This is a genomic window from Pseudorhodoferax aquiterrae, assembly GCF_014652235.1.
GTDB lineage: Bacteria > Pseudomonadota > Gammaproteobacteria > Burkholderiales > Burkholderiaceae_C > Pseudorhodoferax > Pseudorhodoferax aquiterrae.
This window is the reverse complement of the sequence record NZ_BMYK01000019.1, coordinates 55437-110878: the sequence shown is the minus strand read 5'-3', so window position 1 is coordinate 110878 and position 55442 is coordinate 55437. Positions and strand designations below refer to the sequence as shown.

Annotated in this window: 53 protein-coding genes and 1 tRNA gene (2 of these 54 cut by a window edge); 23 read left to right on the top strand and 31 right to left on the bottom strand. The window is 69.1% G+C overall.

The window, feature by feature from the left end; genetic code table 11:
• From IE209_RS23580 to IE209_RS23570, 3 genes are all read right to left on the bottom strand, one after another.
• A protein-coding gene (locus tag IE209_RS23580) for an ABC transporter permease subunit (RefSeq protein WP_189689341.1) crosses the window boundary here: on the bottom strand, positions 1-1116 show its 5' portion. The gene continues 78 nt to the left of window position 1, outside the view; the window shows 1116 of its 1194 coding nt (coding positions 1-1116); the start codon lies at positions 1114-1116; the stop codon falls past the left edge of the window.
• A 13-nt stretch (positions 1117-1129) separates the two neighbouring features.
• Complete coding sequence (locus IE209_RS23575; protein ID WP_189689340.1) at positions 1130-2059, bottom strand: branched-chain amino acid ABC transporter permease; 930 nt, start codon at positions 2057-2059, stop codon at positions 1130-1132.
• Between the two features lie 164 nt (positions 2060-2223).
• Positions 2224-3534 carry a replication-associated recombination protein A gene (locus IE209_RS23570; RefSeq protein ID WP_189689339.1) on the bottom strand — a complete coding sequence of 437 codons (1311 nt, stop codon included), beginning with the start codon at positions 3532-3534 and terminating at the stop codon, positions 2224-2226.
• Between the two features lie 156 nt (positions 3535-3690).
• On the opposite strand from IE209_RS23570, the gene IE209_RS23565 reads away from it, so the two are divergent.
• From IE209_RS23565 to IE209_RS23540, 6 genes are all read left to right on the top strand, one after another.
• On the top strand, positions 3691-4902 hold the full coding sequence (locus IE209_RS23565) for an SMP-30/gluconolactonase/LRE family protein (protein ID WP_189689338.1): 1212 nt from the start codon (positions 3691-3693) through the stop codon (positions 4900-4902).
• Positions 4903-4945: 43 nt separating this feature from the next.
• Positions 4946-5725 carry an SDR family oxidoreductase gene (locus IE209_RS23560; RefSeq protein ID WP_189689337.1) on the top strand — a complete coding sequence of 260 codons (780 nt, stop codon included), beginning with the start codon at positions 4946-4948 and terminating at the stop codon, positions 5723-5725.
• Between the two features lie 34 nt (positions 5726-5759).
• Positions 5760-6167, top strand: a complete 408-nt coding sequence (locus IE209_RS23555) for a PaaI family thioesterase (protein WP_189689336.1) — start codon at positions 5760-5762, stop codon at positions 6165-6167.
• 102 nt (positions 6168-6269) lie between these two features.
• A complete protein-coding gene (locus IE209_RS23550) occupies positions 6270-8051 on the top strand; it encodes an ABC transporter ATP-binding protein (RefSeq protein ID WP_189689335.1) in 1782 nt (593 codons plus the stop codon).
• A gap of 2 nt (positions 8052-8053) precedes the next feature.
• On the top strand, positions 8054-8383 hold the full coding sequence (locus IE209_RS23545) for a type II toxin-antitoxin system Phd/YefM family antitoxin (RefSeq protein WP_229883015.1): 330 nt from the start codon (positions 8054-8056) through the stop codon (positions 8381-8383).
• A gap of 36 nt (positions 8384-8419) precedes the next feature.
• Positions 8420-8704 carry a type II toxin-antitoxin system RelE/ParE family toxin gene (locus tag IE209_RS23540; RefSeq protein WP_229883014.1) on the top strand — a complete coding sequence of 95 codons (285 nt, stop codon included), beginning with the start codon at positions 8420-8422 and terminating at the stop codon, positions 8702-8704.
• 2 nt (positions 8705-8706) lie between these two features.
• Here the strand turns inward: IE209_RS23540 and IE209_RS23535 are convergent, their stop codons facing one another.
• Genes IE209_RS23535 through IE209_RS23520 form a run of 4 tightly spaced genes read right to left on the bottom strand, consistent with a single transcriptional unit; the run spans position 8707 to position 12967 of the window.
• Entirely contained in the window at positions 8707-9177 is a 471-nt protein-coding gene (locus IE209_RS23535; protein ID WP_189689334.1) for a C40 family peptidase, read from the bottom strand.
• A gap of 4 nt (positions 9178-9181) precedes the next feature.
• Positions 9182-9841, bottom strand: a complete 660-nt coding sequence (gene lolA, locus IE209_RS23530) for an outer membrane lipoprotein periplasmic chaperone LolA (RefSeq protein ID WP_189689333.1) — start codon at positions 9839-9841, stop codon at positions 9182-9184.
• Between the two features lie 32 nt (positions 9842-9873).
• Positions 9874-12243: a DNA translocase FtsK gene (locus tag IE209_RS23525; protein ID WP_189689332.1), complete on the bottom strand. Its 2370-nt coding sequence runs from the start codon at positions 12241-12243 to the stop codon at positions 9874-9876.
• A gap of 49 nt (positions 12244-12292) precedes the next feature.
• Positions 12293-12967: a Crp/Fnr family transcriptional regulator gene (locus IE209_RS23520; protein ID WP_189689331.1), complete on the bottom strand. Its 675-nt coding sequence runs from the start codon at positions 12965-12967 to the stop codon at positions 12293-12295.
• A gap of 167 nt (positions 12968-13134) precedes the next feature.
• On the opposite strand from IE209_RS23520, the gene trxB reads away from it, so the two are divergent.
• The 8 genes from trxB (at position 13135) to IE209_RS23480 (ending at position 19200) form a co-directional block, all read left to right on the top strand.
• Positions 13135-14088: a thioredoxin-disulfide reductase gene (gene trxB / locus IE209_RS23515; protein WP_189689330.1), complete on the top strand. Its 954-nt coding sequence runs from the start codon at positions 13135-13137 to the stop codon at positions 14086-14088.
• Between the two features lie 139 nt (positions 14089-14227).
• On the top strand, positions 14228-14464 hold the full coding sequence (rpmB, locus tag IE209_RS23510) for a 50S ribosomal protein L28 (protein WP_145551552.1): 237 nt from the start codon (positions 14228-14230) through the stop codon (positions 14462-14464).
• A 17-nt stretch (positions 14465-14481) separates the two neighbouring features.
• Entirely contained in the window at positions 14482-14652 is a 171-nt protein-coding gene (gene rpmG, locus IE209_RS23505; protein ID WP_055834453.1) for a 50S ribosomal protein L33, read from the top strand.
• A 125-nt stretch (positions 14653-14777) separates the two neighbouring features.
• Entirely contained in the window at positions 14778-15632 is an 855-nt protein-coding gene (locus IE209_RS23500) for a 3',5'-nucleoside bisphosphate phosphatase (protein ID WP_189689329.1), read from the top strand.
• Positions 15629-16516 carry a DMT family transporter gene (locus IE209_RS23495; protein ID WP_189689328.1) on the top strand — a complete coding sequence of 296 codons (888 nt, stop codon included), beginning with the start codon at positions 15629-15631 and terminating at the stop codon, positions 16514-16516. The genes IE209_RS23500 and IE209_RS23495 overlap by 4 nt, the downstream gene beginning before the upstream one ends.
• Positions 16517-16519: 3 nt before the next feature.
• A complete protein-coding gene (locus tag IE209_RS23490) occupies positions 16520-17155 on the top strand; it encodes an L-threonylcarbamoyladenylate synthase (protein ID WP_189689327.1) in 636 nt (211 codons plus the stop codon).
• A 22-nt stretch (positions 17156-17177) separates the two neighbouring features.
• On the top strand, positions 17178-17846 hold the full coding sequence (locus tag IE209_RS23485) for a site-2 protease family protein (protein ID WP_189689326.1): 669 nt from the start codon (positions 17178-17180) through the stop codon (positions 17844-17846).
• A 7-nt stretch (positions 17847-17853) separates the two neighbouring features.
• Positions 17854-19200, top strand: coding sequence for a tryptophan--tRNA ligase (locus tag IE209_RS23480; RefSeq protein WP_189689325.1), 1347 nt, complete (start codon positions 17854-17856; stop codon positions 19198-19200).
• A 240-nt stretch (positions 19201-19440) separates the two neighbouring features.
• Here IE209_RS23480 and IE209_RS23475 read toward each other — a convergent pair whose 3' ends face one another.
• From IE209_RS23475 to ligD, 6 genes are all read right to left on the bottom strand, one after another.
• Positions 19441-20472, bottom strand: coding sequence for a flavodoxin family protein (locus tag IE209_RS23475; protein WP_189689324.1), 1032 nt, complete (start codon positions 20470-20472; stop codon positions 19441-19443).
• Positions 20473-20474: 2 nt separating this feature from the next.
• Entirely contained in the window at positions 20475-21119 is a 645-nt protein-coding gene (locus IE209_RS23470; protein ID WP_189689323.1) for a superoxide dismutase family protein, read from the bottom strand.
• Between the two features lie 95 nt (positions 21120-21214).
• The gene (locus IE209_RS23465; protein WP_145551523.1) at positions 21215-21442 is read right to left on the bottom strand and encodes a hypothetical protein; all 228 of its coding nucleotides are present in this window, start codon (positions 21440-21442) and stop codon (positions 21215-21217) included.
• Between the two features lie 126 nt (positions 21443-21568).
• Positions 21569-23689, bottom strand: a complete 2121-nt coding sequence (gene glgX / locus IE209_RS23460) for a glycogen debranching protein GlgX (protein WP_189689322.1) — start codon at positions 23687-23689, stop codon at positions 21569-21571.
• Between the two features lie 175 nt (positions 23690-23864).
• On the bottom strand, positions 23865-24773 hold the full coding sequence (locus tag IE209_RS23455; RefSeq protein WP_229883013.1) for a hypothetical protein: 909 nt from the start codon (positions 24771-24773) through the stop codon (positions 23865-23867).
• A 112-nt stretch (positions 24774-24885) separates the two neighbouring features.
• Positions 24886-27423, bottom strand: a complete 2538-nt coding sequence (gene ligD, locus IE209_RS23450) for a DNA ligase D (RefSeq protein WP_189689363.1) — start codon at positions 27421-27423, stop codon at positions 24886-24888.
• Between the two features lie 156 nt (positions 27424-27579).
• On the opposite strand from ligD, the gene IE209_RS23445 reads away from it, so the two are divergent.
• Entirely contained in the window at positions 27580-28218 is a 639-nt protein-coding gene (locus IE209_RS23445; RefSeq protein WP_189689321.1) for a CDP-alcohol phosphatidyltransferase family protein, read from the top strand.
• 34 nt (positions 28219-28252) lie between these two features.
• Here IE209_RS23445 and IE209_RS23440 read toward each other — a convergent pair whose 3' ends face one another.
• From IE209_RS23440 to IE209_RS23430, 3 genes are read right to left on the bottom strand one after another with little or no spacing between them, the layout of a single operon-like run.
• Positions 28253-29761, bottom strand: coding sequence for an acetyl-CoA acetyltransferase (locus IE209_RS23440; RefSeq protein ID WP_189689320.1), 1509 nt, complete (start codon positions 29759-29761; stop codon positions 28253-28255).
• Positions 29758-30912, bottom strand: a complete 1155-nt coding sequence (locus IE209_RS23435; protein WP_189689319.1) for an acyl-CoA dehydrogenase family protein — start codon at positions 30910-30912, stop codon at positions 29758-29760. Before IE209_RS23435 ends, IE209_RS23440 begins: the two co-directional genes overlap by 4 nt.
• A 1-nt stretch (position 30913) precedes the next feature.
• Complete coding sequence (locus IE209_RS23430) at positions 30914-32098, bottom strand: acyl-CoA dehydrogenase family protein (RefSeq protein ID WP_229883012.1); 1185 nt, start codon at positions 32096-32098, stop codon at positions 30914-30916.
• A 190-nt stretch (positions 32099-32288) separates the two neighbouring features.
• Here IE209_RS23430 and IE209_RS23425 point away from each other — a divergent pair, with 190 nt between their 5' ends.
• Together IE209_RS23425 and IE209_RS23420 are read left to right on the top strand one after the other, a co-directional pair.
• Positions 32289-32993, top strand: coding sequence for a c-type cytochrome (locus IE209_RS23425; protein ID WP_189689362.1), 705 nt, complete (start codon positions 32289-32291; stop codon positions 32991-32993).
• A complete protein-coding gene (locus tag IE209_RS23420; protein WP_189689317.1) occupies positions 32990-34273 on the top strand; it encodes a cytochrome c in 1284 nt (427 codons plus the stop codon). Before IE209_RS23425 ends, IE209_RS23420 begins: the two co-directional genes overlap by 4 nt.
• On the opposite strand, the gene IE209_RS23415 is transcribed toward IE209_RS23420, so the two are convergent.
• Positions 34274-35974: a cation:proton antiporter domain-containing protein gene (locus IE209_RS23415; protein ID WP_189689316.1), complete on the bottom strand. Its 1701-nt coding sequence runs from the start codon at positions 35972-35974 to the stop codon at positions 34274-34276. It abuts the gene before it with no gap.
• Positions 35975-36099: 125 nt separating this feature from the next.
• Complete coding sequence (phbB, locus tag IE209_RS23410; RefSeq protein ID WP_145551497.1) at positions 36100-36837, bottom strand: acetoacetyl-CoA reductase; 738 nt, start codon at positions 36835-36837, stop codon at positions 36100-36102.
• 215 nt (positions 36838-37052) lie between these two features.
• On the opposite strand from phbB, the gene nikR reads away from it, so the two are divergent.
• Positions 37053-37541 (top strand): nickel-responsive transcriptional regulator NikR, encoded by a 489-nt coding sequence (gene nikR / locus IE209_RS23405; protein ID WP_189689315.1) that lies wholly within the window; start codon positions 37053-37055, stop codon positions 37539-37541.
• On the opposite strand, the gene IE209_RS23400 is transcribed toward nikR, so the two are convergent.
• A complete protein-coding gene (locus IE209_RS23400; RefSeq protein WP_189689314.1) occupies positions 37542-38306 on the bottom strand; it encodes a crotonase/enoyl-CoA hydratase family protein in 765 nt (254 codons plus the stop codon).
• 164 nt (positions 38307-38470) lie between these two features.
• Between IE209_RS23400 and IE209_RS23395 the strand changes: the two genes are divergently transcribed.
• Both IE209_RS23395 and IE209_RS23390 read left to right on the top strand, forming a co-directional pair.
• Positions 38471-40072 (top strand): AMP-binding protein, encoded by a 1602-nt coding sequence (locus tag IE209_RS23395; protein ID WP_189689313.1) that lies wholly within the window; start codon positions 38471-38473, stop codon positions 40070-40072.
• 120 nt (positions 40073-40192) lie between these two features.
• Positions 40193-40465, top strand: coding sequence for an SWIB/MDM2 domain-containing protein (locus IE209_RS23390; RefSeq protein ID WP_189689312.1), 273 nt, complete (start codon positions 40193-40195; stop codon positions 40463-40465).
• A 134-nt stretch (positions 40466-40599) separates the two neighbouring features.
• Here IE209_RS23390 and IE209_RS23385 read toward each other — a convergent pair.
• From IE209_RS23385 to ppsA, 10 genes are all read right to left on the bottom strand, one after another.
• A tRNA-Ser gene (locus IE209_RS23385) sits at positions 40600-40687 on the bottom strand.
• Positions 40688-40739: 52 nt separating this feature from the next.
• Positions 40740-42062 carry a serine--tRNA ligase gene (gene serS / locus IE209_RS23380; protein ID WP_189689311.1) on the bottom strand — a complete coding sequence of 441 codons (1323 nt, stop codon included), beginning with the start codon at positions 42060-42062 and terminating at the stop codon, positions 40740-40742.
• Between the two features lie 16 nt (positions 42063-42078).
• Positions 42079-43032: a threonine/serine dehydratase gene (locus IE209_RS23375; RefSeq protein ID WP_189689310.1), complete on the bottom strand. Its 954-nt coding sequence runs from the start codon at positions 43030-43032 to the stop codon at positions 42079-42081.
• Positions 43032-44438: a replicative DNA helicase gene (gene dnaB / locus IE209_RS23370; RefSeq protein WP_186329876.1), complete on the bottom strand. Its 1407-nt coding sequence runs from the start codon at positions 44436-44438 to the stop codon at positions 43032-43034. The genes IE209_RS23375 and dnaB overlap by 1 nt, the downstream gene beginning before the upstream one ends.
• Before the next feature lie 180 nt (positions 44439-44618).
• A complete protein-coding gene (gene rplI, locus IE209_RS23365) occupies positions 44619-45071 on the bottom strand; it encodes a 50S ribosomal protein L9 (RefSeq protein ID WP_145551487.1) in 453 nt (150 codons plus the stop codon).
• Between the two features lie 12 nt (positions 45072-45083).
• Positions 45084-45368, bottom strand: coding sequence for a 30S ribosomal protein S18 (gene rpsR / locus IE209_RS23360; protein ID WP_145551486.1), 285 nt, complete (start codon positions 45366-45368; stop codon positions 45084-45086).
• Positions 45355-45678: a primosomal replication protein N gene (priB, locus tag IE209_RS23355; protein ID WP_189689309.1), complete on the bottom strand. Its 324-nt coding sequence runs from the start codon at positions 45676-45678 to the stop codon at positions 45355-45357. Before priB ends, rpsR begins: the two co-directional genes overlap by 14 nt.
• Before the next feature lie 52 nt (positions 45679-45730).
• Complete coding sequence (rpsF, locus tag IE209_RS23350) at positions 45731-46102, bottom strand: 30S ribosomal protein S6 (protein ID WP_145551485.1); 372 nt, start codon at positions 46100-46102, stop codon at positions 45731-45733.
• Between the two features lie 83 nt (positions 46103-46185).
• A complete protein-coding gene (locus IE209_RS23345; protein ID WP_189689308.1) occupies positions 46186-48426 on the bottom strand; it encodes a VC_2705 family sodium/solute symporter in 2241 nt (746 codons plus the stop codon).
• Positions 48427-48506: 80 nt separating this feature from the next.
• Entirely contained in the window at positions 48507-50897 is a 2391-nt protein-coding gene (ppsA, locus tag IE209_RS23340; RefSeq protein ID WP_189689307.1) for a phosphoenolpyruvate synthase, read from the bottom strand.
• Positions 50898-51120: 223 nt separating this feature from the next.
• Here ppsA and ppsR point away from each other — a divergent pair, with 223 nt between their 5' ends.
• Positions 51121-51942 carry a posphoenolpyruvate synthetase regulatory kinase/phosphorylase PpsR gene (ppsR, locus tag IE209_RS23335; protein WP_189689306.1) on the top strand — a complete coding sequence of 274 codons (822 nt, stop codon included), beginning with the start codon at positions 51121-51123 and terminating at the stop codon, positions 51940-51942.
• A gap of 22 nt (positions 51943-51964) precedes the next feature.
• Here ppsR and ahpF read toward each other — a convergent pair whose 3' ends face one another.
• Together ahpF and ahpC are read right to left on the bottom strand one after the other, a co-directional pair.
• Positions 51965-53548, bottom strand: a complete 1584-nt coding sequence (ahpF, locus tag IE209_RS23330) for an alkyl hydroperoxide reductase subunit F (RefSeq protein ID WP_189689305.1) — start codon at positions 53546-53548, stop codon at positions 51965-51967.
• Between the two features lie 135 nt (positions 53549-53683).
• Complete coding sequence (ahpC, locus tag IE209_RS23325; protein ID WP_145551480.1) at positions 53684-54259, bottom strand: alkyl hydroperoxide reductase subunit C; 576 nt, start codon at positions 54257-54259, stop codon at positions 53684-53686.
• Between the two features lie 268 nt (positions 54260-54527).
• Here ahpC and bfr point away from each other — a divergent pair, with 268 nt between their 5' ends.
• Positions 54528-55004, top strand: a complete 477-nt coding sequence (gene bfr / locus IE209_RS23320) for a bacterioferritin (protein WP_189689304.1) — start codon at positions 54528-54530, stop codon at positions 55002-55004.
• Between the two features lie 166 nt (positions 55005-55170).
• Positions 55171-55442: the 5' end (the start) of an efflux RND transporter periplasmic adaptor subunit gene (locus IE209_RS23315; protein WP_189689303.1), read on the top strand. 1216 nt of this gene lie beyond the right edge of the window; only the first 272 of its 1488 coding nucleotides appear in the window; its start codon is at positions 55171-55173; its stop codon lies beyond the right edge, outside the window.

Sequence of the window (55442 nt, the reverse complement as noted above, 5' to 3'; positions counted from 1 at the left end):
CTGCGCCGAACCGGGGACCGGATCGGGCGCCATCTTCTTGTTCAGCGACTTGCCATGCTCGGGCGCCGGCCACAGGCCGCGCGGACGCATCAGCATCACGATGATCATGGCCAGCGCGATCAGCAGCTGGCGCAGGATGGGCGCGTCGAGACGCCCGTCGGTCATGGCCTGCAGCGGACCGGCCACGTAGCGCAGCACCTCGGGCAGGGCCGACAGCAGCACCGCACCCAGGATCACGCCGGGCAGGTGGCCGATGCCGCCCAGCACCACCATGGCGACGATCATGACCGACTCCATGAGGCTGAAGGACTCGGGCGAGACGAAGCCCTGGAACGCGCCGAACATGGAGCCCGCGATGCCGCCGAAGGCCGCGCCCATGCCGAAGGCCAGGAGCTTCATGTTGCGCGTGTTGATGCCCATGGCCTTGGCCGCGATCTCGTCCTCGCGGATGGCCATCCAGGCCCGGCCGATGCGCGAGACCTCCAGCCGGTAGCACACGAGGATGCTGACGACCACCAGCACCAGGAACAGGTAGTAGTACAGCGTGACCGAAGGCAGCGTGAAGTCGCCGATCTTCAGCGAACGCCCCAGGTCCAGGCCGAACAGCTTGACCGAGTCGATCTGGTTGATGCCCTTGGGGCCGTTGGTGATGTTGACGGGGTGGTCCAGGTTGTTGAGGAACACCCGGATGATCTCGCCGAAGCCCAGCGTCACGATGGCCAGGTAGTCGCCGCGCAGCTTGAGCGTGGGCGCGCCCAGCAGCATGCCGAACAGGCCCGCGAGCCCGGCCCCGAGCGGTATGACCAGCCACAGCGAGGAATGCAGGCCGTTCGGGAACATGGCCTTGAAGGCCGCGAAGGTGTCGGTCAGATGCGGCGAGGCGAGCAGCGCGAACATGTAGGCACCGACCGCGAAGAAGGCGACGAAGCCCAGGTCCAGCAGGCCGGCGTAGCCCACCACGATGTTCAGGCCCAGCGCCAGCATGATGTACAGCAGCGACATGTCGGCGATGCGCACCCAGGCGTTGCCGAAGCTCTGCAGCACCAGCGGGAAGGCGATCAGCACGATGGCGCAGACCACCAGGGTCAGCGGCTTGTTCTTGTGCAGGAGGCTCATGGCGTGGTGCTCCTCAGGCCCGGTCCGCCACCCGCTCGCCGAGCAGGCCCGAGGGCCGCAGCGTTAGGATGATGATGAGCACGATGAAGGCGAAGATGTCGGCGTAGTGGCTGCCCAGCACGCCGCCGGTCAGCTGGCCGATGTAGCCCGAGCCGATGGCTTCGATCAGGCCGAGCAGGATGCCGCCGACCACCGCACCGCCGAGGTTGCCGATGCCGCCGAACACGGCGGCCGTGAAGGCCTTGAGGCCGGGCAGGAAACCCATGGCGTGCTGCGCCGTGCCGTAGTTGGAGGCGTACATCACGCCGGCGATCGCCGCCAGCACGGCGCCGATGATGAAGGTGGCCGAGATCACGACGTCGGGCTTGACGCCCATCAGCGCGGCCACGCGCGGGTTCTCTGCCGTGGCGCGCATCGCGCGGCCGAGCTTGGTGAAGTTGACCAGCCACATCAGGATCGCCAGCGAGACGGCCGTGAGGCCCAGGATCAACACCTGCGTGGGCGAGATCACGGCGCCGCCGATGTGGATGGGGTCGCTCGGCAGCAGCGTGGGATAGGCCTTGTAGTTGGGCTTCCAGATGATCATGGCCAGCGTCTGCAGCAGGATGGAGACGCCGATGGCGGTGATCAGCGGGGCCAGTTTGGGACTGTTGCGCAGCGGCCGGTAGGCCACCTTCTCGATCACGAAATTGAGCGTGGCGGCGACCACGCAGGCGATCACCATGGCGATGATCAGGATGATCCAGCCGGGCGTGCCGGCCATGTTCTGTTGCATGAGGCCGATGACCGACCAGCTTGTGAGTGCACCCACCATGAGCACTTCGCCATGGGCGAAATTGATCAGGTTGATGATGCCGTACACCATGGTGTAGCCCAAGGCCACCAGTGCGTACATGCTGCCCATGACCAGACCGTTGATGATCTGCTGTAGCAAGATATCCATCTTCTTCTCCGTTGCGGTACGCCCTGCGCGTAGCCCTTTGTGGGGGCTAGCAAAAAGCCCGCCAAGCCTGTGTCACCGGCGGGTTGGGGCGGGATTGTAGTCACGGGGATGGGCCTTGCCCGGATGTATTCAGACGGGGTTTTCCCTCTGTAAATCAAGCGTTTTCAGCCGCGTTGCTGGCGGTTCTTCTCGCGCAGCGCGGCCAGCTTTTCGCCAATCTTGAGCTCCAGACCGCGCGGCACCGGACGGTAGAACTGCGGCTCGTCCATGCCGTCGGGAAAGTAGCGCTCGCCGGCCGCGAAGCCATCTTCCTCGTCGTGCGCGTAGCGGTAGTTCTTGCCGTAGTCCAGGCTCTTCATGAGCTTGGTGGGTGCATTGCGCAGGTGCATGGGCACGGGCCGCGTACCGTCCTGCTTCACGAAGGCACGGGCCTGGTTGTAGGCCGTGTAGACCGCGTTGGACTTGGGCGCCACAGCCAGGTAGACCACGCATTCGGCCAGCGCGAGTTCGCCCTCGGGCGAGCCCAGGCGTTCGTAGACCTCGGCCGCGTCCAGCGCCAGGCGCAGCGCGCGCGGGTCGGCCAGGCCGATGTCCTCGCTGGCCATGCGCACCAGGCGGCGCGCCATGTAGCGCGGCTCGGCGCCGCCGTCCAGCATGCGCACGAGCCAGTACAGCGCGGCGTCGGGATCGGAGCCGCGCACCGACTTGTGCAGCGCGCTGATGCTGTCGTAGAACTGGTCGCCGCCCTTGTCGTAGCGGCGCATGCGCTCGCCCAGCACGCGCACGAGCCAGGCATCGTCGATGCGCGCGAGCTTCTCCTGCTGCGCGGCCACGGCCAGCGTCTCCAGCGTGTTGAGCAGGCGGCGGGCGTCGCCATCGGCGTAGGCGATGAGCCGGTCCAGCGCCTTGTCCTCGATGGCGGGCACGGCATCGATGGCCTGGGCCCGGGCCACGATCTGGCGCAGTTCGGCCTCGCCCAACGGCTGCAGCACGTAGACCGCTGCGCGCGACAGCAACGCGGAGTTGACCTCGAACGAGGGGTTCTCGGTGGTCGCGCCGATGAAGGTGAACAGCCCGCTCTCCACATGCGGCAGGAAGGCGTCCTGCTGGCTCTTGTTGAAGCGGTGCACCTCGTCGACGAAGACGATGGTGCCGCGTTGCTCCAGCCCGTCGCGCGCGATGGTGGCGCGCTCCACCGCCTCGCGGATCTCCTTGACGCCGCCCAGCACCGCGCTGATCGCGATGAACTGCGCATCGAAGGCGTCGGCCATCAGCCGCGCGATGGTGGTCTTGCCGGTGCCGGGCGGGCCCCACAGGATGCAGGAATGCGGGCGGCCCGATTCGAAGGCGATGCGCAGCGGCATGCCCTCGCCCAGCAGTTGCTGCTGGCCGACGACCTCGCCCAGGGTCTTGGGACGCAGGCGTTCGGGCAGGGGCTGGTGCGGCGCGGCGGAAGGACGGGAAGCGGAAGCCATAGGCCCATTGTCCCGTGCGCACGGTGGAGGTTTGCGCCCCCCAAGTTTCCAACCAGATGTAACGCCTGGGCCCGCCGCCTTGTGCGACATGGCCGACGCCCGTATCGTGGCGGCGCTTTTCGAAAGCGACACGCCAACACAACGAGGAGACACAGCATGGCGACAGCGAACAAGCAGGGACGGGACGACGGCAACGCGCCCACGCAGGACAGAAGGCGCTTCCTCGCGCGGGCCGGCGCCGGTGCGGCGGCACTGGCCGGCGCCAGTGTCTGGGCCCAGGGCAAGCCGCCACTGGGGCCACCCAGCACCGTGACCACACCGCCGCGCGACTTCGGTCCCGGCGCCCCGCCCACCACCTACTTCTGGGACCCGGACGTGATCGCGGTCGACCCCTCGTTCAACGACCTGGCCCAACCCAACGCGGCCATCCAGCGCCTGTGGACCGGCGCCGGCTGGGCCGAAGGCCCAGCCTGGAATTCGGTCGGCAAGTTCCTGCTGTGGAGCGACATCCCGGCCGACCGCCAGCACCGCTGGATCGAAGACGACGGCCATGTCTCGGTGTTCCGCGCACCGTCGAACAACAGCAACGGCAACTGCTTCGACTACCAGGGCCGCCAGATCAGCTGCGAACACCTGACGCGGCGCGTGGTGCGCTACGAACTGGACGGCTCCATCACCATCCTGGCCGACCGGTGGAACGGCAAGCGCCTGAACTCGCCCAACGATGCCGTGCCGCACCCCGACGGCAGCGTCTGGTTCACCGACCCGCCCTACGGCGCGCAGCTCTACGAGGGCACGCCCGACCCGGCCGGCGGCAAGAGCAACCGCGCGGGCCGGCTCAACAACCGCATCGGCCAGCCGGCCGGCGTGGGCGATGCGCGCCAGGAACTGCCGACCCAGGTCTACCGCTGGGATCTTAGCGGCCGGCTCGACGCGGTGGTCGTCGACGACAAGGTGCCCAATCCCAACGGCCTGTGCTTCTCGCCCGATTTCAAGAAGCTCTACGTGGCCAGCACCGGACCGGCGGGCAAGGGCGACATCCATGTGCTGGACGTGGGCACGGACAACCGGCTCTCGAACCAGCGCGTGTTCAGCGACTGCATGGTCGACGGCGTCAAGTGCGGGCCCGATGGCATCCGCGCCGACGTGTTCGGCAACATCTGGGCGGCCAGCAACGCGGGCCGCGCCGTGGGCTACAACGGCGTCACGGTCTGGAACCCCGAGGGCAAGCTGATCGGCCGCATCCGCCTGCCCGAGGTCTGCGGCAACCTGACCTTCGGCGGTCCCAAGCGCAACCGGCTGTTCATGATCGCGAGCCAGTCGGTCTACGCCGTCTACACCGCGACACAGGGCGCGGCACCGAGCTGACACACTGGCGCTCCCGCGCGCTCGCGCACCATCGAGGTTGGGCATGGACATCCGGAACAAGGTCGTCATCGTCACGGGCGGGGCCAGCGGCATCGGCCGCAGCCTGGCACAGCGCTATGCCGCCGAGGGCGCGCGTGGCGTGGTCGTGGCCGACATCCAGCAGGAAGCGGCGCAGCAGGTCGCCGGCGGCCTGCCCGCGGGCGTCGGCCTGGCGCTGCGCTGCGACGTGCGCCACGAGGCCGAGATCCAGGCCCTGGTCGCGGCCACGCGCGAACGCTTCGGCCAGGTCGATGCCTACTTGTCGAACGCCGGCATCCTCGGCCAGGCCGGCGGCATCGAACTCGACGACGCACTCTGGAACGCGATGTGGCAGGTGCACGGCATGGCCCATGTCTGGGCCGCGCGTGCCGTGGTGCCCGAGATGGTCGAACGCGGCGAGGGTTTCTTCCTCGTCACGGCCTCGGCCGCAGGCCTGCTCAGCATCGTCGAGACCGCACCCTATGCCGTGACCAAGCACGCGGCCGTGGCCTTCGCCGAATGGTTGCGCATCGCCTACGGCCGGCGCGGCCTGGGCGTGGCCTGCCTGTGTCCGCAGTCCGTGCGCACGCCCATGGTCAAGGGCACGGACAGCTCGGCCTCGCACGATGGCGTGCTGCCGCCCGAACAAGTGGCTGGCGACGTGCTGCAGGCCATGCAGGACGGCCGCTTCCTGGTGCTGCCGCATCCCGAGGTGCTGCAGTACCTGCGCGCCAAGGGCCAGGACTACGAGCGCTGGCTCGGCGGCATGCAGAAGCTGCACGCGCGCCATGCCGCGCAGCACTGAACCATCCACCCGACAACCCCCCGGAGACTTGCGCATGTCCGACCTCGCCGCCGTCCAGGCCCGGCTCGACCCCCTGTTCCCCGGCCTCATGGGCGTGCGCCTGCTCGAGATCACGGCCGACCGCGTGTTCGCCGAGATGAGCGTGCGGCCCAACCTCTGCACGGCCGGTGGCATCCTGCACGGCGGCGCCTACATGGCCTTCGCCGACACGCTGGGCGCGGTCGGCACCTTCGCCCAGCTGGGCGCGGGCCAGCGCACCACGACCACCGACTCCAGCACCAAGTTCATGGCCGGGGCCCGGCAGGGCAGCGTGGTCACGGGAGAGTGCGTGGCGCTGCACCGCGGCCGCACCACGCAGGTCTGGCAGACCAGCATCCGCAACGCCGAAGGCAAGCTCTGCGCCGTGGTCACGCAGACCCAGCTCATCATGGCCGCCGGCTGACGCGCGGCGGCGACGCTGGCAGAGTCTGCGCCACGGCCCGGCGTACCATGGGTGCGGCGGCGCCGTGCATGCAGCATGCGCCGCGCCTTCCTCGTCTGCCGCATGCCCCCTCCGTCCTCCGCTCCCCTGTCGCCCAGCACGCCCGCCCACGCCGCACGCGAGCTCTACGCCGCGCTGTGGCGCCATGCCGAGGGCGCGCGCGGCCAGCTCGCCGGTGCCATGGCGCTGCTGGGCGGCGCCCAGGTGGTGCGGCTGGCCATGCCCTGGCTGGCGGCCCAGGGGATCAACGCGCTGCAACGCGGCGAGCTGCAGGGCGCGGCCCGGTGGATCGTCGCGCTGCTGGGCATCTACCTCGTCTCCTGGCTCATGCACGGCCCCGGCCGCGTGCTCGAGCGCAACGTCGCCGTCCACGTGCGCGAGCAGCTCGGCGACCGGCTCTACGCACGCATCGCGGGCGCGCCGCTGGCCTGGCACGGCAGCCAGCATTCGGGCGAATTGCAGCACCGTGTGCACCAGGCCAGCCGGGCGCTGGCGGACTTCGCGCAGAACCAGTTCGTCTACCTGCAGAACATCGTCAACTTCTTCGGGCCGCTCATCGCGCTGACGCTGCTCTCGCGCAGCAGCGGCGCGCTGGCGCTGGGCGGCTACGTGCTGATCGCCGCCGTGGTGCTGCGCTTCGACCGCGCGCTGATGCTGCTGGCGCGCCAGGAGAACGATGCCGACCGGCGCTATGTCGCAGCGCTGGTGGACTTCATCGGCAACACCGCCACGGTGATCGGCCTGCGCCTGGCTTCGGCCTCGCGCGCGCTGATGCGGCTGCGCATGCGCGCGGTCTCGGGTCCGCTGCGCCGCGCCACCATCGTCGGCGAGGGCAAGTGGTTCACCGTCGACATCCTGGGCCTGGCACTGACCTGGGGTCTGGTGGTGCTCTACGTCTGGCAGACGCGCAGGCCCGGCGAGGCCGTGCTGCTGGGCGGCGTGTTCATGATCTACCAGTACGCGCAGCAGACCGCCACCGTGATCGGCTCCATGGCCGGCAACTTCCAGAGCTTCGCGCGCATGCACACCGACTACCGCAGTGCCGAGCCGCTGCTGGCCGCGCCGCAGCGCGCCGACGAAGCCGCCGAGCGGCTGGATGCCGGCGCCACCTGGCAGGAGCTTGCGCTGCGCGGGCTGCACTGGCACTACGCCGACAGCGCACGCGGCCACGGCCTGCGCGCGGTCGACCTGCAGCTCGCGCGCGGCCAGCGCGTGGCCCTGGTCGGTGCCAGCGGTGGCGGCAAGAGCACGCTGCTGCGCGTGCTGGCCGGGCTTTACCCGCCGGCCTCGGGCCAGCTCCTGTTCGATGGGCAGGCCGGGGACTGGCCGCGCCTGCGCAACATCGCCACGCTGATCCCGCAGGAGACCGAGGTGTTCGAGGCCAGCGTGCGCGAGAACCTGGCTTTCGGCCTGCCGCGGGACGATGCCGACCTGCTGGCCGCCGTCCACACCAGCGCCTTCGACGAGGTGCTGGCCGGCCTGCAAGGCGACCTCGACACGCCGCTCACGGAACGCGGCGCCAACCTGTCGGGCGGCCAGCGCCAGCGCCTGTGCCTGGCGCGCGGCGTGCTGTCCGCGCGCGGCAGCTCGCTGTTGCTGCTGGACGAGCCGACCAGCGCGCTCGACCCGGCCACCGAGGCGCGCGTGCTGGACCGGATCGCCGACGCGTTCCCGGACGCCTGCGTGATCGCGTCCATCCACCGCATGAGCCTGCTGTCGCATTTCGACCAGATCGTCGTGATGGAAGCCGGCCGCGTGCGCGATGCCGGGCCGCGCGAAGAGGTGCTGGCGCGCCAGCCGCAGCTGCGCGCGGCGGATGGCCGGCCTGCTCCGCATGGACCTTAACGATGACTGAATTCAGCACTAAATTTGGACCGAATTGTGCAGAGGGGTGCCACATGCCGACCGTAGCGAACATCAAATCCATTTCCTACCTGAAGAGCCACGCTGCCCAAATTTCCGAAGACCTCGAACGCCACGGCAGCCCCTACTTCATCACGCAGAACGGGGAAGCCAGCATGGTCATCGAAAACGTGCGCCGGTTTCAGGAGAAAGAGGAGTTGATCGCAGCATTGAAGGTCGTCGCCCTTGGTGAAAAAGACCGTCTGCAAGGCAATGGCCACTCCGTTGCCGATTCGCGCGCGCAACTGGCTGCCGCGCGCCAACGCCGCAAGTGATGGCGCATCGTCATCCTTCCCGATGCGCAGGATGACTTGCTCTCGCTCCAGGAGTTCATGCTCGCGAAATGGAGCGAGGCGGACTGGTTGAAAGCCGAGGACGAGATCTTCGAAAAGCTCGCGCTCGTCGACAGCGGCTTCCTGACCGGGGCAGCCGTTCAGGAACTGGCATCCGTCGGCATCTTCGACTACCGCAACGTCTTCACCTCGGACCACAAGCTGGTGTACCGCCGCATGGCGGACACCATCTTTGTCTATGCCGTCGCCGGGCATCGCCAGGACTTCGCGTCGCTGCTGATGAAGCGGCTCTTGAAAATCTGAACTCAGGGACGGCGGAACGCCACGGGCTGGCGCGACCAGTACGGCCCGTCCAGCCGGTCCAGCCGCACCGTGCCGCCCGAGGACGGTGCGTGCACGAAGCGGCCCTCGCCCACATAGATGCCGGCGTGCGTCGCGCGCGACCCGAACACCACGAGGTCGCCGGTGCGCAGCATCTCGCGGTCCACCTCCGCACCCCAGCCCGCCAGCTGCGCCACGGTGCGCGGTGCCGCCACCGGCGTCATGCCATGGCGGTAGACGTAGCCGATCAAGCCGCTGCAGTCGAAGCCGCCGTCGGGCGTGTTGCCGCCGTAACGGTAGGGCGTGCCGACCAGGCCCAGCGCATGCATGGCCACGTCGCTCGCGCCTTCGGGATCGAGCCGGCTCGAAGCGGGCCCGCGTCCGCGCGGCGGCGCCGTGCCGCAGGCGGCCAGCACGCTGGCCAGCAGCAGGGGCAAGGCCAGGCGCCGCTGCATCGGCCTACTGGCGCAGCACGTCGGCACCGGCCGGCGGCTTGAACTGGAAGCTGCTGGAAGGCAGCGTGGGATTCACCTCGACCTGCGTGAAGCGCAGCACCGAGCGCTGGCCGAAGCTGTCGGCGATCTCGAGCGCGGCCAGCTCGGGGCCCTTGTCGCCGGCCTTGAGGCCCACGCGCACGGCGGACAGCTGACCGTCCCTGGCCTTGGGCGTGGCCTCGACCCACTGCAGGCCGTCCTGGTCGGGCGCGGCCTTGAGCTCGAAGTCGGCGCGCAGCGCGGCCAGATCGGGTGCGGCGGCCACCAGCGCAGCCGGCGTGGAACCCAGCACATCGGCCTGCTTGCGCGCCGTGACCTGGTTCAGGTCCACGTCGTGCAGCCACAGGGTCTGGCCGTCGGCCACGATGGTCTGCTCGAAGGGCTTGGTGTAGTCGAAGCGAAAGCGGCTCGGGCGCTGGAACGCGAAGGTGCCGCTGGAGGTCTTGCTGCGCGCGGCCTGGCCGTCGCGCGGCGGCGAGGTCACGGTCTGCGTGAAGGCCGCGCGGCCGCTCTTGACGGTCTTGACGAAGGTCTCGAGGCTGTCGAGCGCGTCGGCGTGCGCGGCACCCAGGCACAGCGCGAGCAGGCCGCCGGTGGCCAGGGTCCGCAGGGGTTTGAACTTCATGGAGTCTCGGAGTCGGCGCACTGCGCGTTGGTTCACTCGGCCCGCTCGGGCACGAGGATCTCGCGCTGGCCGCTGCCGCTCATGGAACTGACCAGGCCGGCCTTCTCCATGTCTTCCACGAGCCGCGCCGCGCGGTTGTAGCCGATCTTGAGGTGGCGCTGCACCAGCGAGATGCTGGGCTTGCGGTGCTTGAGCACCACCTCCACGGCCTGGTCGTACATCGGATCCTTCTCGCCGCCAGCGTCGCCCTCGCCCGGGTAGTCCGTGCTCTCGCCGTCGATGGTGCCGCCTTCGAGCACGCCTTCGATGTAGTCGGGCTCGCCCTGGCTCTTGAGGTAGGCCACCACGCGGTGCACCTCGTCGTCGCTGACGAAGGCGCCGTGCACGCGGACCGGCAGGCCGGTGCCGCTGGCCATGTAGAGCATGTCGCCCATGCCAAGCAGCGCCTCGGCGCCCATCTGGTCCAGGATGGTGCGGCTGTCGATCTTGGAGCCGACCGAGAACGCGATCCGCGTCGGGATGTTGGCCTTGATCAGGCCCGTGATCACGTCCACGCTGGGGCGCTGCGTGGCCAGGATCAGGTGGATGCCGGCCGCGCGCGCCTTCTGCGCCAGCCGTGCGATGAGCTCTTCGATCTTCTTGCCCACCACCATCATGAGGTCGGCCAGCTCGTCGATGATGACCACGATGTGCGGCTCGCGCTTGAGCGGCTCGGGGTCGTCCGGCGTCAGGCTGAAGGGGTTGTAGATGAACTCCTCGCGCGCCGCGGCCTCGTCGATCTTGGTGTTGTAGCCCGCCAGGTTGCGCACGCCCAGCTTGCTCATGAGCTTGTAGCGGCGCTCCATCTCGGCCACGCACCAGTTCAGGCCGTGGGCGGCCTGCTTCATGTCGGTGACCACGGGCGCCAGCAGGTGCGGGATGCCTTCGTAGACCGACATTTCCAGCATCTTGGGGTCGATCATGAGCAGGCGCACGTCGCGCGCCTCGGCCTTGTACAGCAGCGACAGGATCATCGCGTTGATGCCGACCGACTTGCCCGAGCCCGTGGTGCCGGCCACCAGCACGTGCGGCATCTTGGCGAGGTCGGCCACGACCGGGTTGCCCACGATGTCCTTCCCGAGGCCCATGGTCAGCATGGACTTGGCCTCGTGGTAGACCTGCGAGCCCAGGATCTCCGACAGCTTGATGGACTGGCGCTTGGCGTTGGGCAGCTCCAGCGCCATGTAGTTCTTGCCCGGGATGGTCTCGATCACGCGGATCGACACCAGCGACAGCGAGCGCGCCAGGTCCTTGGCCAAGTTCACGATCTGCGAGCCCTTGACGCCCGTGGCCGGCTCGATCTCGTAGCGCGTGATCACCGGGCCCGGCGAGGCCAGCACGACGGTCACGTCCACGCCGAAGTCCTTGAGCTTCTTCTCGATCATGCGGCTGGTCATTTCCAGCGTGTCGTTCGAGACGGTCTCCTGCCGCACCTGCGCCGGATCCAGCAGGTCGACCTGCGGCAGGCGCGAATCGGGCAGCTCGGTGAACAAGGGCTTCTGGCGTTCCTTGACCACGCGCGCGCTGGGCTGTGGCTCGGCCAGCGTCTGCGGCTCGATGACCACCGGCGGCTTGGCCGGCTTGGGCATGCGCGCCTGCGGCCGTGGCGGCTCCGCGCCGGGTTCGACGCGGTCTTCCAACGCCTCGATCGGGTCCAGCGTGCCCTCGGCGCGCTCGCGCACGGCCTGCTTGCCCAGGGCCCGGTCTTCGGCGGCCTCGCGCTTCTCGCGGCGCAGTTCGACCAGCGCATGCACGCGCGCGCCCACGCGCTCGGCCACCTGGGCCCAGGAGAAGCGGAACACCGCGGCCACACCGATGATGCCGGCCACGATGGCCACCAGCCCGGAGCCGGCGAAGCCCAGCCACTTGGTCGCCAGCGGGCCGGCCAGGTAGCCGAGCACACCGCCGGCATCGCCGGGCAGGCCGGGCTCGAGCCGGTACAGCCGCGTCCATTCCAGCACGCAGCTGGCCAGCAGCAGCACCGCCAGGCCGATGGCAAAGCCCCACAGGCCACCGCCCACGGGTTTGCGTGGCGGCCGGGCGCCGCGCATCCAGCGCGCCAGATGGGTCAGCCAGGCGCGCACACCGGCGGCCACGCACCACCAGACCGAATAGCCCAGGCCGAAGTAACTGAGGTCGGCGACCAGGGCGCCGAGCCGGCCGCCCCAGTTGCGCGTGGCGCCTGGCCCGCCCGAGGTGGACCAGGCCGCATCCTGCGGCGAGTAACTGATCAGTGCGATGAACCAGAAGGACAGGGCCAAAAGGCCCAGCAGCAGGCCGAACTCACGCGCGAACCGGACGATGCCCGAGCGCGGCGGCTCCGCGCCCTGCGACGAATTGAGGGTGTTGAGCGAATAGGTCATGGAGGCAGCGCGCAAGCTTACCCCATGCCCCGCATGGCTTCGGCCCCGCTCAGGCCAGGCTGGTCAGCCGTTCCTTGATGTGGATGGCGCCGCTTTCCTGCGTCTCGATGTAACCGCGCTCTTCAAGGTCCTTCATCACGCGGCTGACCATCTCGCGCGACGCGCCCACCATCTTGGCGATGTCCTGGCGCGAGATCTTGTCGCGGATCTGCAGCACGCCGGCCGTGTCGGTGCTGGCCTGCTCGAGCAGCGCATGGGCCACGCGGCCGTACACGTCCATCAGCGCCAGCGATTCGATCTTCTGGTCGGCACGGCGCAGTCGCTTGACCAGGCCGGTCATGACGGCGCGCGCCATCTGCGGGTTGTCGGCCACGCAGCGGTCGAATTCGGCGCGGCCCAGCACCAGCACGTCGGTCTGCACCTCGGCCAGCACGGTGGCCGAATGCGGCTCGCTGTCGATCAGGCTCATCTCGCCGATGCAATCTGCGGGCCGCAGCGTGGCGATGATGACCTCGCGCCCACGCGAATCGGTGGTCAGCACGCGGCAGCGGCCGCTCAGCAGGATGAACAGCGCATTGGTCTTGCGCCCCTGCTCGACGATGGTCTCGCCGCGCTTGACGCGCCGCTTGCTGACCGCCTGCGCCACCAGGTTGGCCTGCTCCCCGGTCAGCATGGAGAACAGCGGCACGCGCAGCAGCAACTCCAGATTCGACAGCATCGACATCGACCATGACTCCTTGTTATTGGTTGAATCCCCGCGCCACAGAGCAATTGGCGATCAAGGGCAAAATCCACGCCCTGCAGCGCGGGCAGCCGCCCTCGCTTGATTCTGTGGGAAAAGCCCTCACCTGTACACACTACGTGTGCAATTTCCGCCCGAAAGAACCGCTGATGTCGACTGAAAAACACGCCAAAGTCCTGATCCTGGGCTCGGGCCCTGCGGGATATACCGCCGCTGTCTACGCTGCGCGCGCCAACCTGAAGCCCTTGCTGATCACCGGCATCGCCCAGGGCGGCCAGCTGATGACCACGACCGAGGTAGACAACTGGCCTGCCGACGTGCACGGTGTACAAGGGCCGGAGCTCATGCAGCGCTTCCTGGAGCACGCAGAGCGCTTCAACACCGAGATCGTGTTCGACCACATCAACAAGGTGGACTTCAGCCAGCGGCCGTTCCGCCTGACCGGCGACAGCGGCAGCTACACCTGCGACACGCTGATCATCGCCACCGGGGCCTCGGCCCAGTACCTGGGCCTGCCCTCGGAAGAGGCCTTCATGGGCAAGGGCGTGTCGGCCTGCGCCACCTGCGACGGCTTCTTCTACCGCGACCAGGATGTCTGCGTGGTCGGCGGCGGCAACACCGCCGTGGAGGAGGCGCTGTACCTGTCCAACATCGCGCGCAAGGTCACGCTGGTGCACCGGCGCGACAAGTTCCGCGCCGAGCCCATCCTCGTCGACAAGGTCGCCGAGAAGGTCAAGGAGGGCAAGATCGAGCTGCAGCTGTTCCAGACGCTGGAGGAGGTCAAGGGCGACGCCAGCGGCGTGACCGGCGTGCGCCTGAAGGACCAGCGCGACGGCAGCACGCGCGACATCGACCTCAAGGGCTGCTTCATCGCCATCGGCCACCGGCCCAACACGGAGATCTTCCAAGGCCAGATCGAGATGAAGGACGGCTACATCGTCACGCGCTCGGGCCTGCAGGGCTTCGCCACCATGACCAGCGTGCCCGGCGTGTTCGCGGCCGGCGACGTGCAGGACCACGTCTACCGCCAGGCCATCACGAGCGCCGGCACCGGCTGCATGGCGGCGCTGGACGCCCAGCGCTTCCTGGAGCAGCAGGAGTAAACGCGCTACAATCGCGGGCTTTGCCGAAATCTCATCGGCAAACAGGTCACCGCCACCTGCTTTTGGCGAGGTCAAGCTGTCACCCACCTGATCGCCGTTTTCGGGACCAGGTGCCAGCTGTTACTACGAGAGAGTGACCATGTCACGCGTATGTGAAGTCACGGGCAAGGGCCCGATGGTCGGGAACAACGTTTCCCACGCCAACAACAAGACCAAGCGCCGGTTCCTGCCGAACCTGCAATACCGCCGTTTCTGGGTGGAGTCGGAAAACCGCTGGGTGCGCCTGCGCATCTCCAACGCCGGCCTGCGCCTGATCGACAAGAACGGCATCGACGCCGTGCTCGCAGACCTGCGTGCACGCGGCCAAGCAGCTTAAAGCGAAGGGGAATCACCATGGCCACCAAAGGCGGACGCGAAAAGATCAAGCTGGAATCGACGGCTGGTACGGGTCACTTCTACACCACGACCAAGAACAAGAAGACCATGCCCGAGAAGATGCTGATCACCAAGTTCGATCCCAAGGCTCGCAAGCATGTCGAGTACAAGGAAATCAAGCTGAAGTGATGCCTAGGGCTCCGGCCCGCAGCCAACTTCCACGAACCCGCTCCACCGAGCGGGTTTTGTTTTTTGCGCGGCCGCTGCCGCGCGGGCGACCTCGGAAAATGGACCGCAGACCTAGAATGCCCGCCGTGCCTTCCATCCTCAACGCCGACCTGCACTGCCACTCCATCGTCTCCGATGGCACGCTGACCCCCGAGGACCTGGCGCAGCGCGCGCGCGCCAACGGCGTCGAGCTATGGGCCCTGACGGACCACGACGAGATCGGCGGCCAGCGGCGCGCCGCAGCCGCGGCCAAGGCCAATGGCCTGCGCTACCTCACGGGATGCGAGATCTCCGTCACCTTCGCGGGCGAGACCGTGCACATCGTGGGCCTGGGCTTCGATGCCGAGGATCCGCGCATGGTCCAGGGCCTGGCCGACACGCGCGACGGCCGCGGCCCGCGCGCGCGCGAGATGGCCGAGGGCCTGGCCAAGGTCGGCATCCACGGCGCCTACGAGGGCGCGCTCAAGTTCGTCGGCAACCCGGCCCTGATCTCGCGCACGCACTTCGCACGTTTCCTGGTCGAGACCGGCCACTGCAAGGACACGCCCGAGGTGTTCCGCAAGTACCTGACCGAGGGCAAGCCCGGCTACGTGCCGCACCGCTGGGCCAACCTCAAGGATGCGGTGAGCTGGATCACCCAGGGCGGCGGCATCGCCGTGATCGCCCACCCGGGCCGCTACAAGTTCAGCGCCACGGAAGAGTACGCGCTGTTCAGCGAATTCAAGGCCCATGGCGGCCGCGGCGTCGAGGTCGTGACCGGCAGCCACACGCCGGCCGAGTACGTGGAATACGCGGACATGGCGCGCGAATTCGGCCTCGCGGCCTCGCGCGGCAGCGATTTCCACAGCCCCGACGAGAGCCATTGCGACCTGGGTGCGCTGCCCTATCTGCCGGGCGACCTGACCCCTGTCTGGGAGCTGCTGGCGGACCGCATCCAGTGAGTTCCGCCGCCCTGCCCGCCTCGCCGTTGGGCGGCATTGCGCTGGTGCTGTGCGCCGTCGCCTGCTTCGCCGTGCTGGACACCACCACCAAGGCCGTCACCGTGACCGTGCCGCTGCTCATGGGCCTGTGGTTCCGCTATGCCTTCCAGGCCGTGGCCACCACGGCCATCGTGCTGCCGCGCCAGGGCCTGAAGATGCTGCGCACGGCGCACCCGCGCTTTCAGCTGCTGCGCGGCGTGCTGCTGCTCACCAGCAGCCTGCTGGCCTTCCTGAGCCTCAGGACCATGCCGGTCGGCGAGTTCACGGCCATCGTCATGATCACGCCGCTGGTCATCACGCTGCTGGCCGCGCGCACGCTGGGCGAACGCGTCTCGCCGCAGCGCTGGGCGCTGGTGGTCGGCGGCTTTGTCGGCACCATGGTCATCATCCGTCCCGGCGGCGAGGCCTTCGACTGGCGGCTGCTGCTGCCGCTGGCGCTGGTGGCCACCAACGCCTGGTTCCAGGTGCTGACCAGCAAGCTCGCACGCACCGACGCGCCGCTCACCACCCACCTCTACACGGGCTGGATCGGCACGCTGGCCGCCTCCATCCCGCTGCCCTTCGTCTGGGTCGACCTGCCGGACTGGCGGCTGTGGGCCGGCCTGCTGCTCATGGGCGTGATGGCCACCGTGGGCCACTTCCTGCTCATCCTGGGCTACTCGCGCGCGCCGGCGGCCGTGCTCACGCCCTACCTCTACGGCCAGATCGGCTTTGCGATGATCGGTGGCTGGCTGGTGTTCGCGCACGTGCCGGACGGCTGGTCGCTGCTGGGCATGGCCCTGGTGGCCGTCTGCGGCGCGCTTGGCGCCTGGATGACCTTGCGCGAATCCCGTCCGAGACCTTGAACCATGGCCCAGTACTTCGAACTGCATCCCGACAACCCCCAGCCGCGCCTGCTCAAGCAGGCCGTGGCGCTGCTGGCCAAGGGCGAGGTGATCGCCGTGCCGACGGACTCCAGCTACGCCCTGGTCTGCCACCTGGACGACAAGGCCGCCGTCGACCGCATGCGCCGCCTGCGCGGCGTGGACGACCGCCACCACCTCACCTTGCTGTGCCGCGACCTGTCGGAACTCGCCAACTACGCGCGCGTGGACAACAAGCAGTACCGCCTGCTCAAGTCGGCCACGCCCGGCGCCTATACCTTCATCCTGGAAGCCAGCAAGGAAGTGCCGCGGCGCGTGAGCCATCCCTCGCGCAAGACCATCGGCCTGCGCGTGCCCGAGCACAAGGCCTTGCAGGAGCTTCTGGCCCTGCACGGCGCGCCGCTGCTGGCCACCACGCTGATCCCGCCTGGCGAGACCGAACCGCTGCACGAAGGCGCCGAGATCCGCGAGCGCTTCGAGCACCAGCTGGCCGCCGTGCTGGACGCCGGCGCCTGCCCGTCGGCGCCGACCACGGTGATCGATCTCGTGCCCATGGGCACGGGCGGCGAGCCAGAAGTCGTGCGCGAAGGCCGTGGCTCGCTCGCCGCGCTGGGCCTGTGAGACGCGCTGCGACAATCCGCCGGTGAACTTCGACGCCATCCTCCAGAACCTGCTGATCTTCGCGCTGCCCGTGCTCTTCGCGATCACGGTGCACGAAGCGGCCCACGGCTACGTGGCCCGGCACTACGGCGACCAGACCTCCTGGCTGCTCGGCCGCGTGACGCTGAACCCGGTCAAGCACATCGACCCGCTGGGCACCATCCTGATGCCCATCCTTTTGTACCTCGCGACCTCGGGTGCCTTCGTGTTCGGCTACGCCAAGCCGGTGCCCGTGCAGTTCGGCCGGCTGCGCAATCCCAAGCGCGACATGGTCTGGGTGGCGTTGGCCGGCCCGGGCGCCAACCTGGTGCAGGCCTTGCTGTGGGGCATCGCGTTCTACCTGCTCGTGGCCCTGGGCGTCAGCGAGCCCTTCTTCGTCAAGATGTGCCAGGCCGGCATGCTGGTCAACGTGGTGATGTTCGCGTTCAACCTGTTCCCGCTGCCGCCGCTGGATGGCGGGCGCGTGCTGGTGGGCCTGTTGCCCTGGAAGCAGGCCGTGCTGGTCTCGCGCGTGGAACCCTGGGGCTTTTTCATCGTCATGGGCCTGGTGCTGGCCGGCGTGGTCGGCGCACTGTGGCTGCGGCCCATCATGGGCCTGACCTTCGAGTTCCTCGACCTGCTGCTGACCCCTTTCTCCCTTTTGATCCGCTGAGACCTCCATGAGCACGCTGCGCGTCCTGACCGGCATCACCACCACCGGCACCCCCCACCTGGGCAACTACGTGGGCGCCATCCGCCCGGCCATCCGCGCCAGCCAGGCGGCCGGCACCGACAGCTTCTACTTCCTTGCGGACTACCACGCGCTGATCAAGACCGACGATCCGGCGCGCATCCAGCGCTCCACGCTCGAGATCGCGGCGACCTGGCTGGCCGGCGGCCTGGACCCCGAGCGCGTGACCTTCTACCGCCAGTCCGACATCCCCGAGATCCCCGAACTCACCTGGTTCCTGACCTGCGTGACGGGCAAGGGCATCCTGAACCGGGCCCACGCCTACAAGGCCGCGGTGGACCGCAACGCCGCGGCCGGTGACGAGCCCGACAACGACGTGACGGCAGGCCTCTTCATGTACCCCGTGCTGATGGGTGCCGACATCCTGATGTTCAACGCCCACAAGGTGCCCGTGGGCCGCGACCAGGTGCAGCACATCGAGATGGCGCGCGACATGGCGCAGCGCTTCAACCACGCCTACGGCGCGCATTTCGTGCTGCCCGAGGCGGCCGTCGAAGAAGACGTGGCCCTGCTGCCCGGCCTGGACGGGCGCAAGATGAGCAAGAGCTACGACAACACCATCCCGCTGTTCGCGCCGCGCGAGCAGATGAAGAAGCTCATCGCCGGCATCGTGACCGACTCGCGCGGCCCCGGCGAGCCCAAGGACACCGAAGGCTCGGCCCTGTTCCAGATCTTCCAGGCCTTCGCCGAACCGAGCGAGACCGCCGAGTTCCGCCGTGCCTTCGAAGGCGGCATCTCCTGGGCCGATGCCAAGCAGGCGCTGTTCGAGCGCATCGACCGCGAGGTCGGCCCCATGCGCGCCACCTACCAACGCTACATCGACGACCCGGCCAGCGTCGAACGCGTGCTGCTGGCCGGCGCCCAGAAGGCGCGCCGCACGGCCAGCCCCTTCATCGCCACGCTGCGCCACGCCGTGGGCCTGCGCCCGCTGGGCACCCAGGCCGAGAAGACCAAGCCCGCCAAGGCGGCCAAGGCCGCGGTGCCGGCCTTCAAGCAGTACCGCGAGGCCGATGGGCTGTTCTACTTCAAGCTCGTCGATGCGGGCGGCGCGCTGCTGCTGCAGAGCCAGGGCTTCGCCTCGCCCAGGGAGGCCGGCCAGGCCATCGCCCAGCTGACGCGCGAGGGCGCCGCCGGCCTCACGGCGCTGGCCGCGCAACTGGCGAGCACGGCGCCCGGGGCGGCCGCGGCATTGGCCCAGCTCGCCGCGCCCAAGGCCGACCCCGGCTCGGTGGCCGGCGAGGAAGACCCCGGCGCGGCCGTCGAGCCGCGCGCCTGAGCGTCAGGTCTGCAGCGTCGCCGAGAGCGTGATCTCGGGCACGGCCGCCAGCGCCCTGCCCTGGACAGCGGGCAGCCGGCCTTGGCGCCCTGGGCCCGCTGCTGAACTTCGCCGTGTCCACCCGCGTCCCGGGCCGTCTGCGCCGGCGCGATGCCGTCGATCTTGAAGCCCGCGCGGTCGTTCACGAGCCGCACGCTGGCCTTCTTCCCGCACGTGGTGGCTCCCTCCCGGTGGGGGGATTCACTTGCGCCGCGGATTGACCAGGCCCGCATCGGGCCGCGCAAGCCTGCCCGCGCGCGCCGCGTCGGCCGCCCGCGCCACGGCGCGCGCGACGTTGCCGACCTCCTCCTGCAGCGCACGGTCGGCGTCCAGCGCCGCGTGGCTGTCGGCATAGGGCTCGTAGTAGCCCACGTAGCGGTCCAGCTGCGACGCGAAGCCGGCCGGCAGCAGGCCCATCCACTGCAGCCAGTCCGCCAGGTTGCGCCGTTGCGCCTCCACGCCGGCCACATCGCCATGCACCACGAGGCCGAACACGCGGCCGGCCAGGTGCTGCGGATAGTCCCAGCCGCGCTTTTCCAGCGCCCTCGCTTCCTCGACCTTCTTGCCGTGCGTGCTGGTCGGGTCGGGATTGCCGCCGTCGGCGCAGACCAGCCGGTCGATCATCTGCTTGAGCGGGCTCGGCGACTGGTACCAATAGGTCGGCGCCAACAGGATCACGCCATGGGCGCTGACCCAGCGCTCGTAGATCTCGGCCATCCAGTCGTTGACCTGCCCCAGTGCATGGTTGGGGTAGCAGCTGCAGGGCCAGTGGCACAGCGGCATGGTGGTCGACACGCAGCCCTTGCAGGGGTGGATGTGGCGGTCGTAGTCCGAGGTCAGCAGGCTCAGGTCCAGCAGGTCGGCCTCGGCGCCCTCCTCCGCCAGCGCAGTCTGCGCCAGACGGGCCAGCCGCATGGTCTTGGAGTTCTCGCCCGGGCAGGTCTGGTCGTTGCGCGCGGCGCCGCTCACGAGCAGCACGCGCGAGCGCGGCGCCCGGGCCCAGCCGGCCTGCGCCGCCTGCAGCCGCGCGCGGGTTTCCGACCATTCGGTGGACAGTTCGTAGGACGGGTCGGCGTGGCCCGGGCCCGCCGGCCGCGTCCGTGGCGCCTTGCGGCTGTCCTCGTGGTTGCGCCAGGCGATGGTGGCCAGGCGGTCGATGGCGGCGCGCTCGCCGTCGAAGCGCGGGTCGGCGAAGCGGGCCTCGAAACGCGCCTGGAACGCTGCGCGGTCCATGTTCAGCGCAGGTGCCGCGAGGTGGGCACACTGCCGACCACCGCATCGAGCCGCGCGGGCTGGATCACGCCGCACAGCACGCGGCCGCCCGAATTGCCGGCCGGGTTGGTCTTGTAGTCGTCGGCATCGGCGTGCACGACCAGCGCACGGCCCAGCACCGAGTTCCTGGCGCCGGGCAGCAATGTGATCTTGGGGTTGGTGAAGCGCAGCATGCCCTTGCCCTGGCCGTCGACCAGCAGGTTGGGCGCGTCGCCGGCATGGCGCTGCGCATCGTGTTCGGGATGGCCGTGGCGGCCCGTGGCTTCGGGATCGAAATGCCCGCCCGCGGCACCGAAGGCGATGGTCTTGCCGCTCGGGTCGGGCCCGGGCCCACATTGCCCATTGGCGTGGATGTGCAGCCCATGCAGGCCTGGCGTCAACCCCTCGGCGTTCACGACGATTTCGACGCCCTCGGCCACGGAACTCAGCACGGCTTGGCCGCGCGCTTGGCCGTCTTCGGTCATGAGCCGGACCAGCGCACTGGATCCGGCGCGCGGCGCCGGCATGGCGCCCGGGCTGGCGGCGCTGCCAGCGCCCTGGGCACAGCCACCCAGCAGGGCGGCCGCGGCCAGCAGGGTCGGCAAGGAAAGGGAGGCGGGCTTGTGCATGGGGTCTCCTCGTTCGGCGCGGCCAATCTAGCACCGCGGGCACGCGCGCCGCGTAGGAAAGGAGCGCTTGTGAAGCGGCCTGCCTGCCGCCCCGTTCACTGGCTGCTGGTCTCGAGCACCAGTTCCAACCCGAGCTTGCCGGCGAGGAAGGCGATGGCCGACAGCATGAACAGCCAGGCCAGGGCCAGCAACTGCTCCATGTGGTCGCCCGGTGCCAGCAGCATGCCGGCAAAGGCCAGGCAGGCCAGCACGATGGCGGTGTAGAAGCCCTCGGTGGTGCGGCGGTTCAGCAGCGCGAGCACGCTGCGCTTGGCTTGCGTCATGGACGATTCTCCGGATCGGACGATGGGGACACGGAACAACCGTCACATGACGGGTTGGCACCAGACTAAGGTGCCCGCCGCGCACGCCGCATCGGTGCGCGGCGCAAGCCGCAGTAGGAACAGGGCTTACGCGACCGGACCCTGTGTCAGCACCATCATCGCGTGCGACTTGAGTCGCAGCTTGGCACCCGGCGCCACGCGCCGGGCGCGCCGCGCCGGCAACTGCTCGCGGTCGGTCGCGATGCGCAGCTGCCAGGTGGGACCGAAGCGCGTCTCGGGCGGCACGGTGAACAGATGCGCCTCGGGCGCACCGTTGAACAGCAGCAGCACCGAGGGACCGGGCTGGTCTGCGCGGCCCTTGGCATGGTCGGCGGCGCCGTCGAACACCAGCTGCAGGCAGCGCGCGCCCGGGTGCTGCCACTCGTTCTCGGTCATGGGCAGGCCCCAGACGCTGTACCAGGTGGCGTCGGGATGCTCACCGTCGCCCACCGGCCAATGCGGGCTGCGCAGCACCGCCAACTCCTTGCGCAAGCGGATCAGCTTGGCCGTGAACGCGAACAGCGCATCGTCGCGTGCCTCGTCGCTCCAGTCGAACCAGGAGATCGGGCTATCCTGGCAGTAGGCGTTGTTGTTGCCCTGCTGGGTGCGACCGATCTCGTCGCCACCCAGCAGCAGCGGCACGCCGCGCGACATGAACAGCGTGGCCAGCAGGTTGCGCTGCTGGCGCGCGCGCAGCGCCAGCACCTCCGGGTTGTCGGTCGGCCCTTCGGCACCGCAGTTCCAGCTGCGGTTGTGGCTCTCGCCGTCGCGGTTGTCCTCGCCGTTGGCCTCGTTGTGCTTCTCGTTGTAGCTGACCAGGTCGCGCAGCGTGAAGCCGTCGTGCACGGTCACGATGTTGACGCTGGCCGAGGGCGGACGCCGCGTGGGCGCGAAGATTTCGGGCGTGCCGCACAGGCGCGAGGCGAAGGTCGGCAGGCTGTCGTCGGCGTTGCGCCAGAAGTCGCGCACCTCGTCGCGGTAGCTGCCGTTCCACTCCGACCAGCCGACGGGGAAACCGCCGACCTGGTAGCCGTAGTCGCCCAGGTCCCAGGGCTCGGCGATCATCTTGACGCGGCGCAGCACCGGGTCCTGCGCCACGGCCGACAGGAAGGGCGTGCGGTGTTCGAAGGCGCCCGCCGCATCGCGGGCGATGGCCGGCGCGAGGTCGAAGCGAAAGCCGTCCACGTGCATCTCTTCCACCCAGTAGCGCAGGCTGTCCATGACCATGCGCAGCACGGGCGGGTTGCTCACGTCCAGCGTGTTGCCGGTGCCGCTGAAGTCGTTGTAGTAGCGCCGGTCGTCTGTCAGCCGGTAGTAGGCCGCGTTGTCGATGCCCTTGAAGCACATGGTCGGGCCCATGTGGTTGCCCTCGCAGGTGTGGTTGTAGACCACGTCCAGGATCACCTCGATCCCTGCCTGGTGCAGCGCCTTGACCATGCCGCGGAACTCGGCCACGCCGCCGTCCGTGCCCTTGAAGCAATAGCGCGGCTCGGGTGCGAAGAAGCCGATGGTGTTGTAGCCCCAGTAGTTGGCCAGGCCCGCATCGACGAGCCGGCCTTCGTCGTTGAAGGCCTGCACGGGCAGCAACTGCACGGCCGTCACACCCAGGCGCTTGAGGTAGTCGATGGCCGCCTGATTGGCCAGGCCCGCGAAGGTGCCTCGCAGCTCCTCGGGCACGCCCGGCATGTTCTTGGTGAAGCCGCGCACGTTGACCTCATAGAAGACCGAGTCGGCCATGGGGATGGCCGGCGGACGGTCGCCCTGCCAGTCGAAATCCGGCGCGATGACCACGGACTTGGCCGCCACGGGAGCGCTGTCGCCGTCGTCGCGCGCGAGGTCCTGCTCCTCGTGTCCCAGGGGGTAGCCGAAGGTGACGGCGTCGCCGCGCAGCGGCCGGTCGATGGCGCGCGTGTAGGGGTCCAGCAGCAGCTTGGCCGGGTTGCAGCGCTGACCGTTGCCGGGATCGAAGGGGCCGTGCACGCGCACGCCATAGCGCGTGCCGGGTTCCACACCGGGCACGAAGCCGTGCCAGATGTCCTCCGTGCGCGCCGGCAGGCGGATGCGACGCTGCTCCTCGCGCCCTTCGGCGTCGAAGAGGCACAGCTCGACCGCTTCGGCCGCACTGGAGTAGAGCGCGAAATTCGCACCGCCATCGCGCAGGTGCATGCCCATGGGCCAGGGGCGGCCCGGATCGCAGGTGTCTGTCATGGATTCTTGTGGCAAGCAAGCGCCGGGCCGCGGCGCAGGACGGTGGGGCAGCTCTGCCCCGGAAGCTTCAACGGAAGATCAGTGCGATCAGGATGATGATGGGGATGGGCACACCGAGGAAGAACAGCAGCAAAGAGCGCATGGGAAGTCTCCAGGACAGGAAAGGGGGATCGGATCAGGCGTCGCGCTCGCGGCCGCCCCAGGTGGCCGCCAGGCTGGCGCAGAACGCCCCCAGCAGCATGGACACGAACAGCCACAGCGTGGCCGTGATGCCGGCTTTGCGCGCCTTGTCGGCCGCCTCGCGCGCGGCCGCCTCGGCCTCGCGGGCCTTGGTCTGCATCCGGGCGACGGTGTCGGCCACGCGCTGCTCCGCCTCCTGCGGCGGCAAGCCAGTGCGCTCTGCCACGAGCTGGCCCAGGTAGCGCTGGTCTTCGGGTGCCAGCGGCTTGTCCTGGCCGGCCTGGGCCAGGATGCGGGCCACCTCGGCCGCCGGCACGGGGCCGGCCGGCGCGATCTCGCCGGCCTGGGCCGGTCCTGCCGGACGGCGGAACATGCTGTCGATGAAGTAGGCGGCCGGCCCCTGGCCGGCGCCCTCGCCCTCGCCCTGGACGGCACCCGCCACGGCCGCCGTGGCGGCGCTGCCGGCCACCGTGGCGCCCGCCTTGACGGCACCGCCCACCACGCTGCCGATGGCGCTGGTCAGCAACGCGGCCGTGGCGAGCGTGGCAAAGGCCCAGGCCAGAAAGCCATGTGCCGTGTCGCGGAAAAACACCTCGTCGCCCTGGACACCCGCCCAGCGCGTGCGCAGTCGGCCGGCCAAGTAGCCGCCCATGCCCGAGGCCAGGGCCTGCGTGACCATCACCCAGACGATCGCCGAGAAGCCCAGCGCCATGGCGCTCGCGCCCTGCCCGCCGTAGGGCGACAGCGAGGTCAGGCCCAGGCCTGCGCCCAGGATCAGCAGGATCAGCGACAGCGCTGCCGCCGCGGCCCCGCCGGCGACGATGGCGCCCCAGGAGACGGCACTGGCCGGCGCATCGACGGCGGTCTCCAGCCGCGATGAAGCCAAGGGAAGGGAAGCTGCCACCGGGTTCTCCTGTTGTGGGGACTGCGCCATTGTTCGCACCGGGCCTGGGCGGGTTCGTCGGACGGCAAAGCCGCCCCTTGTAGGAAATCAGGCCCGATGCATGACGGGCCGTTCAGTCCTCCTTGAACCCCAACGTCTTCATGGCGGCCTTGAGCGACTTGGCCGCACCCGCATAGCCCTGCCAGGGCGCATTGCCCACGGCCAAGCGCTCGTGTACGTTGCGCACGGTCCATTGGTCGCTGCGCTTCAAGCTGGCCAGTTCGTCCCAGGCCAGCGGGACCGAGATGCCCATGCCGGGCCGCGCGCGCGCCGACCAGGCGCAGACGGTGGTTGCGCCCTGGCCATTGCGCAGGTAGTCCACGAAGATCTTGCCGACGCGGTTGCGTGGGCCGCTCTTGGCCACGAAGCGGTCGGGGATGGTGCGCGCCAGGTGCTGCACGATGGCCTGCGCAAAGCCCTTGGCCGCCGCCCAGCTGTGCAGGCGCTTGATCGGCACGACCACGTGAAGGCCCTTGCCGCCACTGGTCTTGAGAAAGGCCGGCAGGCCGAGCTGCTTCAGGAAGGCGCGCACGAGCTGGGCCGCCTCCTGCATCTGCGGCCAGCGCACACCCTCGCCCGGGTCCAGGTCGAACACCAGCCGATCGGGCCGCTCGAAGGAGCTGGCCAGCGCGTTCATGGAATGCAGCTCCACGACGTTCCACTGCGCCGCCGACAACAGGCCGCGCGCGTTGGCCACGGCCAGCAGTGGCGCATGGTCCGGATCCAGCGCGGGATCGAGCTGGCGCAGGCCGGGCAGCTTCTCGATCTCGGCATGCTTCTGGAAGAACAGCTGCTTGCCGATGCCGGCCGGCGCGCGCACCAGCGCCACCGGGCGGCTGCCCTTGAGGTGCTCCAGCATCAACCCGCCGACCAGCGCGTAGTAGCGCACCAGATCCATCTTGGTCGTGCCCGTGCTGGCGTCGATCACGCGCTCGGGGTGCGTGACCTTGAGCCGGGTGGACAGCGCATGGGTTCCGCTGTCGCCCCCGTCGGCGGCATGGGCCGCGGCCTTCTTCGCCGGCCGGGGCGGCGGCGCGGCGCGCTCGCGCACGATGGCCTTGGCGGGCTTGTCGCTGCGCAGGCCATGGAACACGGCGTGGCGAATCCGCCCGCTGCGCGTCCATTCGCCGAACGTGACCTCGGCCACGAGCTGGGGCTGGACCCATTGCGGCTTGCCGTCCACGTCGGCCGTGTCGGCCAGCGGGCTGCGCGGCGTGGCGAGATCGGCCAGCTGGCGCGCCAGCTTCCTGAGCGTGGCCTGGTTGAAGCCGGTGCCGACCTTGCCGGCATAGACCAGCCTGCCCTCCTTGTCGTGCACGCCCAGCAGCAGCGCGCCGAAGCCTGCACGCGCGCCCTGCGGCTCCGTGGCGCCGACGATCACGAACTCCTGGCGCTGGCTGCACTTGAGCTTGAGCCAGCTGTCGCTGCGGCGCGAGACGTAGGGCGCATCCTTGCGCTTGGCGATCACGCCTTCCAGGCCCAGCTTGCAGGCCTGGCCGACCACCTCGCCGGGCTGCGCGTCGAAGGTCGCCGAATAGAACACCAGGTCGGATTCACGGCCTTCCAGCAGCGAGGCCAGCAGCGCGCGGCGCGCCTGCAGAGGCTGCTCGCGCAGGTCGTGGCCGGCGCAGTAGGGCGCATCGAACAGGTAGTAGACGATGGTCTTGGTCCTGGACGCATCGAAGGCCTGCTGCAGCGCGCCGAAGTCGGGCAGGCCGTTGTGGTCCATCACGACGATCTCGCCGTCGTACCAGCCCTCCGGCAGCTCCAGGCGCAGCAGCTCGGCGTGCAGGGCGCCGAGCTTGTGCGTCCAGTCGTTGCCGTTGCGCGTGAACAGTTGCACCTGCTGCTTCTTGCCGCTGCCCTCGACGCGGGCCAGCAGGCGGTAGCCGTCGAACTTGATCTCGTAGAGCCAGTTGTCGGGGTCGGCCGGTGGCTGGCTTGCGAGCGTGGCCAACTGCGGCGCGAGCGTCGCGGGCAAGGCGACCTGCGGCGGCTGGGCCGCGGCCGGCAGCGTGGGTGCGGCGGGCGCCGTGGGCGCCGGGAGCGCCTGCAGGCCCTTGACGCTGTCGGGCAGTTCGTCGACCACGCTGAACTCGGCCGCCGGCCGCTCGAAGGCATCCTTCTCCTTCACGAGCAGCCAGGGCGGCTGACGCTCCTTGCCCTTGCCATGCATGCGCACGAGCGCCCAGCGGCCTTGCAGCTTGTGGCCGTGCAGCTCGAACTTGAGGTTGCCCTTGCGCAGCCCGGCCGCCGGATCGCCGACCGGCGTCCAGTGGCCCTTGTCCCAGACGATGACCTTGCCCGCGCCGTACTGGCCCTCGGGAATCTGCCCTTCGAAGCTGGAGTAGGAGATCGGGTGGTCCTCCACCTGCACCGCGAGCCGCTTGTCGTGCGGATCGAAGCTCGGCCCCTTGGGCACGGCCCAGCTCTTCATGGTGCCGTCGATCTCGAGCCGGAAGTCGTAGTGCAGGCTGCTGGCCCAGTGCTTCTGGACGACGAAGCTGGGCGCACCCGCCGGCGAGCGCTTGCCGCCGCTGCGCGGCTCGGAGGTGCGGCGGAAATCACGCTTGGCGTGGTACGTGGCGAGGGCGGACTTGGTACTGGCCATAGTGCCCCAGCATGCGACGCGGCGCGGCACCCCGCTGTCATCGCGCAGCGCCATGCGTTGTCAGTCGCCGCCATTGGCCTACAAACGATGCCTTGCTTGGCCCACACCCCACCGGCGCGACGGCCAGCATGCTCAAAGCTCCAGGAGAATCGTCACATGAGCGCCCTGCCCCAACCTCCCCGCCATTTCTCGATGCTGCGCGGCTTTCACCTCGCAGACTTCTTCACGCTGGGCAACGCGGCCTTCGGCATGGCTTCGGTGTTCCTGGCCATGCAATTTCTCGTGACGCGGGACACCACGCACTTCCTGCTGGCTGCGCTCATGACGCCGATCGCCTTCGTGTTCGATGTGCTGGACGGCCGCATCGCGCGCTGGCGCCAGCAGCACTCGGCACTGGGCCGCGAGCTCGACTCGCTGGCCGACGTGATCTCGTTCGGCGTGGGGCCGGCGACGCTGGGCTTCGCGGCGGGCCTGTCGGGTGGCTGGGACATCGCCCTGCTCGTCTACTTCGTCTGCTGCGGCGTGAGCCGCCTGGCCCGCTTCAACGTGACCGCCGAGGCATTGGCCGAGGGCAACGAAGGCGGCAAGGTCAAGTACTTCGAAGGCACGCCCATCCCCACCAGCGTGGTGCTGACAGGCGTGCTGGCCTTCGCGGCCTGGCAGGGCCGCATCGGCGACGCACTCTACGGCGGCGCCTGGATGCTGGGGCCTTGGGCACTGCATCCCATGGCCCTGTTGTTCGGGCTGTCGGGCACGCTGATGGTCAGCAAGACCTTGCGCATCCCCAAGTGGTGAGCCGGCAGGGGCCGCCAAGGCCCAGGCAGCGCAGTCACGCGAACGCCCAGACCAGCAGGCCGTCCGCATCGGCGGCGGTGCGCCCGGTGCGACCGATGGGGCTGCGGTCGGCATCGGTCAGCAGTGCCAGCGCGGCGGCGTCTTGGGCGGGCACGCGCGCCATCAGGCGCGCGCCGGCCGGCGTGCGCGCGATCACGACACCGTGCGTGGGCGCGCCGTCGCGGCCGTAGATCACCGTGAAGGTTTCCAGCTGCGCCGCCCCGGCATGGTCCAGCACCAGCGGTGGCACTGTGCCGCGCCGCGCGTCGGCAGCGCTCTGCACGCTGTAGTCCTCGGCGAGGCGGCCCTGCGGCGCGGGGTCGGCGCCCAGCACCAGCGCATGGTGCTTGGTCACGTACTCGCCCTGGCCATACAGCAGCGCGGCCTTGCCGGGCGCGGCCCGCAGCGCGCGCACCAGGCCGCAGGCCGCGTGCGTCATGTAGTTGTTGAGCGGCGCGCCAAAAAAGCTCAGGCCGCCCGTGGATGTCATGCGCGCATCGGCCGCCAGGCCCAGCGAGCGGCGCGCCATCTTGGGCACGACCGGAAAGCAGCTGTACAGCTCCAGCATGTCGAAGGCCGCGGCGTCCCCGCCGGCCTGCGACAGCACGGTCTCCATGACCAGGTCCTGCGCGTGCGAGCCCACGTAGTGGTCGCGCTGCAGGTAGTCGCGCGGCTCGCGCGCGGCCGCGCCGCCCCAGATGTGGACCCAGCGCGACGGCGCAATGCCCAGCGCCCGCGCCCGCCCCACGCTGGTCAGCAGCACGCCCGCGCCCATGTTGACGAGCGGGTTGGCCACCATGTGCTTGGTGTAGGGCCAGGCGATCAGGCGGTTGGCCGGGCTGGGTTCGGCCACCTCAGCCGGCGTGAAGCGCCGGTGCAGCCAGGCGCGCGGGTTGTCGGCCGCGACCTCGGAGTAGCGCGCCCACAGCCGCGCCGACTCTTCGTGCGCCTGGCGCGGCGTGAGGCCCCAGTGCGCGAGCGTGGCGTTCTCGTAGAACGGGTAGATGGTGGTGGGCATGAAGGCGCCCAGCTGCACCGCCACGGGATGGCACAGCACGGTGCCGCGCACGAGCTGGACGCTGTCGTCGCGCGGCGTCCAGGGCAGCGCCACGCCGGCCTTGGCCGCGGCGTCCACGGTGTAGCGCGCCTCGGCGCCGACGATGGCCGCCACCTGGCTTTCGCCGCGCGCGATGCGCAGCGCGGCCTCGTGGATGAAGCGCACGGGCGATTCGCCACCGGTCTCGCCGTAGACCAGGTGCGCCGGGCGGCAGCCCAGCCGCGCGGCCAGCAGGCCGGGTGCGTCGCGGTAGGGCCAGGAGTACTCGCAGACCACATCGAGCGCATCCAGGCCGGCCAGCAGCGGCGCGCCGGCGTCCAGCTCGGCCGTGCGCAGCGCCTGCTCCATGAGCGCCAGCGGCTCCAGGCCGGGCGGCTCCTTGCTGCGGTGGACGGCCTCGCCGATGCCGACCAGGATGGGGGTGTTGTCAGGCGGCAGCGCCGTCATGCGGTGGCCTCGGCCCGTTCCGCCAGATCGGCGACGCGGCGCAGATGCCAGGACACCGGGCCGAACAGGCCTTCGATCAGCGTGGCGCGCCGCATGTAGTGGCCCACGGCCAGCTCTTCCGTCATGCCCATCCCGCCGTGCAACTGCACTGCCCCCTGGCCCACGGCCTTGCAGGCCTTGCCCGCCACCACCTTGGCCGAGGACACGGCGCGCGCACGTTCGGCGGGCGAGATGCCGCCGGCCGCCAGCCGCTCGCCGACCTGGCCGGTCAGCGCAGTCGCCTGCTCCAGCGCCATGTGCATGTCGGCCAACCGGTGCTGCACGACCTGGAAGCTCGACAAGGCCACACCGAACTGCTTGCGCTGGCGCACGTAGTCCAGTGTGTCGCGCAGCAGCCGGCGCAGCACGCCCAGCGATTCGGCACAGACGGCCAGGGTGGCCTCGTCGAGTGCCTGCTCGATCTGCGGCAGCGCGGCGCCCGCCTCGCCGAGCAGCGCCGTGGCCGGCAGTTGCACGTTGTCGAAGGCCAGTTCGGCCGCACGGTCACCATCGCGCAGCGGGTAGGCGCGCAGCGACAGGCCCGGCGTGTCGCGCGGCACCAGCAACAGCGACAGGCCCTGCGCCGCATCCGGCGCGCCGGCGCTGCGCGCGCTCACGATGAAGTGGCTGGCCCAGGGCGCGGCATGCACCACGGCCTTGCGGCCGTCCAGGCGCCAGCCCTCGCCGGCGCGTGCGAGCCGCGTCTGCACCCAGCTGCGGCTGTGGCGCCCTTCGGCCTCGCCGTGCGCGAAGGCCAGCACGGCGCGGCCTTCGACCACCTGGGCCAGCAGCGCATCGGCCGCGGCGCCCGGGTGGCGCTGCAGCAGGCCGGCGCCCAGCACCATGGTGGCCAGGTAGGGCTGGGCCGCGAGCGAGGCGCCCAGCGTCTCCATGACGGCCAGGTGCGCCGCCAGGCCCAGGCCCAGGCCACCCTGGGCCTCGGGCAGCGCGGCGCGCAGCAGGTCGAGCTCGCGCGCGAGGCCATTCCAGAACGGCGGCGGCGCGGTGTCGGCTTCGCGCAGCGCGGCCAGGCGCGCGTCGAAGCCGTGGCGGTCTTCCAGGTAGCGGGCCAGGCTGTCCTGCAGCATGGCCAGGGTGTCTTCGTGTGCCATATCAGTTCGCCAGGAGATGGGCAGCGATGAGGTTGCGCTGGACTTCGTTGGTGCCGGCGTAGATGCTCGCGGCACGGTCGTTGAGGTAGGCCGACATCGCGTAGACGGCGTCCTCGGGCAGCGGCAGCGGGCCGTCCAGGCGGTCGTCCAGCAGCAGGCTCACGGCCGCGTACTGGGCGGCGATCTCCACGGCCACTTCGTCCAGGCGCTGGCGCAGCTCGGTGCCCAGGGTCTTGCCCATGGACGGCCGGATGCCGCGCGGCTCGCCGCGCATCTGCGCGCGCAGAGCCGCCATGTCCATGGCGTCCATCGCATCGACCGCGCACTCCAGCTCGGCGAGCTGGAGTGCCAGGTCGCCGGCCTCCGCACCGTGCAGGTTCGCCTGCGCGAACGCGCGGCGCTGGCGCCGCAGCCGCGCGCGCAGCTGCGGCGCATAGCTGCCGCCGCGCTCGTGCTGCAGCAGGTACTTGGCGATCGTCCAGCCCTGGTTCTCCTCGCCGATGCGGCCGGCGACGGGCACACGCACGTTGTCGAAGAACACCTGGTTGAGCTCGTGGTCGCCCGAGATGCTGATGATGGGCCGCACCGTGATGCCGGGCGTGTCCATGTCGAAGCACAGGAAGCTGATGCCGGCCTGCGGCTTGCCGCCTGTGGCCGTGCGCACCAGGCAGAACATGCGGTTGGCGTATTGCGCGTGCGTGGTCCAGATCTTGGTGCCGTTGATCACGTAGTCGTCGCCATCGCGCACGGCGCGGCACTGCAGCGAGGCCAGGTCCGAGCCCGCGCCGGGTTCCGAATAGCCCTGGCACCAGTAGTCGTCGCCGCTGCGGATGCCGGGCAGCCAGCGCTGCTGCTGCTCGGGCGTGCCGAAGGCGATGATGACGGGCGCCACCATGCCCGGCCCCATGGGCGCGCGCGGCGGCGCATCGGCCGCGGCCAGCTCGCTCGCGAAGATGTGGTGCTGCACGGGCGTCCAGCCGGTGCCGCCATGCTCGACGGGCCAGTGCGGCACGCTCCAGCCGCGCTGCGCGAGGATGCGGTGCCAGCGGTTGCCGTCGTGGTACTCGGTGAAGATGCCGCTGCAGCGCCTGCCGGCCTGGCGCAGCTCGGGTGTCAGTTCGCGCGCGAGGAAATCGCGCACCTGGTCGCGAAAGCGCAGTTCTTCGTCGTTCAGTGCCCCAGACACGGCTCGTCTCCCTTCGATGGCCAGGCCCGCACTGTGCGCGCGCGCGGCCGCGCGGGGAATCGTCGGAACGGACGACGGCGTCACCCGGGGGACATCTGATCCGGTCCGGCCCCGGCGAACTGATGCTGTCTTGCCGGGGCCGCTTGGGGCATCATCGACCGCCGTGAACTCCCGCCCTGCCACGCGCGCCATGCGCCCAGCCCTGTCCCTTGCCTTCACGCTGCTGGCCACCGCGGCCCAGGCCGCGCCGCCCACCGTGCAGGACACCATGGCCCAGCGCATGGTGGCCTGCGCGGTCTGCCACGGGCCCGCGGGCCGTGCCGGCCCCGATGGCTACTACCCGCGCATCGCCGGCAAACCGGCCGGCTACCTCTACCACCAGTTGCTGAACTTCCGCGACGGCCGGCGCCACTACGGCCTCATGACGCAGATGGTGGACCGGCTCAGCGACGACTACCTGCGCGAGATCGCGGAGTACTTCGCGGCCCTGGATGTGCCCTACCCCGCGCCCGCAGCCGCCGCGGCGCCGGCCGCGCTGCTCGAGCGCGGCCGCCAGCTCGTGCAGCACGGCGACGCGGCGCGTGGCCTGCCGGCCTGCGTGCAATGCCATGGCGCGGCCATGACCGGCGTGGCGCCCAACGTGCCGGGCCTGCTGGGACTGCCGCGCGACTACCTGAACGGCCAGCTCGGCGCCTGGAAGACGGGCCAGCGCCGCGCATTGGCGCCCGACTGCATGGCGCATGTGGCGCAGCGCCTGCCCGATGCGGACGTGGCGGCAGTCTCGGGCTGGCTCGCGGCCCAGCCCCTGCCGGCCGAAACCAAGGCCGCGGCACTGGCCCCTGCGGGCAACAGCCTGGCCTGCGGCAGCGCGCCCGAGCTCGGGGGTGGGCGATGAAACGGCTGTCGCAGTTCCTTACCGCCCTCGTGCTGCTGCTGGCCGCCGCCGGCGCGCTGGTCTGGTGGCTCAACGTGCGCGGCGAGCCCGACCTCTCCGTCGCCGAGCCCGCCGTCCCGGCCACACCGGAGCTCATCGCGCGCGGCGCCTACCTCGCCAAGGCCGGCAACTGCGCGGCCTGCCACACGGCCCGCGGCGGCGAACCCTTTGCCGGCGGCACGCCCATTCCCACGCCCTTCGGCACGGTCTACGGCAGCAACCTCACGCCCGACCCCGAGCACGGCCTGGGCCAGTGGAGTGCCGCTGCGTTCTGGCGCGCCATGCACCATGGCCGTTCGCGCGACGGCCGCCTGCTGGTGCCGGCCTTCCCGTACACGAGCTTCACCGAAGTCACGCGGGAGGACTCGGACGCGCTGTTCGCCTTCCTGCGCAGCCAGCCGGCCGTGGCCGAACCCAACCGCGCGCACGAACTGCGCTTCCCGTACAACCAGCAGGCCGCGCTGGCGGTCTGGCGTGCGCTGTACTTCCGGCCCGGTGCGTACCGACCCGACGAGGCGCAGACGGCCGAATGGAACCGCGGCGCTTACCTCGTGCGTGGCCTGGGCCATTGCGCGGCCTGCCACACCACGCGCAACGCCTGGGGCGCGAGCAGCGAGCGGCTGCCGCTGTCGGGCGGTCTGATCCCGATGCAGAACTGGTACGCCCCCGCACTGACCGCCGAGAGCGAGGCCAGCGTGGCCGGCTGGCCCGTGGACGAGGCCGTCGCGCTGCTGCGCAACGGCGTCGCGCCGCGCGGCTGGGCCGCCGGGCCCATGGCCGAGGTGGTGCTGCGCAGCACCCAGCACCTGACGAGCGAGGACCTGCGTGCCATGGCGGTCTACCTGCAGGCGCTGCCGCAGCAGCCGGCGCCGCCGCCGCCCGCGCGCGTGGCGCCGAGCGCCGAGACCGCCACGCTGGGCCGCCAGCGCTACGAACAGCATTGCGCCCAATGCCATGGCGAACGCGGGGAAGGCGCGGGCCTGGCCTACCCCCCGCTGGCCGGCAACCGGGCCGTGACCATGGCCTCCACTGCGAACCTGATCCAGGTCGTGCTGCACGGCGGCTTCACGCCGGCCACGGCCGGCAATCCGCGGCCTTACGGCATGCCGCCCTTCGTGCTGACCTTGAACGACCGCGAGATCGCGGCCGTGCTGACCTACGTGCGCGGCGCCTGGGGCAACCAGGCGGCGAGCGTCAGCGAGTTCGACGTGAGCCGGCTGCGCGCCAGCACGCAGCGCTGATCAATGCGCCGCGGCGCCCGCCGTGGTGCGCTCCACCACGTGGCGCGCCATGGACTGGGCCAGCTCCTGCTCGCCCAGGAACACGCGGCCGGCCTGCTCCTCGTTGAGCAGGCGCGCCTCGGTCTCGCTGTGCGTGCGCACGGCCACCTCGATCTGCGGGTTCAGCGCACGCGCCACCGCGATCATCTGCCGCACGTTGAGCGAGTCGGGCGTGGCGATGACCAGCATGCGCGCGCGCGCGATGTGGGCCTGGATCAGCGTGGCCGGCTCCGACGCATCGCCGAACACCGCGGCCATGCCCTCGCCACGCAGCCGCTCCACCGTCTCGCGGTTCTGCTCGGCCACGACGAAGGGGATGTGGTGGGCCTGCATGGTGGCCGCGATGCGCCGGCCCACGCGGCCATAGCCCACCAGCACCACCTGCTGGGCCAGGTACTTCTGTTCGGTGTGCGTGGGCAGTTCGGCCATGGGGTCGTCGCGCGCCTCCATGCGCCGCGCGACGGCCGAGCGCGCGAGGATCCAGCGCTGCATGGGCTCGGAGAAGTAGAAGGCCGCGGGGTTCAGCGCAATCGAGATCAGCGCGCCGGCCAGCACCAGGCTCTGGCCCTCGGGCGGCAGCAGGCCCAGCGAGGCGCCCAGGCCCACCAGGATGAACGAGAACTCGCCGATCTGCGCCAGGCTGGCCGACACCGTCAGCGCGGTGTTGAGCGGGTAGCGGAAGGCCAGCACCAGCGCCGCCGCGGCGATCGACTTGCCGACCATGATGATGCCGACCACGCCGATCACCTGCAGCGGCCGCTGCACGATCACCATGGGGTCGAACAGCATGCCGACCGAGACGAAGAACAGCACGGCGAACGCGTCCCGCAGCGGCAGCGACTCCTCGGCCGCGCGGTGGCTGAACTCGGACTCGCGCATGACCATGCCGGCGAAGAAGGCGCCCAGCGCGAACGACACGCCGAACAGCGCCGTGGAGCCGAACGCGATGCTGACCGCGGCCGCCACCACGCACAGCGTGAACAGCTCGCGCGAGCCCGTGCGCTGCACCTGCCAGAGCAGCCAGGGAAACAGCCGGCGGCCCACGATCAGCATCAGCGCGACGAAGCCGCCGACCTGCAGCAGCGTGAGGCCCAGCGTCTTCCACAGCGCATTGGCATCGGCGACCTGGCCGCCGGCCAGCCAGCCGCCCAGCGGCGGCAGCAGCACCAGCACCAGCACCATGGCCAGGTCTTCGACAACCAACCAGCCCACGGCGATGCGGCCGTTGAAGGAATCGAGCATGCCACGGCTCTCCAGCGCGCGCAGCAACACCACGGTGCTGGCCACCGACAGCGACAGGCCGAACACCAGCGCGCCGCCCAGGTTCCATCCCCACAGCGTGGCCAGCGCCATGCCCAGGGCCGTGGCCACCGCCATCTGCACCACGGCGCCGGGCAGCGCGATCTTGCGCACGGCCAACAGGTCGTCGAGCGAGAAGTGCAGGCCCACGCCGAACATCAGCAGCATCACGCCGATCTCGGCCAGCTGCGCCGCGATCTCCGCATCGGCCACGAAGCCGGGCGTGAACGGGCCGATCACAATGCCGGCCAGCAGGTAGCCCACCAGGGCCGGCAGCCGTACCAGCGAGGCCAGGAAGCCGAACACCAAGGCCAGGCCCAGACCGACGGCGATCGTGCTGATCAGGGAGACGCTGTGCGGCATGGGGCGTGTCTTTCGGGCTTGGCCTGGTGTTCTGCGGGCAATTTACCGTAGGCCTGCGCGCCCCCAGCCCCGGAAACGAAAAAACCCGCCGAAGCGGGTTCTTGCGCGCAGGCCGCAGGCCTGCGTCAGCCCATGTGCAGGCCGCCGTTGACCGAGAAGTCGGCCCCGGTCGAGTAGCCGCCTTCGTCGGAGGCGAGCCAGGCGATGATGGAGGCGATCTCCTCGGGCTGGCCCAGACGCTTGACGGGGATGGTGGCGACGATCTTGTCCAGCACGTCCTGGCGGATCGCCTTGACCATGTCGGTGCCGATGTAGCCCGGGCTCACGGTGTTGACCGTCACGCCCTTGTTGGCCAATTCCTGGGCCAGCGCCATCGTGAAGCCGTGCATGCCGGCCTTGGCGGCCGAGTAGTTGGTCTGGCCGGCCTGGCCCTTCTCGCCGTTCACGGAGGAGATGTTGATGATGCGGCCCCAGCCCTTCTCGACCATGTCGCCCACCACCTGCTTGGTGACGTTGAACATGGAGTTCAGGTTGGTCTCGATCACGGCGTCCCAGTCCTCGCGCGTCATCTTGAGGAACATGCGGTCCTTGGTGATGCCGGCGTTGTTGACCAGCACGTCGATGCTGCCGTGCTCGGCCTTGGCCTTGGTGAAGGCCTCGACGGTCGAGTCCCAATTGCCTACGTTGCCCACGGAGGCGTGGAAGGTGTAGCCCTGGGCCGCCTGTTCAGCGATCCACTTGGCGTGGTCGCGCGTTGGGCCGCAGCCAGCGATCACCTTGAAGCCTTCCTTGTGCAGGCGCCGGCAGATGGCGGTTCCGATGCCGCCCATGCCGCCGGTGACGTAAGCGATCTTCTGTGTCATTTCAAAAATCTCCGTAGTAGGTCCAACCGACCTATCAAGAACTGTACCGAAGAAGAAAACCACCCCGCCCCAGGAAAACACTGAAGGTGGTATGCGTTTGTCACACGCCTTGATGACAGTCACGCCGCTGCATGCACTGCGGCGGTGCACAAGGACGACGGGGACGGGTGCCGGTGGCCACGGCACTGCCATGGCAATGCGGCACACTCGCGCGCATGCAACGCTTCACCATCTCGCTGGACGATGCGCTGGCCCGGCAGTTCGACGCACTGATCGCCGCCAAGGGCTACGAGAACCGCTCCGAAGCCGTGCGCGACCTGATCCGCTCACGCCTGGGCGATGCCTCGCTGGCGGCCCCGGCCAGCGCGGCCTTCACGCCCATGAACCCCTGGTGCGTGGCCACGGTCAGCTACGTCTACGACCACTACGACCAGACCGTGGCGCGGCGCGTGCTGGACCTGCAGCACGAACACCACGACCTCGTGGTCAGCAGCCTGCACACGCACCTGGACCACGAGGACTGCCTGGAGACCGCCGTGCTGCGCGGCCCGCTCGCCGCGGTGCAGGCCTGTGCCGAGCGGCTGGTGGCCTTGCGCGGCGTGCGGCACGGCGCCATGCACCTGGTGCCGCTGGCGGCCCCCGACCATGGCCACACGCACGGCCATGGGCTGGCGCGGCACCAGCACCAAAAGCCGCTCAGCTGATCAACGGCCGGTCCAGTTCGGCTTGCGCTTTTCCGCGAACGCGGCCGAGCCCTCGCGCGCGTCGGACGAAGTGAACACCGGTGCCGCGATGGGCTTTTGGCGCTCGAACATCTCGGCCTGGCTCCAGTCGGCCGACTCGCTCACGATGCGCTTGCTCGTGGCCACGGCCAGCGGGCCGTTGGCCGCCACGCTCTCGGCCAGCTGCAGTGCACCGGCCAGGGCCTGGCCCGGTTCGGCCAGCCGGTTCACGAGCCCCAGCGCGTGGGCACGTTCGGCGTCCAGCATGTCGCCCGTGAGCGCGAACTCCATGGCGACGTGGTAGGGGATGCGGCGCGGCAGGCGCATGAGCCCGCCAGCGGATGCGACCAGGCCGCGCTTGGCTTCCGGCAGACCGAACTTGGCCGCACGCGAGGCGACGACGAGGTCGCAGGCGAGCACCATCTCGAAGCCGCCCGCGAGTGCGTAGCCTTCCACCGCGGCGATCAGCACCTTGCGCGGCGGCCGCTCGGTCAGGCCGGCGAAGCCACGGCCTTCGACCATGGGCCGCTCGCCACGCAGGAAGCCCTTGAGGTCCATGCCCGAGCAAAAGGTGCCACCGGAACCCGTGACGACGCCCAGCCGCAGATCGTCGCGCGCATCGAGTTCGTCGAGCGCGGCGGCCAGTGCCTCGGACGTGGCGCGGTCCATGGCGTTGCGCGCCTCGGGCCGGTGCATGGTCATCACGAGCACGTTGCCGTGCACTTCGGTTTGAAGGCTGTCTGCCATGGCGTCGTCCTTTCGAAGAGGATGCGCGGGATCGCGCTGCGGCAAGTGTTGGAAGCTTTGGGCCGCCGGCCTGTTGCCTGTGCGACAGGTTCGGGGTAATCACGGGTCCGTGCTGCCGCAGCAGCACGGGATCATGAAATGTCCCGAGCCTTCCACGAGTTTGCATGACCGATCCGCTTCCCGGGTGGCTGCCCCCTTTGCCGGGCGGCGTCGCGGCTGACAAGCCGGCCTTCATCGACGGCGGCAGCGGCCGCGTCGTCACGCACGGAACCCTCGCGCTGCGTGCCGCGCGCATCGCCGCCTGGCTCGGCGCCCTGGGCCTCGCACCCGGCGACGGCATCGCGATGCTGCTGGAGAACCGCGCCGAGCTCCTCGAGCTGGCGCTGGGCGCCGAACGCGCGGGCCTGTACCACACGCCCATCGGCACGCAGCTCGCGCCCGGCGAGATCGACTACCTGCTGCGCGACTGCGGCGCCCGCGTGTTCGTGGCCTCGCAGAAGATGCTGGAGGGGCCGGGCGCGGGGCTGGATCTGCCACCGGGTCTCACGCGCGTGCTGCTCGACGGCCAGCGCGAGGGCTGGCTGGGCTACGAGGAGGCGCTGGCCAGCGTGCCCGCGGACCAACTGGCGGCCCGCTGGGACCAGCTCACGCAGCGCCCGCAGGGCCGCGACCTGCTGTACTCCTCGGGCACCACAGGCCGGCCCAAGGGCGTCAAGCGCGCACTGGCGCCACGCCTGCCGGCCGGCCAGGTGCCGCCCGACATCGACAGCTGGCGCCAGCTCTACGGATTCGGCGCCGACACGGTCTACCTCTCGCCCGCGCCGCTGTACCACGCGGCACCGTTGCGCTACACGCTGCGCGTGATCGGCCTGGGCGGCACGGCCGTGGTCATGCCGAAGTTCGATGCCGAACAGGCGCTGGCCTTGATCGAACGCCACCGCGTGAGCCACAGCCAGTGGGTGCCGACCATGTTCGGCCGCCTGCTGCGCCTGCCCGAGCAAGTGCGCACGCGGTACGACCTGTCGTCGCTGCGCGTGGCCATCCATGCGGCCGCGCCCTGCCCCGTGGAGGTCAAGCGCGCGATGCTGGACTGGTGGGGCGACGTGATCCACGAGTACTACGCCGGTTCGGAGGGCGTGGGCATCACGGTGGCCGGGCCGCAGGAATGGCGCGCGCGGCCTGGCACGGTCGGCAAGGCGCTGGGCTGCGGCGTGCACATCGTCGGCGAGGACGGCACCGAGCTGCCCGCCGGCGAGATCGGCGCGATCTACTTCTCGGGCATGTCCGGCGCCAGTTACCTCAACGACGCCGACAAGACGCGCGGGCTGTACAACGCGCAGGGCTGGGCCACCTACGGTGACATTGGCCACTTGGACGCGGACGGCTACTTGTTTCTGAGCGACCGGCGCGCCGACCTGATCCTGTCCGGCGGCGTCAACGTCTATCCCAAGGAGATCGAGGACTCGCTGGCGGCAAACCCGGACGTGGACGACGTGGGGGTGGTCGGCGTGCCCGACGCCGACTTCAGCGAGGTGCCCAAGGCCGTCGTGCGCCTGCGCCCCGGCCTCAGCGCCGATGCGGCGCGCGCCCAGGCCCTGCTGGACTACCTGCAGGGCCGGCTGGCGCGCACCAAGCTGCCGCGTTCCGTGGTGTTCGATGCCGACCTGCCGCGCATGGACAACGGCAAGCTGCTGCGCCGCGTGCTCAAGGAGCGCTACCGCGACCAGCCGCAAGCCGGCTTCGCATTGCGGCCGCACGCGCACTGAAGCCCACGAAGCCGGCGCACTCCTGCCCTCCGCGCCGTCTGTGCCAGGCCGCGACAACGTCCTGAAAAGGATCCGACCTCCTTTCCGGCTATGCTCGCGCCCTTTTCGAAGGAATCCGCCATGACAGAAGCCACCACCCTCAAGAAGCAAACCGCGTTCAACAAGCCCCTGCGTCCCAGCGCCGCGCTGGCCCGCGTCGTGGGCGCCGAGCCCCTGGCCCGCACCGAGGCCACGAAGAAGCTGTGGGACTACATCAAGGCCCACAAGCTGCAAAACCCTGCAAACAAACGCAACATCCTGTGCGACGACGCGCTCAAGGCGGTGATGGGCAAGGACGAGGTGACCATGTTCGAAATGACGGGCCTGGTCGGCAAGCACCTGGCTGCGACCTGAGGCCTGGCGGCCGCGTGCGCGGCTGCGTTCCGGCGAACGGCCGTGCAATCGGCGCTTCGTGCGGTCATCGACGCCGCCCCGCCATAGCCAACGAAAAAAGCCTTGCAAGTCAGGACTTGCAAGGCTTTTCGTTTTGGCGGAGAGGGTGGGATTCGAACCCACGGTACCTTGCGGTACGCCTGATTTCGAGTCAGGTACATTCGACCACTCTGCCACCTCTCCTGAAATTCCCTGTGGCGCCCGGCGGTCGACCCGGGTTGCGAAGCCCGCTATTCTAGCAGGACAAACGCGCGATTCCGCCCAGATAGGGCCGCAAAACTTCGGGAACCGTCACCGAACCGTCTTCGTTCTGGTAGTTCTCGAGCACGGCGACCAGCGTGCGGCCCACGGCCAGGCCCGAACCGTTGAGCGTGTGCAGCAACTCGTTCTTGCCCTGGGCATTCTTGAAACGCGCCTGCAGCCGGCGCGCCTGGAAGGCTTCGCAGTTGGACACGGAGCTGATCTCGCGGTAGGTGTTCTGCGCCGGCAGCCAGACCTCCAGGTCGTGCGTGCGCGCCGCGCCGAAGCCCATGTCGCCCGTGCTGAGGCACAGCACGCGGTACGGCAGGCCGAGCTTCTTGAGCACGGCTTCGGCATGGGCGGTCATCTCGTCCAGCGCCGCGTAGCTCTTCTCGGGATGCACGATCTGCACCATTTCGACCTTGTCGAACTGGTGCTGGCGGATCAGGCCGCGCGTGTCGCGGCCGGCGCTGCCAGCCTCCGAGCGGAAGCACGGCGTGTGCGCGGTCAGGCGGATCGGCAGCTCGGACTCGGCCACGATGCTGTCGCGCACGAAGTTGGTCAGCGGCACCTCGCTCGTGGGGATCAGGTACAGGGCCTGGTGGTCCGGCACGGGCTCGGACTCCTGGCCGCCCTTCTTGGCCGCGAACAGGTCGCCTTCGAACTTGGGCAGTTGGCCCGTGCCCTGCATGCTGTCGGCGTTGACGACATAGGGCACGTAGCACTCGGTGTAGCCATGCTCTTGTGTCTGCACGTCCAGCATGAACTGGGCGAGCGCACGGTGCAGGCGCGCGATCGGCCCCTTCATGACCGTGAAGCGCGAACCCGAGAGCTTCACGCCCATCTCGAAGTCCAGGCCCAGCGGCGTGCCGATGTCCACATGGTCGCGCGGCGTGAAGGCCAGCGGCTTGGGATCCTGCCCATCCGGGCTCCAGCGGCGCAGCTCCACGTTGCCCTGTTCGTCGGCACCGACGGGCACGCTCTCGTGCGGCAGGTTGGGCACGGCCAGCAGCAGCTGCTGCAGCTCGGGCTGCAGTTGGTCGAGCCGCGCGGCGGAGGCCTCGAGCTCGGCCTTGAGCGCATTGACCTCGGCCATCACGGCATCGGCGCTCTCACCCTTGGCCTTGAGCTGGCCGATCTGCTTGGACAGCGCGTTGCGCTTGGCCTGCAGTTCCTCGGTGCGGGTCTGCAAGGTCTTGCGTTCGGTTTCCAGGGCCTTGAAGGCCGCCACGTCGAGGTAGGGCTGCGGGCTCTTGCGCTGCTCGAGCCGTGCGACGACGGCGTCCAGGTCTTTTCGGAGAAGGGTGATGTCCAGCATCAGGTCATTCTAGTTTTCAGGCCAGGGTGGCCAGGTCGACGTTGGCACCGCACAGCACCAGGCCAACGCGCTCGTTGGCGCGCGGCACATAGGCGCCGCGCTGCAGTGCGGCCAGGCCCAGGGCGGCTGCGGGCTCGACGGCCAGGCGCAGCTCGCGCCACAGCCATTGCTGGGCCTGGCGGATGGCATCGTCGTCGAGCAGCAGCGCGGTCTGCACGTGCTGCTGCGTGGTGGCCCAGCTGATGGCGCCGATGCGCTTGGCGCCCAGCGAATCGGCGGCCACGCCGCCCACCTCCACATCGACGGGCGCACCGGCTTCGCGCGCGCGGAACAGCGTGGGCGCCAGCGCTGGCTCCAAGGCCACGAGACGGCAGCGGTCTTCGCACCAGGCCGCGATGCCGCCGATCAGGCCGCCGCCGCCCACGCTGACGAGCAGGCTGTCGGGCAGACCACCGGCCTGCTCTTCGATCTCGCGGGCCAGCGTGCCGGCGCCGGCCACGACCTCGGGCTGGTCGTAGGCGTGGGTCAGCAACGCGCCGGTCTGCTGCTGGCGCGCCAGGCAGGCGGCCAGGGCCTCGGAATAGGCCGCGCCCACGACCTGCACTTCGGCGCCCAGCGCGCGCAGGCGCGCCTGCTTGGCCGGCGAGGAAATGGTCGGCACGAACACCTCGCAGTGCACGCCCAGGGCCTGGGCGGCCGCGGCCGTGGCGATGCCGGCGTTGCCGCCCGAGGCGACGACGACGCCAGCCGCCGGAATCGGTTGCGCGAGCAGGCGGTGCAGCATGCCGCGGGCCTTGAAGCTGCCCGAGACCTGCAAGTGCTCGAGCTTGAGCCAGACCTCGGCGCAGGCCAGGCCCAGCGCCGCGCCGGGCAGGCGCCACAGCGGCGTGCTTCGCAGGAAGTCGGTCGGGCCCTGGCGCAGGCGTTCGTGTGCGGCCATGACGTCCGCGCGCGTGGTGGCGGCGGCCATCAGTAGCTGTCTCCGTCGTAGCCCGCGGCCAGACTCTCGAAACGGGTCAGGTTGCGCAGGAAGGCGAGCTTGACGGTGCCGGTCGGGCCGTTCCGCTGCTTGGCGATGATGACCTCGGCCACGCCAGGCTCCTTGCAGGCGTCCTTGGTGTAGTACTCGTCGCGGTAGATGAACATGATGATGTCCGCGTCCTGCTCGATGGCGCCGGATTCGCGCAGGTCGGACATCATGGGGCGCTTGTCGGGCCGCTGCTCCACGCTGCGGTTGAGCTGCGACAGCGCGATCACGGGGCACTGCAGTTCGCGCGCGAGCATCTTCAGGCCCCGCGAAATCTCGCCGAGCTCGGTGGCACGGTTCTCGTCGCTGCCGCCGCCCGAGCCGCTCATGAGCTGCAGATAGTCCACCACGATCAGGCCCAGCTTGCCGCACTGGCGCGCCAGCCGGCGCGCGTTGGCACGCAGTTCGCTGGGCGACAAGCCCGGCGTCTCGTCGATGTGCAGCGAGATGTTGCGCAGCTTCTCGATGGCCTCGGTCAGGCGTGGCCATTCGTCGTCGGTCAGACGGCCGTTGCGCAGATGGCCCTGGTCGACGCGGCCGATGGAGCCCACGATACGCACGGCCAGCTGGGACGCGCCCATTTCCATCGAGAAGATCGCGACCGGCAGGCCTTCGTTGAGCGCCACGTGTTCGGCAATGTTCACGGCGAAGGCGGTCTTGCCCATCGAAGGACGCGCGGCCAGCACCACCATGTCGCCGGGCTGCAGGCCCGAGGTCATGCGGTCCAGATCGTAGAAGCCCGTGGGCACGCCCGTGATCTCGTTCTGCTGGTCGGCCATCTCCTGCACGCGGTCCAGCAGGTCGACGACCAGCGACTCCATAGCCTGAAAGCCCTGCTTGTTGCGCGCGCCTTCTTCGCCGATGTTGAAGATCTTCTGCTCGGCCTCGTCCAGGATCTTGTCGACGGCGCGGCCCTGGGTGTTGAAGGCACTGGTGGCGATCTCGTCGCTGGCCGTGACGAGCTTGCGCAGGATGGCACGCTCGCGCACGATCTCGCCGTAACGGCGGATGTTGCTCGCGCTCGGCACGAACTGCGCCAGCGAGTTCAGGTAGGACAGCCCGCCCACGTCGTCGGCCTTGCCGACCGATTGCAGCGCCTCGTAGACCGTGATCACGTCGGCCGGCTTGTTGGCGTTCACGAGGTCGCGGATCGCCGCGAAGATCAGCCGGTGCTCGTAGCGGTAGAAGTCGCCGTCCTTGAGCACGTCGCCCACGCGGTCCCAGGCCGCGTTGTCCAGCAGCAGGCCGCCCAGCACGCTGGACTCGGCCTCGATGGAATGCGGCGGCACGCGCAGCTGCGCGATCTGGCGATCCTGCGGATCGTCGTCGATGGAGAACATGGCGGACATCGGTGACCTCGAAGACAAGCGCGGCATGCTACGCCGCTACAGCCTTGTCCGCAGGGGACAAGCCTGTGCATAAGCGGTGGAAGGGCAGTGGTTTACCTGCCGCAGGCTGTGGGCAACGGCGGCCGAAAAAAGAAAAGCCGCCGGGCTCGCGCCTGGCGGCTTTTCAGCAGATCGCGGCGATCAGGCGGTTTCGCCGTACACCGAGACGTTGATCTCGACGACCACGTCGGTGTGCAGGGCCACGCTCACGGTGCTGTCGCTGACGGTCTTGATCGGACCGTTGGGCATGCGCACCTGCGACTTGGCCACCTTGTAGCCCAGCTTTTCGAGCTCTTCGGCGATGTCGGCGTTGGTCACCGAGCCGAACAGGCGGCCGTCCACGCCGGCCTTCTGGGTCAGCTTGACGGTGGTGCCGGACAGCTTGTCGCCTTGCGCTTGGGCTTCGGCCAGCTTGGCGGCGGCAGCCTTTTCCAGCTCGGCGCGGCGTGCTTCGAACTCGGCCTTGGCCGATTCGGTGGCACGGCGGGCACGGCCGGTCGGGATCAGGAAGTTGCGGGCGTAGCCATCCTTGACCTTGACGATTTCGCCGAGGTTGCCGAGGTTCACGACCTTGTCGAGCAGAATGATTTGCATGGTCATCGCTCCTTAGATGCGGTGCTGGTCGCTGTACGGCAGCATCGCGAGGAAACGCGCACGCTTGATGGCCGTGTTCAGCTGACGCTGGAAGAAGGCACGGGTGCCGGTCAGACGCGCCGGGATGATCTTGCCGTTCTCGGCAATGAAATCGCGCAGCGTGTCGATGTCCTTGTAGTCGATCTGTTCGACACCGGTCACGGTGAAGCGGCAAAAGCGCTTGCGCTTGAACAGCAGCGATTGGGTGTTGCGCTTGGGACGCTTGTCCTTGTTGTTGAAACGCCTAGGTCCGGCCATGGTGGGCTCCTGATGAATCTGTTGAAACTGGTTGAAACTCTTGCACGTGCAGAACGAGGCCCTTGCCCACGCGCTGGTTGGTGACGAAGCCGACGAACCGCCAGCTGCTGCCGACCACCTGCTTGCGCATGCGCTCTGCCACCGCACCGAAGGCCACGGCCCGGATGGTCGCCTTGACCTGCCGGGTCTGCCCTGCTTCCTCGACCTCCGACGCGTGTTCCAGCACCAGATCCTGGGCGGGCAAGCCGGCCGGGGTGTGGCGCAGGGCCTTGAGTTCGGCGATCGACGCGGTCAGCATCAGGCGGTTCATGCCTGCTCAGCCCGCGTGCGGAGGTGCGTTGCGTTCTGCTGCGGTGCCGTTCTCAATGCTGGCCGGCGGTCTCGGCCTGCTGGGTCTTGCGGGCTTCTTCGCGCTCGACGGTCTTCATCATCGAAGACGGGCCGGTCTCGGCCTTCTTCATCTGGACCGTCAGGTGGCGCAGCACGGCGTCGTTGAACTTGAAGGCGTGCTCGAGCTCGCTCATCACGGCCTGGTCGGCCTCGATGTTGACGCACAGGTAGTGCGCCTTGGCCAGCTTGTTGATCATGTAGGCCAGTTGACGACGGCCCCAGTCTTCCACGCGGTGGATCTTGCCGCCACCGTTGGTGATCATGGACTTGTAGCGCTCCAGCATGGCCGGAACCTGTTCGCTCTGATCCGGGTGGATCATGAGGATGATCTCGTAATGACGCATGGACTCTCCTTAAGAGTGAAGCCCCCGAAGGGGCCAGAGCCACCTGCGGCGTCAACTGCAGTGTGGCAAGGCAAAGCCGAGCATTATAGCCCGGACTTTGGCGAGAGCAAACTGCCCGTGACGATCGCGAATGTGGCAGCCGCCAGGCCGAACACGCCAGCCGCCGCCGGCTGGATGCCGAACCACAGGCCCGGCCCGGTGAAACCGGTCCAGTCACGCACCACGGGATGGTGGGCCAGCATGTAGCCCAGCGTCACGCCGGCGCCGGCCAGCATGCCGGCCACCACGCCCGCGCGCGAGCTGCGGCGCCAGAAGATGCCGGCCACCAAGGCCGGAAAGAAGGTCGAGGCCGCGAGCGAGAACGAGGCCGTGACCAGGTAAAGGATGTCGGCCGAGCGCCAAGCCGCCACGTAGGCCGCGGCCAGGGCCACCATCAGCAGCGCGAACTTGGAGAACACCACGCTGTAGATCGCGCCCACGCGCCGACGGCCGCTTTGCAGGTAGAGGTCGTGCGCGAAGGCATTGCCCATGGTCAGCAGCAAGCCGTCGGCCGTGGACAGGGCCGCGGCCAGGCCACCGGCCGCCACCAGACCGGCGACCACGTAGGGCAGGCCGCCGATCTCTGGCGTGGCCAGCATGATGATGTCGGCGCCCAGGCGGATCTCGGCGAACTGCAGGATGCGGTCGCCGTTCACGTCGGCCACCGAGACCAGCGCGGGATCGACGCGTGCCCACTGCGCGATCCAGGCCGGCAGCGCGTCGAAGCTCTTGCCCACCAGTTCGCTGAGCACCTCGTGCTTGACCAGCACCGCCAGCGCAGGCGCCGCCATGTAGAGCAAGGCGATGAACAGCAGCGACCAGGCCACCGAGCTGCGCGCGCCAGCCACCGAAGGCGTGGTGAAAAACCGCGTGAGCAGGTGCGGCAGGCCGGCCGTGCCCAGCATCAGGCACAGCATCAGCGCGAGGAAGTTGAGCCGCGCCGTCGAAAAAGCGGCCTGCTCGGACGGCGTGCCCTCGGGATCGCCGCCAAAGGGCAGGGCCATGGGTGCCACGCCACCCAGTGGCCGCGCGCGTTCCTGCATCTCGGCCAGTGCGCGCGTCCAGCGCTCGCGCGCGGCCTGCTCGGTGGCGGGCAGCGCATTGAGCACGCGGCTGGCCTGGCGCAGCTCGGCATCGGATGCACCGGCCGCGCGCAGTTGCTGCAGGCGCTGCTGCGCCTGCAGGCGCTCGCGCAGGAGCGCGGCGGGCACGTCGCGCAGCATGGCCTCGTAGGCGGCGGCGCGGCGCGCGAACTCGGCCAGCACGGCCTGCTCGGCCGGCGCGGCAGCCAGTTCGGCCTCGCGCACCGCGATCTGGCCCAGTTGCGGCCCGTAGACGAAGGGCGCCGCCGGGTTGCCCAGCTGCTTGTAGGCCAGCCAGGACACCGGGATCAGGAAGGCCAGGATCAGGATCACGTACTGCGCCACCTGGGTCCAGGTCACGGCGCGCATGCCGCCCAGGAAGCTGCAGACCAGCACCCCGCCCAGGCCGAGCAGGATGCCGATCTCGAACTGCACCCCGGTCAGGCGCGAGGCGATCAGGCCGACACCGTAGATCTGCGCAACGACGTAGGTGAAGGAGCACAGCACCGCCGCCAGCGCCGCCAGCACGCGCGGCCAGCGGCCGCCGAAGCGTCGGGCGAAGTAGTCGGGCACGGTGTAGATGTCGGCGCGGCGCAGGGCCGGCGCGATCAGCAGCGCCACCAGGCAGAAGCCGCCGGTCCAGCCCAGGATGTAGGCCAGGCCGCCCGCCTGGCCGGGCAGTCCCGAGAAGCCCTGCAGGTACAGGCCGCCGGCCAGGCTGATGAAGGAGGCCGCGCTCATCCAGTCCGCCGCTGTCGCCATGCCGTTGTAGATGGGTGGCACGCTGCGGCCGGCCACGTAGTACTCGCGCGCGTCGGAGGTGCGGCAGAAGATGCCGATGCCCGCGTACAGCGCCAGGCTGGAGAACAGGAAGATCGCGCCAATCCAGGGGCGCGGCAGGCCGGCCTGCTCGGCCAGCGCCATCGCCACCAGAAAGATCAGCAGGCACAGCACGTAGAGGCCGAAGATGCGGTGCAGCCGGCCAGAGGCTGCCGGCGCGGCGGCCTCGCTGCCACGCCTGGCCCGTGCGTAGACCGCCACGATGGCGATGAAGCCGAGCACGGCGCCCTGCGCGCAGAGCCAGTAGTTCAGCGGCCAGCCGGCCACCGTGGCGTCGAGGTCGCGGGCGAACCAGGCCGGCCCGAAAGCCAGCAACGCCCACAGCAGCAACAGCAGACCTCGCAGCAATCCGTCGTCTCCCATGCACCACGCACCGGCGCGGCTGTCTCATAAAAAAGGGCGCCCGAAGGCGCCCCGATGGTGCAAAGGACCGACCTTGCGCTTCAGCGCGCCAGCTGCTGCCAGGTCGCCACCACCGTGTCCGGGTTCAGCGAGATCGACTCGATGCCCTGGTCGGCCAGCCACTGCGCGAAGTCCGGGTGGTCACTGGGGCCCTGGCCGCAGATGCCCACGTACTTGCCCTGGGCCTTGCAGGCGTCGATGGCGCGCTTGAGCATGGCCTGCACGGCCGGGTCGCGCTCGTCGAAGTCGGCGGCCAGCAGCTCCAGGCCGGAGTCGCGGTCCAGGCCCAGCGTGAGCTGGGTCAGGTCGTTCGAACCGATCGAGAAGCCGTCGAAGTACTCGAGGAACTGGTCGGCCAGGATGGCGTTGCTGGGCACCTCGCACATCATGATGACCTTGAGCGCGTCCTGGCCGCGCTTCAAGCCATGCTGGGCCAGCAGCCCGGTCACGCGCTCGGCCTGCTTCAGGGTGCGCACGAAGGGCACCATGATCTGCACATTGGTCAGGCCCATGTCGTTGCGCACGCGCTTCAAGGCCTGGCACTCCATCGCGAAGGCCTCGCCGAAATCGGCGCTGATGTAGCGCGCTGCGCCGCGGAAGCCCAGCATGGGGTTCTCTTCCTCGGGCTCGTAGCGGCTGCCGCCGATCAGCTTGCGGTACTCGTTGGACTTGAAGTCCGACAGGCGCACGATCACGGGCTTGGGCCAGAAGGCCGCGGCGATGGTCGCCACGCCCTCGGCCACCTTGTCGACGTAGAAGGCGCGCGGCGAGGCATGGCCGCGGGCCACCGACTCGACGGCTTTCTTGAGGTCGGCATCGACGTTCGGGTAGTCGAGGATGGCCTTGGGGTGCACGCCGATGTTGTTGTTGATGATGAACTCCAGCCGCGCCAGGCCCACGCCGCCATTGGGCAGCTGGCAGAAGTCGAAGGCCAGCTGCGGGTTGCCCACGTTCATCATGATCTTGGTCTTGATCTCGGGCATGGCGCCGCGCTCGACCTCGGTCACCTCGGTTTCCAGCAGGCCGTCGTAGATGTGGCCGGTGTCGCCCTCGGCGCAGCTCACGGTGACCAGCGTGCCGGTCTTCAGGCGCTCGGTCGCGTCGCCGCAGCCGACCACGGCCGGGATGCCCAGTTCGCGCGCGATGATGGCCGCGTGGCAGGTGCGGCCGCCGCGGTTGGTCACGATGGCGCTGGCCCGTTTCATGACGGGCTCCCAATTGGGGTCGGTCATGTCGGTCACGAGCACGTCGCCGGGCTGCACCTCGTCCATCTGGTGGATGCCCTCGACCACGCGCACCGGGCCGGTACCGATCTTCTGGCCGATGGCGCGGCCTTCGGCCAGCACGGCGCTCTTGCCCTTGAGCTTGTACTTCTGCTCGGCCTTGCCGGCCTGCTGGCTCTTCACGGTCTCCGGACGGGCCTGCAGGATGTAGAGCTGGCCGTCGGTGCCGTCCTTGCCCCATTCGATGTCCATGGGGCGGCCATAGTGCTCCTCGATCACGAGGGCGTACTGCGCCAGTTGCTCGACCTCGGCATCGGTCAGCGAATAGCGGTTGCGCAACTCGGTCGGCACGTCCACGGTCTTGACCAGCTTGCCGCTGGCCTTCTTTTCCTCAGGCGTGGCGAACACCATCTGGATCAGCTTGCTGCCCAGGTTGCGGCGGATCACAGCCTTCTTGCCGGCCTTGAGCATGGGCTTGTGGGCGTAGAACTCGTCGGGATTCACGGCGCCCTGCACCACGGTTTCGCCGAGGCCGTAGCTGGAGGTGATGAACACCACCTGGTCGAAGCCCGACTCGGTGTCGATCGTGAACATCACGCCGGCCGCGCCCTGGTCGGAGCGCACCATGCGCTGCACACCGGCCGACAGGGCCACCACGTCGTGGGCGAAGCCCTTGTGCACGCGGTAGCTGATCGCGCGGTCGTTGTAGAGGGAGGCGAACACCTCCTTCATCTTGTGCAGCACGTCCTCGATGCCCACCACGTTCAGGAAGGTCTCCTGCTGGCCGGCGAACGAGGCGTCGGGAAGGTCTTCGGCCGTGGCGGATGAACGCACCGCGAAACTGGCCTGCTCGTTGCCGGCCGACAGCTTGGCGAAGGCTTCGCGCACGCCCTTCTCCAGGTCGGCCGGGAAGGGCTGGGCTTCGATCCAGCCGCGGATCTCGGAACCGGCGGCGGCGAGCGCGCGCACGTCTTCGATGTCCAGCGTGGCAAGGCGCTGGGCGATGCGTTGGGTCAGGCCTTCGTGCGCGAGGAATTGGCGGAAGGCATGGGCGGTGGTCGCGAAGCCCGTGGGCACGCGCACGCCCTGGGGCAGCTGCGAGATCATTTCGCCGAGGCTGGCGTTCTTGCCGCCAACCGCCTCGACGTCGGTCATTCTCAGGTTCTCAAACGGAACGACCAGGGCGGTCGCCTCAAAGAGTGCAGACATGGGAAAGCTCCAAAGGTTGAAAAACCGTCTGCACGCCGCCCGCAGGACACCCCGCCGTCAGCAACGTCGTCCATGCCGGCGGCGCAACGTCGTTGTCGTTGCTGTGTGTGCGCGCACCGGATGGTGAAAATCTGGGACATTGGGGCGGCATTGTAGGGGCCAGCCCGGACGCGGTGTGTAGGCACAGTTCCTGCAAAATGGCCGCGCAGTTTCTGGAGCACCTATGACCACCCGCACCGTATTCTTCATTTCCGACGGCACGGGCATCACGGCCGAAACCTTCGGCAACGCCATCCTCGCGCAGTTCGACATGAAGACGCGCCATGTGCGCCTGCCCTTCGTCGACACCATCGACAAGGCGCACCAGGCGGTGCGCCAGATCAACCACACGGCCGAGGTCGAGAACCGCAAACCGCTGGTGTTCACGACCATCGTCAACGTCGAGGTGCTGCAGTTCTTCGAGCAGCATTGCGACGGCATGCTGCTGGACATGTTCGGCACCTTCGTGCGGCCGCTGGAGGTGGAGCTGGGCATCAAGTCGCACCACCGCGTGGGCCGGTTCAGCGACATCAGCAAGAGCCAGGCCTACAACGACCGCATCGCGGCAATCAACTTCTCGCTCGAGCACGACGACGGCCAGAGCGACCGTGACCTGCAGCAGTCCGACGTGATCCTGGTCGGTGTTTCGCGCAGCGGCAAGACGCCGACCTCGCTCTACCTGGCCATGCAGTACGGCCTCAAGGCCTCGAACTACCCGCTGATCCCGGAAGACTTCGAGCGCAACCACCTGCCGCCTTCGCTGGTGCCGCACCGCGCCAAGCTGTTCGGGCTGACGATCAACCCCGAGCGCCTTTCGGAGATCCGCAACGAGCGCCGGCCCAACTCGCGCTACGCATCGCTTGAGAACTGCCGCATGGAGGTGGCCGCGGCCGAGTCGATGATGCGGCGCAGCGGCATCCGCTGGCTCAGCACCACGACCAAGTCCATCGAAGAGATCGCCACCACCATCTTGCAGGAGGTGCGGCCGGAGCGGCTCAGCTATTGAAGCGCCGCCCCGGCCTGCCGCATCAGGCGGCGACCGGTGCCGAACTGCGGATCAGGTGGTCGAAGGCCGACAGGGCCGCCTTGGCGCCCTCGCCCGCGGCGATCACGATCTGCTTGTAAGGCGTGGTGGTCGCATCGCCGGCCGCGAACACGCCCGGCACCGAGGTCTGGCCCTTGGCGTCGACGATGATCTCGCCGTACTTGGACAGCTCGACCGTGCCCTTGAGCCATTCGGTGTTGGGCACCAGGCCGATCTGCACGAACACGCCTTCCAGCGCCACGAGGTGTTCGGCACCGGTCGCGCGGTCCTTGTAACGCAGGCCGTTGACCTTGCCGTCGGCACCCAGGATCTCGGTGGTCTGGGCATTGGTGTGCACGGTCACGTTGGGCAGGCTCAGCAGCTTGCGCACCAGCACGGCATCGGCCTTGAGCTGCTCGGCGAACTCGACCAGCGTCACATGGCTCACGATGCCGGCCAGGTCGATCGCGGCCTCGACACCCGAGTTGCCGCCACCGATGACCGACACGCGCTTGCCCTTGAACAGCGGGCCGTCGCAGTGCGGGCAATAGGCCACACCCTTGTTGCGGTACTCGGCCTCGCCGGGAACGTTCACGTTGCGCCAGCGCGCACCGGTGGACAGGATCACGGTCTTGCCCTTGAGCACGCCGCCGTTGGCCAGGTGCACCTCGACCAGGCCGCCCGGTTCGGCGGCCGGCACCAGCTTGTCGGCCCGCTGCAGGTTCATGATGTCGACCTCGTAGGCGCGCACATGCGCCTCCAGGTTGGCAGCGAACTTGGGGCCATCGGTCTCCACGATGGAGATGTAGTTCTCGATGCCTAGCGTGTCGTTGACCTGGCCGCCGAAGCGCTCGGCCGCCACGCCGGTGCGGATGCCCTTGCGCGCCGCGTACACGGCGGCGGCGGCACCGGCCGGGCCACCGCCCACGATCAGCACGTCGTACGGGTCCTTGGCCGACAGCTTGGCGCCCTCCCGGGCGGCCGCGCCGGTGTCGAGCTTGCCGACGATCTCTTCGAGCGACATGCGGCCTGCGCCGAACGCTTCGCCGTTGAGGAACACCATGGGCACAGCCATGATTTCGCGCTCGGTGACTTCCTTGTGGAAGGCATTGCCTTCGATGACGACGGTCTTCACGCGCGGGTTCAGCACGGCCATCAGCGACAGGGCCTGCACCACGTCCGGGCAGTTGTGGCAGTCCAGGCCCATGAAGACCTCGAACTGGTAGTCGCCGTCCAGCGCCTTGACCTGGTCGATGACATCCTGCTCGACCTTGGGCGGATGGCCGCCGGTCCACAGCAGCGCCAGCACCAGCGAAGTGAACTCGTGGCCCAGCGGCAGGCCGGCGAATCGCAGGTTCAGGTCCTGCGTGCCGGCGCCCGTGCGCTGCAGGCTGAAGGACGGCTTGCGCGCGTCCTTGCCGTCAAAGCGCAGCGTGATCTTGTCGCTGCGCAGGCTCTGGATCGTTTCCAGCAGGCTGCGCATGTCGCGCGCGGTCTCGCTGTCGTCCAGGGAAGCCACCAGTTCGAACGGCTGCGTGACGCGCTCCAGGTAGGCGCCGAGCTGGGCTTTGAGTTGGTCGTCGAGCATGGTGGATTCCTTTCAGTGTCGAGTTCTAGATGGGGATCAAACGGGCGAAAAAAAGCCGGACGGCATGGCGCATGCGCGCCATGACGCTGTCCGGCTGCTGGGCGCTCGGAGCGCCCTGCCGTTGCCGGCTGCGGCTTAGATCTTGCCGACCAGGTCCAGCGACGGCGTCAGCGTCTTGGCGCCTTCCTTCCACTTGGCCGGGCAGACCTGGCCAGGGTTGGCGGCGGTGAACTGGGCAGCCTTGAGCTTGCGCAGCGTCTCGGACACGTCACGGGCGATCTCGTTGGAGTGGATTTCCAGCGTCTTGATCACGCCATCGGGGTTGATCACGAAGGTGCCGCGCAGTGCCAGGCCTTCTTCGGGAATGTGCACACCGAAGGCGTTGGTCAGTGCGTGCGTCGGGTCGCCGACCAGCGGGAACTTGGCCTTGCCCACCGCGTCGGAGGTTTCGTGCCAGATCTTGTGCGAGAAGTGCGTGTCGGTCGTCACGATGTAGACCTCGGCACCGGCCTTCTGGAATTCGGCGTAGTTGTCGGCAGCGTCCTCGATCTCGGTCGGGCAGTTGAAGGTGAAGGCTGCCGGCATGAAGATCAGGACGGACCACTTGCCCTTCAGATTCGCCTCGGTCACCTCGATGAACTCACCCTTGCCGGAGCGGTTGACGTAGGCGGTGGTCTTGAAAGGTTGGACTTGCGTGTTGATCAGAGACATGTTGTTCCTTGTCTAAGGCAGTTGGGAAATTCGCGAAGACCGAACTTTAACCCTGGCCCCAGGCCCGAGACCAATCGTTTGCCGATATGGCCTGCATTGAAAAAGCCAATGCGCCGCCGCCGTTCTGTCACGTGTTGAGCAAGAACGCCTATCAATGTCAGCCGCAGGCACACCGCCAACGCGGGGCCATTGCCTGGTGCTGCCATGCGCGAAACACGACAATGCGCCGCTTGATCCACCCCACAGCGGCATAAGAAAGGAATACCCCATGCAAGGCGATCCCCAAGTCATCGCGCACCTGCAGGCGCAACTCAAGAACGAGCTGACCGCGATCAACCAGTACTTCCTGCACTACCGCATGCTCAAGCACTGGGGTTTGGACAAGCTGGCCAAGAAGGAATACGAGGAGTCCATCGGCGAGATGAAGCACGCCGACAAGCTCATGGACCGCATCTTCATGCTGGACGGCCTGCCCAACCTGCAGGACCTGGGCAAGCTCATGGTCGGAGAGGACGTGCCCGAGCTGCTGAACTGCGACCTCAAGATGGAGTACGGCGCGCAGGCCACGATCAAGGACGGCATCGCCCACTGCGAGACCGTGCGCGACTACGTTTCGCGCGACCTGCTGCAAGGGATCCTGGACGACACCGAGGAGCACATCGATTTCCTGGAAACCCAGATCGACCTGGTCCAGAAGGTCGGCCTGCAGAACTACCTGCAAAGCCAGATGGGCGAGCTCGAATGACGCGGCACTGAAGTTTCCGATCGCAACGGCGGGGTTCTCCCCGCCGTTTTTCATTGGCAGCGGGCTCCACCGCAACGCCGCGTGCGGACAACACGATGGCGATCGGCGCAGGGCCGCCTGCCGGCATACTTGCGCGCTACCGTCTGTAACAAATTCGGCCCGCACCTTGCCCTCCACCCGAAAAGCACTCTGGCCCCGCCTGCTCGGCCTTCTGGCCGCCACCGCCCTGCTCGCCGGCGGCGGCTACCTTGACTGGAAGACATGGTTGCGGGCAGAGAACCCGCGCGACCAGTACCAGATCGCCGAGGTGCAACGCGGCGACATCGAGGATCTGGTCACCGCCACCGGCACATTGCAGCCGCGCGACTATGTGGACGTGGGGGCCCAGGTCAGCGGCCAGCTCAGGAAGATCCATGTCGAGGTGGGCTCCATCGTGCA

Bases quoted from the DNA above. Each gene is read 5' to 3' on its own strand.
- IE209_RS23575 (WP_189689340.1), bottom strand. From the start codon at position 2,059: ATGGATATCTTGCTACAGCAGATCATCAACGGTCTGGTCATGGGCAGC.
- IE209_RS23570 (WP_189689339.1), bottom strand. From the start codon at position 3,534: ATGGCTTCCGCTTCCCGTCCTTCCGCCGCGCCGCACCAGCCCCTGCCC.
- IE209_RS23565 (WP_189689338.1), top strand. From the start codon at position 3,691: ATGGCGACAGCGAACAAGCAGGGACGGGACGACGGCAACGCGCCCACG.
- IE209_RS23560 (WP_189689337.1), top strand. From the start codon at position 4,946: ATGGACATCCGGAACAAGGTCGTCATCGTCACGGGCGGGGCCAGCGGC.
- IE209_RS23555 (WP_189689336.1), top strand. From the start codon at position 5,760: ATGTCCGACCTCGCCGCCGTCCAGGCCCGGCTCGACCCCCTGTTCCCC.
- IE209_RS23550 (WP_189689335.1), top strand. From the start codon at position 6,270: ATGCCCCCTCCGTCCTCCGCTCCCCTGTCGCCCAGCACGCCCGCCCAC.
- IE209_RS23545 (WP_229883015.1), top strand. From the start codon at position 8,054: ATGACTGAATTCAGCACTAAATTTGGACCGAATTGTGCAGAGGGGTGC.
- IE209_RS23535 (WP_189689334.1), bottom strand. From the start codon at position 9,177: ATGCAGCGGCGCCTGGCCTTGCCCCTGCTGCTGGCCAGCGTGCTGGCC.
- lolA (WP_189689333.1), bottom strand. From the start codon at position 9,841: ATGAAGTTCAAACCCCTGCGGACCCTGGCCACCGGCGGCCTGCTCGCG.
- IE209_RS23525 (WP_189689332.1), bottom strand. From the start codon at position 12,243: ATGACCTATTCGCTCAACACCCTCAATTCGTCGCAGGGCGCGGAGCCG.
- IE209_RS23520 (WP_189689331.1), bottom strand. From the start codon at position 12,967: ATGTCGATGCTGTCGAATCTGGAGTTGCTGCTGCGCGTGCCGCTGTTC.
- trxB (WP_189689330.1), top strand. From the start codon at position 13,135: ATGTCGACTGAAAAACACGCCAAAGTCCTGATCCTGGGCTCGGGCCCT.
- rpmB (WP_145551552.1), top strand. From the start codon at position 14,228: ATGTCACGCGTATGTGAAGTCACGGGCAAGGGCCCGATGGTCGGGAAC.
- rpmG (WP_055834453.1), top strand. From the start codon at position 14,482: ATGGCCACCAAAGGCGGACGCGAAAAGATCAAGCTGGAATCGACGGCT.
- IE209_RS23490 (WP_189689327.1), top strand. From the start codon at position 16,520: ATGGCCCAGTACTTCGAACTGCATCCCGACAACCCCCAGCCGCGCCTG.
- IE209_RS23480 (WP_189689325.1), top strand. From the start codon at position 17,854: ATGAGCACGCTGCGCGTCCTGACCGGCATCACCACCACCGGCACCCCC.
- IE209_RS23475 (WP_189689324.1), bottom strand. From the start codon at position 20,472: ATGGACCGCGCAGCGTTCCAGGCGCGTTTCGAGGCCCGCTTCGCCGAC.
- IE209_RS23470 (WP_189689323.1), bottom strand. From the start codon at position 21,119: ATGCACAAGCCCGCCTCCCTTTCCTTGCCGACCCTGCTGGCCGCGGCC.
- IE209_RS23465 (WP_145551523.1), bottom strand. From the start codon at position 21,442: ATGACGCAAGCCAAGCGCAGCGTGCTCGCGCTGCTGAACCGCCGCACC.
- glgX (WP_189689322.1), bottom strand. From the start codon at position 23,689: ATGACAGACACCTGCGATCCGGGCCGCCCCTGGCCCATGGGCATGCAC.
- ligD (WP_189689363.1), bottom strand. From the start codon at position 27,423: ATGGCCAGTACCAAGTCCGCCCTCGCCACGTACCACGCCAAGCGTGAT.
- IE209_RS23445 (WP_189689321.1), top strand. From the start codon at position 27,580: ATGAGCGCCCTGCCCCAACCTCCCCGCCATTTCTCGATGCTGCGCGGC.
- IE209_RS23440 (WP_189689320.1), bottom strand. From the start codon at position 29,761: ATGACGGCGCTGCCGCCTGACAACACCCCCATCCTGGTCGGCATCGGC.
- IE209_RS23435 (WP_189689319.1), bottom strand. From the start codon at position 30,912: ATGGCACACGAAGACACCCTGGCCATGCTGCAGGACAGCCTGGCCCGC.
- IE209_RS23425 (WP_189689362.1), top strand. From the start codon at position 32,289: ATGCGCCCAGCCCTGTCCCTTGCCTTCACGCTGCTGGCCACCGCGGCC.
- IE209_RS23420 (WP_189689317.1), top strand. From the start codon at position 32,990: ATGAAACGGCTGTCGCAGTTCCTTACCGCCCTCGTGCTGCTGCTGGCC.
- IE209_RS23415 (WP_189689316.1), bottom strand. From the start codon at position 35,974: ATGCCGCACAGCGTCTCCCTGATCAGCACGATCGCCGTCGGTCTGGGC.
- phbB (WP_145551497.1), bottom strand. From the start codon at position 36,837: ATGACACAGAAGATCGCTTACGTCACCGGCGGCATGGGCGGCATCGGA.
- nikR (WP_189689315.1), top strand. From the start codon at position 37,053: ATGCAACGCTTCACCATCTCGCTGGACGATGCGCTGGCCCGGCAGTTC.
- IE209_RS23400 (WP_189689314.1), bottom strand. From the start codon at position 38,306: ATGGCAGACAGCCTTCAAACCGAAGTGCACGGCAACGTGCTCGTGATG.
- IE209_RS23395 (WP_189689313.1), top strand. From the start codon at position 38,471: ATGACCGATCCGCTTCCCGGGTGGCTGCCCCCTTTGCCGGGCGGCGTC.
- IE209_RS23390 (WP_189689312.1), top strand. From the start codon at position 40,193: ATGACAGAAGCCACCACCCTCAAGAAGCAAACCGCGTTCAACAAGCCC.
- serS (WP_189689311.1), bottom strand. From the start codon at position 42,062: ATGCTGGACATCACCCTTCTCCGAAAAGACCTGGACGCCGTCGTCGCA.
- IE209_RS23375 (WP_189689310.1), bottom strand. From the start codon at position 43,032: ATGGCCGCCGCCACCACGCGCGCGGACGTCATGGCCGCACACGAACGC.
- dnaB (WP_186329876.1), bottom strand. From the start codon at position 44,438: ATGTCCGCCATGTTCTCCATCGACGACGATCCGCAGGATCGCCAGATC.
- rplI (WP_145551487.1), bottom strand. From the start codon at position 45,071: ATGCAAATCATTCTGCTCGACAAGGTCGTGAACCTCGGCAACCTCGGC.
- rpsR (WP_145551486.1), bottom strand. From the start codon at position 45,368: ATGGCCGGACCTAGGCGTTTCAACAACAAGGACAAGCGTCCCAAGCGC.
- priB (WP_189689309.1), bottom strand. From the start codon at position 45,678: ATGAACCGCCTGATGCTGACCGCGTCGATCGCCGAACTCAAGGCCCTG.
- rpsF (WP_145551485.1), bottom strand. From the start codon at position 46,102: ATGCGTCATTACGAGATCATCCTCATGATCCACCCGGATCAGAGCGAA.
- IE209_RS23345 (WP_189689308.1), bottom strand. From the start codon at position 48,426: ATGGGAGACGACGGATTGCTGCGAGGTCTGCTGTTGCTGCTGTGGGCG.
- ppsA (WP_189689307.1), bottom strand. From the start codon at position 50,897: ATGTCTGCACTCTTTGAGGCGACCGCCCTGGTCGTTCCGTTTGAGAAC.
- ppsR (WP_189689306.1), top strand. From the start codon at position 51,121: ATGACCACCCGCACCGTATTCTTCATTTCCGACGGCACGGGCATCACG.
- ahpF (WP_189689305.1), bottom strand. From the start codon at position 53,548: ATGCTCGACGACCAACTCAAAGCCCAGCTCGGCGCCTACCTGGAGCGC.
- ahpC (WP_145551480.1), bottom strand. From the start codon at position 54,259: ATGTCTCTGATCAACACGCAAGTCCAACCTTTCAAGACCACCGCCTAC.
- bfr (WP_189689304.1), top strand. From the start codon at position 54,528: ATGCAAGGCGATCCCCAAGTCATCGCGCACCTGCAGGCGCAACTCAAG.